Source organism: Tahibacter harae, assembly GCF_024437735.1.
Lineage (GTDB): Bacteria > Pseudomonadota > Gammaproteobacteria > Xanthomonadales > Rhodanobacteraceae > Tahibacter > Tahibacter harae.
The window spans coordinates 57672-106824 of record NZ_JANFQO010000018.1; the positions used below are offsets into that span (position 1 = coordinate 57672).

A 49153-nucleotide genomic window follows, 5' to 3' on the forward strand; every position below is an offset into this window, starting at 1 on the left:
ACCGCCGCCAGCGCCTGCGAGGCGGCGGTCAAGGCCAAGCTGGCCAACCGCACCTTTGAACTCGATCTCAAGGACTTGGCCGCAAGGGCCAAGGCCGAGACGCCCGATACCTTGTACCTGACCTCGCAGATCGTGTTCGACAAGGGATTGACCAGCGAATACCGGCAGTCGGTCGAATGCAAGGTGCGTTTCGAGAACGGCAAGGAGCCGTCGGTGATCCTGCTCCAGTTCAACTGGAGCATGGATGACGCCAACAAGGGCAAGTAGCCCGTCCGACTGCACCGCGGCCTGCGGCGGAACGCCGGGGCCGTGACGGTGCTTGCGCCGCGCGAAGGTGTTGCGCCGGCTGCAACGGCACTGCAACCGTGCCGCCGCAGCCGCCACGGGGCGGCGCCTCAGAAGCGCAGATGCTTGACCGACTGCCCTTCGTCGCGGATTTCCTTGAGCGCGTCGATGCCGATGCGGATTTGCGCCTCGACGAATTCGCCAGTGACCTTGCGGTCGCTTTCCTCGGTCTTCACGCCTTCGGGAATCATGGGCTGGTCCGACACCAGCAACAGCGCGCCGGTGGGAATCTTGTTGGCGAAGCCGACACTGAAGACCGTTGCAGTTTCCATGTCGATGGCCATGCAGCGCGTGCGGCGCAGATAGGCCTTGAATGCGTCGTCGTGTTCCCACACGCGGCGGTTGGTGGTGTAGACCGTGCCGGTCCAGTAATCGCGGCCGTGGTCGCGCACCGTGGAGGACACCGCGCGCTGCAGCGTGAACGCCGGCAGGGCCGGCACTTCCGGCGGGAAATAGTCGTTGGAGGTGCCTTCGCCGCGCAGTGCAGCTATGGGCAGGATCAGGTCGCCGAGCTGGTTCTTTTTCTTCAGCCCGCCGCATTTGCCGAGAAACAGCACGGCCTTGGGCATAACCGCCGACAGCAGATCCATGATGGTCGCCGCGGTCGGGCTGCCCATGCCGAAATTGATGATGGAGAGCCCATCGGCATGGGCGCTGGGCATGGCCTTGTCGCGTCCGCGGACTTCAACACCATGCCACTTTGCAAACAGTTCCACATAGTTGCTGAAATTGGTCAGCAGTACGTACTTGCCGAACTCTTCCAGCGGCACGCCGGTATAACGCGGCAGCCAGTTGCTGACGATCTCGTTCTTGTCTTTCATGGATTTCCCCGTGCATTCCCGCGCCGTGCGGGACAGGGTTACCGGCGACGCCACGCCGGCGATGTTCTGATTTTTGTGGCGCGGAGTCTAACAGGCCGCCCCTGCGCCGGGAATGAACGAAAACCCATGAAACCTGCACAGCACCGCTGCGCACGGCACAGCGGCCAGGCGGCATAATCGCCGCGCGCGGATACGCGAGCGGGGGACGGCTATGGCATCGGGCGCGATCGACCTGCATCGGCACGACTCGGCCCTGGGCGTCTGGGACATCGCCCAGCGCCGGCCGCATCCGGCCCTGCGCCGCCATGTGCTGCAGTTCTGGCATGGCGCCGGCCGGGTCACCTACCAGCGCGACCGTATCCTGCCCCAGGCGCGCAGCTATCTGCTGATCAACCTCGGTCCGCCGCAATACCTCTGCCTGCCCGGTCCGCCGGAAGTGCGCATCGTCTTCGACGACATCTGGTTCTCCGGCCTGTACGAAGGCCCCATCGAATGCGCCGCGCCGTACGGATCGGTACTGCTGGGCGTCGCTTTCGGCGCCGCCGGCGCGGCCAGCCTGCTGCCCTGGTCCCAGGCCGAACTGGCCAACCGCACCGGTCCGCTGCGCGAGCTGGCCGGCCCGGCGGCGACGCGGCTGCGCGAGCAGTTGCTGAATACCGCCTCGGTCGCGCAGCGCCTGGATCTGGTCGAGGACTGGCTGCTCGACACCTGCCTCAGCGGCCGCAGCGTGCATCCGCTGGTGCACTGGACGCTGGGACGCATCGCCGACAGCGGCGGCCGCGTGCGCACCGAGGATCTGGCCCGCGACGCCGGCTGCAGCCGCAAGCACCTGAGCGCCCTGCTCAGCCGCGCCGTAGGCCTGCCGCCCAAGTCGCTGGCGCGCATCCACCGCTTCCAGCACGCGCTGGGCTGCCTGGGCGGCGGCGCGCCGGACTGGGCCGCGCTGGCGGCCGACTGCGGCTATTACGACCAATCCCATCTGATCCGCGATTTCCAGCAGTTCAGCGGCCTGAGCCCGGCCGCCTTCCTGCGCAGCGCGCAGCCGGATCCGGGCAGCGTCGTGGTCCGGTGACATTTTTCCAATACCCGGCGCCGCCGGGGTGCCAGTCTGGTCGCACGTCAACACAGGAGGGGTGTCATGCCGGCAATCAATTATTGGGCGGTAGTGGCGGCGGCAATCGCCGGTTTCGTCATCGGTGGCCTGTGGTATTCGCCGCTGCTGTTCGGCAAGGCCTGGCAGCGCGAGGTGGGCCTGAGCGACGCGGAGCTGGCGCGCGGCAACATGGCGCGCATCTTCGGCCTGTCCTTAGTCCTCAGCCTGCTCGCGGCCTGGATGTTCGCGATCTTCCTCGGGCCGCGGCCGCCGATGGCCTTCGGCCTGGGCGCGGGCTTCGCCGCCGGCCTGTTCTGGGTGGCCACCAGCTTCGGCACCAACTATCTGTTCGCGCGCCGCAGCCTGAAGCTGTTCCTGATCGACGGCGGCTATCACACGCTGCAGTTCAGCGCGATCGGACTGATCCTGGGCCTGTGGCATTGAACGCAGGATTCCGGCCGTAGGAGATCATCCGGCGGCGGCGCCTGGAAAAGCGCACGCCGCCAGCCCGGTCCAGCTGCGACTGAACGCGGGATTCGTCGCGACTCCGCTGCCGTGCGCAAGGCACGCCACGAACCCGGGCGGCCGCTGGCAGCGCGATTGCGGCCCGCAAGAGCCGCGCGGCAGGCCGTCTCCGCCAGCCTGGCGCGCCCGCCCCTGTTCGTCGCGGCGGCAGGCAGCGTAGGGTGCGGCTTCCTCACCCGGGATTCCGCCATGCAAGCCGACTGGTATTTCGATTTCATCTCGCCCTTCGCCTGGCTGCAGTTACGCAAGGTGCTGGCCCTGCGCGAGCGCATCGCCGTGCGTCCCGTGCCCATCCTGTTCGCCGCCGTGCTGGACCAGCACGGCCAGCTCGGACCGGCCGAGATCCCGGGCAAGCGCGGCTTCACCTACCGCTTCGTGCAATGGCAGGCCGCGCGCCAGGGCGTGCCGCTGCGCTTTCCGCCGGCGCATCCGTTCAACCCGCTGCAGGCGCTGCGCCTGTGCATCGCCGCCGGCACGACCTGGCCGGCGGTGGAACGCATCTTCGAATACATCTGGCAGCACGGACAGCCCGCCGACAGCATCGCCAGCCTGGGCGAGGCCGCCGCCGCGCTGGGCATCGCCGATCCGGAAACCGCGCTGGGCGCCGAATCCGTCAAGCAGCAGCTGCGCGACAACACCGCCCAGGCCCTGGCGGCCGGCGTGTTCGGCGTGCCCACGCTGCGCCTGGACCAGGAACTGTTCTGGGGCGACGATGCCACCGGCATGGCGCTGGACTACCTCGCCGATCCGCATTGCTTTGAGCGCGGCGAATACGCGCGCATCGCGGCGCTGCCGCAGGCGGTGCAGCGCCGGCGGGGCTGAGGCCGGGATTCGGGATTTGCAGAGCGGTGTCGCGCCGTGGCTAGTGCTGTGCAAGGGTTTCGCGCAGCGCCTGCAGGGCCAGTTCGACGGCGGCGGCGTCCACGTCGAGATGGGTCACCGCGCGCAGGGTGCGCGGGCCCATCTCGCTGACGCGCACGCCGCGGTGCAGCAGTGCGGCGCTGAGGCGCGGCGCGTCCAGGTCCGGGCGCAGCACATCGAAATAGACCAGGTTGGTCTGCACCGCCGCCAGGTCTATGCCCAGGCCGTCGATGGCGGCGATGCCGCGGGCCAGGGCCTGGGCATTGGCGTGATCCTCGGCCAGGCGTTCCACGTGATGGTCCAGCGCGTAGTCGCAGGCCGCGGCGATGATGCCGCTCTGGCGCATGGCGCCGCCCCAGCGCAGCTTGAGGCGGGTGGCCTCATGGATGAAATCGGCCGGGCCGGCCAGCACCGCGCCGCCGGGCGCGCCCAGGCCCTTGGAGAAGTCGATCCAGACCGAGTCGTAGTGTTCCGCGTAGCGCGCGACGCTCACGCCCGAGGCCACTGCCGCATTGAACAGCCGCGCACCGTCCATGTGCGTGGCCAGGCCGTGGGCCCTGGCCGCCGCGGCGACCTCGTCCAGCTGCGCCAGCGGCCAGATCGTGCCGCCGCCGAGGTTCGCGGTCTGCTCCACTTCCAGCAGGCGCTGGCGCGGCGCGTAGGGGCGGTCCGGCCGCAGCACGGCCCGCAGCTGGGCCGCGTCGAAGCGGCCGCGGTCGCCGGCGATGGCAGTGAGCATGACGCCGGCCAGCGCGGCCGGGCCGCCGCCCTCGAAGCCGATCAGGTGCGAGGTCACATCGCAGATCACCTCGTCGCCGGGACGGCAGTGCACGGCCAGGGCGATCTCGTTGCACATGGTGCCCGAAGGCAGGTACAGCGCCGCCGGCTTGCCCAGCAGCGCGGCGCAGCGTTCGACCAGGCGATTGACGCTGGGGTCCTCGCCGGCGCGCTCGTCGCCCACTTCGGCCGCAGCCATCACCGCGCGCATGGCCGCGCCGGGGCGGGTCTTGGTATCGCTGAAGAAGTCGACGAATCCAGCCACGGCGCTGCTCCCGGCAAAGAAGCCAAGCATTGCGGTACTGGCCGCACTACCGCAAGCGGCGCCGGCGCGTAGAATCGGCGGCACCATGAAAGCCCTGACCTGCCTGCTCGCCGTGCTGGGCGCCAGCGCCTGCACCGCCGCCATCGCGGCCTCCAACACCGCCTACCGCTGCACCGATGCCAGCGGCGCGATCGCGTTCCAGGACAAGCCCTGCCGCAGCGGCCAGCAGAGCCAGTCCTTCGAATACCAGCGCGATCCGCCGCCCGCGCCGGCCGATCCCGCCGCCAGCCCGGACCCGGCAACCCTGACCGCCGAAGCCGAGCCCGAACCGCCCGCCTCCGTGCCCGCGCCGCCGCCGCCGCGGCCACCCGTCCCGCCGGTGTTCAAGTGCGTGCGCGCCGACAACGACAAGGTCTACTACAGCGACACCGGCGAAACCCGGCCCTACCAGGTGCCCGCCGGCGTGCTGGGCGCGCCGGGCAGCTCGCTGGGTTCCAGCGCCGTGCCGTCGGCGCCGGAACTCAACCGTCCGGGCGTCGCCGCGCCCAGCATCGCCTCGGCCTATGTGGAAGTGCGCGACCGCTGCGAACAGCTCAGCCCCGCCGAAGCCTGCCGCGTACTGCGCGGCCAGCTGGACGAAAACCTGACCCGCCAGCGCAACGCCAGCCGGGAAGAGCGCGAAGGCCTCGCGCGCGAGGCCCATGCCCTGGCCGACAAGGTCGCCGGCTGCTGATGCGTTTTCGCCCAGACCGGGCGAGAGCCAGCAACGGCGCGGCCTGCAGCGATTCATCCACAGGCTTTTCCGCGCGCTTGTCCACAGCGGCTGTGGACAACCCGCAGGGGATTTTTACTCAAATAAACTTTGAGCAATTATCCACCCAACACAGCGGAACCTGCTCAATCTTTGCGCAAAGCGGGCCGCACCCGCGCCAGCACTGGCACAGCGGCCACTGTGCACAGACTTGTCACCACGGTTGTCCACAGGTCCTGTGGATAGCGCGCGCTGCACTGGCGAAGAATTGCGCAAAGCGTGCGAAAGCGAGCTGCACCAACGCCTGCAGCGTTTCATCCACAGGCTTGTTCCGGGTAGTTTCCACAGCCGCTGTGGATTACGCGGCGCAGAGAAACCCACAGGGAAAAACCCTCAGGCGCCACGGGCCCGCGCAACGCTGCGCGCAGGCGCGGAAGACGGCGAAAAACCGCTGCGGAACGCCTGTACGCCGTGCTGCACCGACGTGCGATCGGCAGCGAAGCTGCGCGCACACACAAGACGGCGGCGCCGGCGAGGGCCGCAGGGACGCACGGCAGCAAGCGCTGGCGAAAGTTTGCGCAAAGCGTGCGAAAGCCAGCTGCACCAAGGCCTGCAGCAATCCATCCACAGGCTTGTTCCGGGTGGTTTCCACAGGCGCTGTGGATTAACGGCGACACCGCGGCGTTCGATGCGCGCTCACGCTGATCGCGCCACCCTTGCTGCGGCGGCACGCCGATTGCCGTCACCGATCAGTGTCAGCGTCGCGCGCAGACGACGTCCGCCGATCACGCCGACAACGCCTCACCCAGCCCGCGAAAGCCCGCTGGCCAAAGATTGCGCAAAGCGTGCGGAAGCCAGCTGCACCAAGGCCTGCAGCAATCCATCCACAGGCTTGTTCCGGGTGGTTTCCACAGGCGCTGTGGATTAACGGTGACGCTGCCGCGCTCGATGCGCGCTCGCGCTGACCGGCATCGCCTTTGCTGCGTCCACCCGTCGACCACTGCCACCGATCCGTGTCAGCGTCGCGCGCAGGCAATGCCCGCCGGTCACGCCGACAACGCCTCACCCAGCCCGCGAAGGCCCGCTGGCCAAAGATTGCGCAAAGCGTGCGGAAGCCAGCTGCACCAAAGCCTGCAGCAATCCATCCACAGGCTTGTTCCGTGTGGTTTCCACAGGCGCTGTGGATTACCGCCCGGAAGCCGGCGATGCAGTGATGGCAACAGCCGCCGGATTGCCGCGGCGACGCTCAGGGCACCAGTTGCAGCGGCGGCCGCGGCGCGTGGCGGCGTTCGTGGTCCAGCAGCCAGCGCTTGATCGGCAGGCCGCCGCCGAAGCCGGTGAGGCTGCCGTTGGCGCCGATCACACGATGGCAGGGCACGATGATCGGAACCGGATTCGCACCGTTGGCCGCGCCGACGGCGCGGCTGGCATTGGGCCGGCCCAGACGCTGGGCCAGTTCGCCGTAGCTGATGGTGCAGGCATGGGGAATCTGCAGCAGCGCCGTCCAGACCTCGATCTGGAACGGCGTGCCCTGCAGATCCAGCGCCAGCCCGGACAGAGCGAACGCGCACCGCTCGCCGGCGAAGTATTCGCGCAGCTGCTGCGCCGCGGCAGCCAGCGGGCCGGCGTCGCGGGCAATGCCCACCGCCGGCATGGCCGGGCGGCCGTCGTGCGGAAAGTCGATCGCGCGCAGGCCGCGGCGGCCGCCGGTCAGCAGCAGCGGGCCTATGGGCGTATCAAGAATGTCGTAGACCAGTCCGTCCATGGCTTCGTCCGGCGCAGGGGTTGGGAGCGGGGATTGGGGATGACGGGATTCGGGATTCGCAAGAGCAATCCGCAGCCTGGGCATTCTCGCATCGGCGCACTCATGCGCCATCGGTCCTCGCCGCGAATCCCGCTTTCACGATTCCGAATCCCGACTCTCCAATCCCGCCTCAAGCCGCCCGCCACAGCAACAGCACCGCATACGCCCGGAACGGCCGCCAGGCCTGGCTGGCTTCCTCCAGCGCGCGCGGGCTGAGCGTGGTGCCGGGCTGCAGCACCTTGCGCAGCACGATGTCGGCGGCGGGGAAGGCGTCGGCGTCGCGCAGCGCGCGCATGGCCATGTAGTGCGCGGTCCAGGCGCCTATGCCGCGCACCGCGGTGCAGCGGGCGACGAATTCGGCCGGAATCTGTCCGGGTTGGAATGACAGCTCGCCGGCGGCCACCGCCGAGGCCAGCGCGTGCAGGGTGGCCACGCGCGCGCCGGGCAGGCCCAGCGCGTCGAGATTGGCCGTGGCCAGCGCGGCTGCGCCGGGAAACAGGCTGTGGCAGGGTTCGCCGGCCGCTGCCGCGGCGATGCGCTGCGCATGCCGCGCAACCAGGCGCCCGGCAATGGTGCGCGCCGCGGCCACAGTGATCTGCTGCCCCAGCACCGCGCGCACGCCCAGCTCGAAGCCGTCCCAGCAGCCCGGCACACGGATATCGCCATGTACCCGCAGCAGCGCCGCCAGGCGCGGATCGCGCCCCAGCGCACGGCGTATGCGCGCCTGCGGCGCATCCACATCGAACAGCAGGCGCAGGCGCGCCAGCACCAGCGGCAGTGCGGCGGGGTCAGCGTGTTCAACCGTGACCGCGCCCGTGCCCAGGTCGAACTGCAGCCAGCCGGGCTCGCCAGCGTGGAGGAAACTGCGCCGGTAGCGCCCGGCCTCGACCAGCTCCACGCCGGGAATCGCGCGCCGCGCGTAGAAGGCCAGCACCTGTTCCGCCGGATAGCCGCGCGGCAATTCCAGCCGGGCGTGCTGCACGGCCGGCGCAGGCTGCACGCCGGCCTCCGCCGTCTTGCGCCGCATGTTCAGAAGCCGTAGCGCAGGAAGCCGCCGTCGACGGCGATGCATTCGCCGCTGACATAGCTTGCCGCCGGCAAACACAGGAAGGCCACCGCGGCGGCGACTTCCTCGGGCTCGCCTATGCGCTGCAGCGGCGTGCGGTCGAGTACTTCCTCCAGATAGTCCGCATCGGCCAGGGCCGGCTCGGAACGCTGCGTGCGGATGTACCAGGGCGCCACTGCGTTGACGCGGATGCCGTCGCCGGCCCATTCGCAGGCCAGGTTGCGCGTGAGCTGGTGCAGCGCGGCCTTGGTCATGCCGTAGGGCGAGCCGGTGCGCACATGGGTCAGGCCGGATACCGAACCCACGTTGACGATGGCCGCGGCGCCGTGCTCGGCCAGCTGCGCGTGGGCCAGGCGGCACAGCTCGAAGGCGCTGAAGACGTTGGTATCGAACAGGGCGCGGTACTCGGCCTCGGCATAGTCCAGGGTCGGCTTGCGCACATTGGTGCCGACGTTGTTGACCAGCACCGAGAGCGAACTGCCGCGGTCGGCGATCCAGTCGAACAGCTCCAGGCGCTGCTCGCGCTCGGCCATGTCGGCGGCGAACGCGGCAATGTCGCGGCCGGGGAATTCCTCGGCCAGATCGGCACAAACCTGCTCCAGGTGCACGCCGTCGCGCGCCACCAGCAGCACATCGGCGCCCAGCGCGGCCAGCTCGCGCGCGCAGGCCAGGCCTATGCCCTTGCTCGCGCCGGTTACCAGCGCCGTCCGTCCGTCCAGTCGCCAGCGTGATGCGATAGTCATTGCGGCAGCTTCCACCTTGTTGCCCGGCCCCCGGGGGCGCAGACTTTAGCGCAGCCCGGCTCCGGAGAAGGTCGTGACGCGCGTGCTTGTGTTCTGTCTTGCCCTGTCCGCCCTCGCCGGCTGCTCCGGCGCCGACAAGGCCGCGCCACCACCGGCGCCTCCGGCCGTCCTGTCCGACCAGCAGCAGCAAGCCCTGCAGAAAGCCCAGGCCCTGCGCGACCAGCACGCCGAGCAGCGCAAGGCCGAGCTGGACGCACGCATGGACCAGGCCGAGAACGGCCAGTAGGCCCGGATCTGTAACCATCCGATACAGCCGGGTCCGCAGCAGACCCGTTCGGTTACCATCGCGCCGCCCCGCTAACGCAAGGAGACAGCACTATGCTCTGGCAAAAAAGTCGTCGCAGCGACAATGTCGTTTCTTCCAGTGGCGGCGGCGGCCGGCGCATGGGCGGCGGCCCGGGCCTGGGCATAGGCGGCATCGTCCTGGTATTCCTGATCAGCTGGGCCCTGGGCAAGAACCCGCTGGAAATGCTCTCGCTGCTGATGCAGGACGGCGGCAGCCCGTCCCAGCCGCAGACCCAGCAGGCGCCGCCGTCGACCCAGACCACCGATTTCGTGCGCGCCATCCTCGGCAGCACCGAGGATGTCTGGGGCCAGATCTACGCCTCCGCCGGCCAGCGCTACCAGGCGCCGCGCCTGGTGCTGTTCCAGCAGGGCGTGAATTCCGCCTGCGGCATGGCCACTTCGGCGGTGGGCCCGTTCTACTGCCCCGGCGACCACCAGGTCTATCTCGACACCAGCTTCTTCGACGAACTCTCCGGCCGCTTCAAGGCCGCCGGCGATTTCGCCCGCGCCTACGTGATCGCGCACGAGGTCGGCCACCACGTGCAGAACCTCATGGGCGTGATGGACAAGAGCGAACAGCTGCGCCGCCAGGGCGCATCCATGGAAGGCGCCGAAGGCCTTTCCGTGCGCCAGGAACTGCAGGCCGACTGCTTTGCCGGCGTGTGGGCCAACCATGCCCAGCGCCAGCTGCAATGGCTGGAAAACGGCGATGTCGAATCCGCCCTGGCCGCGGCCACCGCCATCGGCGACGACAAGCTGCAGAAGCAGTCGCGCGGCTACGTGGTCCCCGATTCCTTCACCCACGGCAGCTCGGCCCAGCGCGTGCGCTGGTTCCGCCTGGGCCTGGAGCGCGGCGACCTGGCGCTCTGCGACACCTTCCGCGCGCAGCAGCTCTGATCGGCGGCCGGCCCTGAACCGGCCGGACAATCCGCAGGAAAGCACCGGAGCGCGGCCCGACCGCCGCGCTTCGCCGGCAAATCCACGCAGGGCATGGACGGTGGACCCGCGACGCCCACGCAGCCGAAGCAGGTGGCAGCAGGGTGACTGCCCTCACGCGCTGCCACGCCGGTAGGGACGGTTCCGGCGCCCAGCACGACCGGGGGGGCGACAACGCTGCGCGGCCGCCGCGGGTCCGATCCAGAAGAACGGAACGCGGCGGCAAATCACCTCAGCGCCGGCTGTGCCAGACCGAAGCGCCGATCAGGAACTGCGCCAGCCAGTAGCTCGCCAGCACATAGATGCGGCCGTGCTGCACCGGCGTATGAAAGCGGTCGAAGGCCAGCAGCGCATCGGACACGACGAAACTCAGCCCGCCGAACGCCGCGTACACGCTGCCCGCATGCGCCCGCGCCAGCGCGACCGCCGCGGCCTGCGCGGCCATCGCCGCGAGCGCAATCACATACACCAGCACCGGCGCGCGCAGCGCCTCGGGCAATTTCGGCCACAGGACCGCCAGCACGCCGCCGGCCAGCAGCGCATAGGCCAGGAACGGCCAGCGCCAGGGACTGAAGCCGCGGTGCCGGGTGAACGCGAACAGGTAGGCCAGGTGCGCCAGCAGGAAGCTGCCCAGGCCGAACACGAACCGGTCCTGCGGCAGCATCAGAAACACATCGCCCAAGGTCGACAGCAGCAGGCCGGCCAGCACGGCGGTGCGGTAAGGCGCCTGCGCCTGCGGCGCGCGCAGCACCAGCGCGGCGACCAGCAAGGTGGTCAGCGGCTTGAACACGTAGTGCAGCCATTCGCCGCCGGCGATCACGGCCGAGGCCGTACCCACCAGCGCGCTCAACGCAATCAGCACGGCCCAGCCGCGCAGGCCCGGCATGGCGCCGGCGCTTTCCGTCTGCATCACGATTCCCCGCTCCGCCGCAAGACTCTCAGCCTAGCCAAGCCGCGGCCCGCCGCCTAGCCGGTTGCGCAATCTGCCAACACGCACACGGCCGCGACAGCTTTGCGCGCCATCATCCGTCCTTGGCCAGGCGCGGCGCCGCGCGCCGCAAAAGGGGAAAACCATGCATACGCGCATTCTTGCCGGCATCGCCCTGCTCGCCGCCGCTGCAGTCCGGGCCGACGACACCGTGTTCGCCACCAGCTTCGAGCGGCCCTGGGTTTCCGGCTACCACGTCGGTTACCAGCGCGACCTGTATCCGACCGCGGAAATCGACTTCAGCGCCGTCACCCACATCGTCGTCGGCCGCATCACGCCCAATGCCAACGGTACGGTCAACACGCATTTCGACATCGACAACGTCAACGGCCCGGTCTGGGCCCGCGGCGTCGCGGCCGCGGCGCATGCGGCCGGCGCCAAGGCGATACTCATGGTCGGCGGCGCCGGCGAATATGCCGGCTGGGTCGGGGCGGCCGCGCCGGCCAACCGCGCCGCCTTTGTCGCCAATCTGCTCGCGACCATGGACAACCTGGGCTTTGACGGCCTGGACCTGGACTGGGAACCCATCCAGTCCCAGGACGAACCCAATTTCCTCGCGCTGGCCCAGGCCCTGCGCGCCCAGCGCCCCAATGTGCTGCTGACCGTGCCGGTGGGCTGGATCAACGCCAACTTCGCGTCCACGCCCAGCGCGTTCTTCGCCAGCATCGCCCCGCTGTTCGACCAGATCAACGTGATGAGCTACGACATGGCCGGCGCCTGGGACGGCTGGCAGAGCTGGCACAGTTCGGCCCTGGCCGATGCCGCCGGCAACCGGCCCAGCTCGATCGAAACCAGTGTGGATTTCTATAAACGTTCCGGCGTGCGCCGGCAGCAGCTGGGCATGGGCCTGCCCTTCTACGGCACCTGCTGGCGCGGCGTGAACGGCCCGCGCCTGTTCGGCGGCACGGTGGTGGCCAGCGACAACGACCTGAGCTACCGCAACATTATGCAGAGCTACTACAGCGCACCGCTGCGCCAGTGGGATGCGGCCGCGTCCATGGGCTACCTCGGCTCCAGCAATCCCATAGGTCCGCTGCAATGCAATTTCCTCTCCTACGACGATGAACAGTCCATCGCCGCCAAGGGCGCCTGGGCGCGGCGCATGGGCCTGGGCGGCACCATCATCTGGACTATAGGCCAGGGCCATATCCCGGAACGCCCGGCCGGCCAGCGCGATCCGCTGCTGCAGGCGGTGAAGGCGGCGTTCTGAACGTGCGCCGCCGCATTTGAACTTCGTTTGATGCGGCGGCAGGCAGGCTGGACTTCCCCACTGCGAGGTCCAGCCCATGTCCCGTTTCATCCGCCATTGCCGCGGCGCACTGCGCGCGCTGCTGATTTCCACCCTGCTCGCCGGCAGCGCCGCGGCCGCCGACAAGGTGCTGCTGGTCGTCAGCAGCGAAGGCCGCGACCAGGGCAAGACCCGGCCCGGCTTCGAGATGGACGAATTCGCCCAGGCCTACCTGATCTTCCGCGACAACGGCTGGCAGATCGACGTCGCCAGCCCGGCCGGCGGCGCGGTGCAGGCGGACAAGTACGATCCCAAGGAAACCTTCAACGCACGCCTGCTCGAAGACGCCCAGGCCCAGCGCCTGCTGCAGCAGACCCTGGCCACGGCCCAGGCGCGCGCGGCCGACTACGCCGCGGTCTACGTGATCGGCGGCAAGGGGGCGATGTTCGACCTGGCCCAGGACAAGGCGCTGGCCACGCTGATCGCCGCTGTCTACCAGCACGGCGGCGTGGTCGCCGCGGTCTGCCACGGGCCGGCGGCACTGGTCGATGTACGCCTGGCCGACGGCAGCGCGCTGGTCGCCGGCCGGCGGCTCACCGGCTTCAGCAACGAGGAAGAGGCGCTGTTCGGCAAGCGCTGGTCGGGAAGCTACCGCTTCCAGCTCGAAGACGCCCTGCGCGAACGCGGCGCGCGCTGGTCCGAAGCCGCGCTGATGCTGCCGCACGTCGTCGCCGACGGCCGCCTGCTCACCGGACAGAACCCGTATTCCACCGCCGCGCTGACCGAAGCCGTGATTACGGTACGCGGCCGCAAGCCCGCCGCGCGCGAATCCTGGCGCGACGAGGCGACCATGGCGCTGGTGCAGCGCCTGCTCGCCGGCGAGGACGCCGCCGCCCGCAGTGAACTCGCCGCCAACCTGGCGCGCTATCACGTCGAACTGATCGGCATGCTGGGCTACTACCAGCTCAAGGCCGCCACCGACGACGCGGCCGTGCGCAACGCGCTCGCCATCATGCAGCTGGCCCTGCCGCATATGCCGCAGCCGCAGCTCACGCTGGGCCTGGCCGAGGCGGAACTGCGCCTGGGCCGCAAGCAGCGGGCGCGCGAACTCATCGACAGTGTGCTGGCAAGCCATCCCGACATGGCTGAAGCTAAGCAGCTCCTGGCCCGCATCGACGGCTGAGCATGCCGCAGCGCCTGCACATACTGGTGATCGAAGACAATCCCGCCCTGCGTGCCAGCCTGGCGGCGGTGCTGGAAGCCCACGGCCATCGCGCGGATTTCGCCGTCGATGGCCGCCGCGGCCTGCAACTGGCCCTGGCCGAGCCGCCGGATGTGGTGGTGCTGGACCTGAACCTGCCCGGCCTGGACGGCATCGAACTCTGCCGCCGCCTGCGCGACCGCGCCGACCGTCACGTGCCCGTACTGATGCTGACCGCGCGCGACAGCCTGCAGGACAAGCTGGCGGGCTTCGAGGCCGGCGCCGACGACTACCTGGTCAAGCCCTTCGCCGGTGCGGAATTGCTGGCGCGCTGCCAGGCGCTGTCGCAACGCCACCGCGTCGGTGCGCGTCACGAGCTGCGCATAGGCTCGCTGTGCCTGGACCGGCGCAGCGGCAAGGCGCAGCGCCACGGCCAGCCGCTGGAGCTGCAGCAGACGCCGTACCGCATCCTGCTCGCACTGGCCGAAGCCTGGCCGCGCACGCTCACGCGCAGCGAGCTGGTGCAGCAGCTCTGGGGCGACGAGGCACCGTCGTCGGATCCGCTGCGCACGCACCTGTACCTGCTGCGCCAGGTGCTGGACCGGCCCTATGCCACGGCGCTGCTCAAGACCGTGCACGGCGTGGGCTTCCGCCTGGAAAGCGACGAATGAGCACGCGCCCGCGCCGGCTGCAGCGGCGCCTGATGGGGGTGCTGGCCCTGTTCACCCTGGCCGTCGCCGGCCTGTTCGGCCTGTATGCGATGGCTTTCATGTACGCGACCGAGGACGCCTTCTTCAGTGCCATGCTGCAGCAGGAGGCCGCCGCGCAATACGCCGCGCGCGAGCGCAGCGGCCGGTGGAGCACACCGGCCCAGGGCTTCATGCACGTCTACGAGAACACCGGCGAACTGCCCGACGGCCTGGACCAGTTGCTCGCCGCCGAACCGCAGCGGCATGAACTGCCCGGCCGCGACGGCCGCCACTATCACCTGCTGGCCCTGCATGCACGCGACGGCGCCCGCGCCTGGCTCGCGGCCGAAGTCAGCAGCCAGCTGGTGGTGCGCCCGCGGCGCCAGCAGGTGCTGGGCATACTGGCCTGGTCGGCGCTGGGGCTGATCGTGCTGGCGCTGCTGCTGGGCTATCTGCTGGCCCGCCGCACCACCGCGCCGCTGGCGCGCCTGGTCGGCCGCGTCGACGGCATTTCCGCGCAGCACTGGCCGCAGGACCTGGCCCAGGGTTTCCGCGATGACGAAGTCGGCGCGCTGGCCCGCGCGCTGCAGGCGCTGCTGCGCCGCCTGCACGCCTTCGTCGAGCGCGAACGCGAATTCACCCGCGACGCCAGCCACGAGTTGCGCACGCCGCTGAGCGTGATCCGCACAGCTGCTGAAAGCCTGCAGAATGAAGCTTTATCCGCGGTTGGACGACAGCAGCTGCAGCACCTGCACCAGTCCGCGCTGCAACTGCAGCAGACCGTTACCACCCTGCTCACCCTCGCGCGGGAAGAAGAAACCTCCGCGGCAACTGCCGCACCGGCGCCGCTACTGCCGCTGCTGGAGCGCGTCATCGTGGAACAGGCGCCGCTGCTGGACGGCAAGCCGGTCGAAGTGCACCTCGACATTGCGCCCGCGCTGGCCAGCACGGTTCCCGCCAGCGTGCTGCATATCCTGCTGTCCAACCTGATCGGCAATGCCTTCGCCCATGCCGAGGATGGCGCCGTCGAAATCGGCAGCAGCGACGGCCGCCTGCATATCGCCAATCGCGCGGCCGTCCTGGACAGCGCCGCGGCGCAGCGCCTGGTCGATGAACCCTATGCCCGGCGCGAAGGCAGCGCCGGCTTCGGCCTGGGCCTGGTCATCGTACGCCGGCTGGGCGAGCGGTTCGGGCTGGATCTGCGCATCAGCCTGGACGAGGGCGCCGCGCGGGCGAGCTTCCGCCTGACACCCGGCACCGGCGGGACCGGCGCACCGCCGCCTGCGGCGGAGTAGCGGTCTGCGGCGCGCTCGCCGCGACCAGCGTGCGCAAGCGCGCAACCCGGCGCAGCGCACGGTCGTGATGGCGCACGCGCCGGAACGCTGCGACGCTGTGCACGGTCCACCCCGCGCCAGACCGCTGCGCCGCCGCCGCGGCGTCCGCCCATCGTCCCAGGAGCACGCCACACAATGCCAATTTCCACTTCGCTGCTGCTGGCAGCACCTCTGTTCGCCCAGCTCGCAACCGCGCCCGACTGCAGCGCGCTGCTGCAGCAGCATCTGAAAACCGACCTGGAGCTGCCCTGGCAGACCTTCGACCAGACCGAAGGCCAGGGCTTCCGCGTACTGGCCGCCGCCGGCTGCTCGCGCGAGGCCGGCGACCTGCTCGAAGCCTGGCTGGCCGCGCGCCAGCGCGAACAGCGCAGCGTGCACTGGCACCTGGCGCAGCAGCGCGCGGAACAGGACGACAGGCCGGCCGCGATCCAGGCCGCGCGCAAGGCGCTCAATACTGAAGAAACCGCCGACATGCCGCTGCGCTGGAACGACTACGTGCTGGCGACCATCGCCTTCCTCGAACGCGACCGCAGCGCCTTCGACCGGCACCGCGCCGCCGTCGCCGCGGCGCGGGAGCGGTATGCCGGCAACGCCCTGAACCTCAAGCTGCTCGATCGCCTGGGCCGGCATTTCGAGCTGAGCTATCTGGGCGCGCAGAAAGCCGCGCCGCAGCCCTGAAGCCGGGACGGCCCGGCCGATTCGCCGCCGGCGCGGCCGTCCCGGCGGCGGCGATCGCTGCGGCCGCCGTCGACTCCAGCCGGCGCGGACTACTTGTGCGGGCACGCCCGCCAGTGCGAACCCGTCCGAAAACACGACATCTCCCGGCGTCGCGCGGGTCGGCAGCAACAGGCTGCTCGGCTCCGGCCACTGCTGCCTGCCGGCTTTTTCAGTCCACCGGATACGGCCCGTGCGCAAACACCGTGTCGTGATAGCCCTTGCTGCCGATCTGCAAGGCCAGCTCGCTGCGGAAATCCCGCTGCTGTTCCAGGGCGCGCAGCACCTGGGCGAAATCGTGGCGCGGCTGCCAGCCCAGCGCCTCGCGCGCGCGGCGATTGTCGTAGACGCGGTCCAGGCCGCCGAACATGCGCCAGCCGCGCGCAGCGTACAGGGCTTCGTAATGGGGATACAGGCGGCGCAGCACAGCGGGCGCATCGTGGCGCAGCATGGCGAGGTCCGCCGGCGTGAACGGCGTGGTCGCCGACACGATATAGCGGCCGAAGCCGATCGCAGCGGCGCGCTGCAGCGCGAGCAGGTGCGCATCCACCGCATCGGCAATATCGAGACGGCGGTACAGCAGTTCGTTGGCCTGCACATTGGCCGTTTCATAGCGGCTGCGCACGGCGGCATCGTCGTCATCTTCCGGAAAGAAGCGAGAAGTGCGCAGCACGATCACGGCCAGGCCGCGCCGGCGCGCGAACAGTTCGCAGAGGTTCTCCGCCGCCCCTTTGCTGACGCCGTAGATATTGCGCGGTACGGGCAGCACGTCTTCGTCTATCCAGGCCGCAGGCGCGTCCGCGGCCGGCGTCAGCGCCGCGCCGAAGGCGCTGGTGGTGCTGGTGTACACAAAGGAACCCACTCCGGCGGCGACGGATTCCTCCAGCAGGTTGAGCGTGCCGCTGATATTGACGGCGATGAATTCCTGCTGCGTGTGCGTGGCCACATGCGGCTTGTGCAAGGTGGCCGCATGGATCACGCCGCCGACGCCGCGCAGACAGTCGGCGACGAAGCCGCGATCGACGATGCTGCCGACATGATCGGTATATGGCGAAGCCTTGATATCCAGCCCGCGCGCCGGCCGGCCGTCGGCGCGCAGGGTACGCATCAGGGCTTCGCCCAGGTGACCGGCGCTGCCGGTGACGAGTATCGGCTGCATGGGAATTCCTGGTTGCTTCGCAACGCGGGACGCCGCGGCGACGGCGGAGGATGATGGCACAGGACGGTTGCGCGGTTTTCGCTGCTGTCTTGCTTATTTGGACTCCGCCGGGAACCGAGTTCTGGAGGCGTATCGCCGCCCTTCGTTCGCGCTCGAATTCCGGGCCCCGGCGCCGAACCGCAGAACCGGCTTTCACACCAGCCCGCTCCTGCGCGTAGCAAACTCCGCGTACGCACCGCATCAGGAGCCGCCGCATGGAGCCTGCAAGCCGCCATCGCCTGCCTCTGTCCGGCGGTAGCGAACTCGTGTTCTGGTTGGCCGGCGATCCCGCGGCGCCCGCCCTGCTGTTGCTGCATGGATTTCCGAGTTCGGCGCCCAGCTTCCGCGGCGTGATCGCGCAGCTGGCACAGGTCTGCCAAGTGATCGCGCCGGACCTGCCGGGCTATGGCGAGTCCGCACCGCTGGCGCAGCCGTCATTCGACGCCCTTGGCCGGGCCGTGCATGAATTGCTCGCCCATCTGGCCGTGGGGCCGCGCTATATCTACCTGCACGATTACGGCGCGCCGGTCGGCCTGCAGATTGCGATGCAGCAGCCGGATGCGGTGCTGGGGCTGCTTATCCAGAACGCGAACGCACACCGCTCCGGCTTCGGTCCGCAGTGGAAGGACACGCTGGCCTACTGGGAGCACCCCGACGCGCAGAACGAAGCGGCCGCAACCGCGCATCTGAATCTGGCCGGCGTGCGCGACCAGTACATCGCCGGATTGCCGGCGGAAGTGGCGGCGCGCATACCGCCGGCCGTATGGCAGGAGGATTGGCGCATCATGGGCTTGCCCGGCCGGCTGGAAACCCAGCGCGCGCTGATCGCCGACTACGGCAACTACGTCGCACGCTTCGACGCTATCGCGCGCTATCTCGCCGAACACCAGCCGCGCGCGGTCCTGGTCTGGGGACGCCATGACGCCTTCTTCGACATCGCCGAAACGCTATCGTGGATGCGCGCGCTGCCGCGCATGGAAGCGCATGTGCTCGACGGCGGCCATTTTCTGCTGGAGACGCACGCGCCGGAAGCGGGCAGGATTTTCCGCCGCTTCATTGCCGGCGCGGCGCCGCGGACGCGCCTGGGCGCCCGCGGCAGCTCCGGCGGCTACAGATAGCTGGTCACGCGCGGCGCGTGACCCCAGTCGTCGTTGGCGCCGTCCTCGTAGCGGATCGGCGCGGCGGCGTACTCGTCGTCGCTGACATCGTCCAGGCAGGCGATATTGATGCAGTAGAAGTCGCCGCCCATCACCGGCTCGCTCGCGCTGACGAAGGGGTAGACGCCGCAGATCCTGCAGAAGGTGTGGTCTATGCCGCCCTCGCCGAAACGGTAGTGGGTCAGTTCGCCGGCGCCCTGCAGCAGGCGGAAGGATTCGGCGGGAACGTGGTTCTTCCACATGCGCGTCTTGCGGCAGAACGAGCAGTTGCAGCGCATCGTCGAGGCGAACCATTCGGCGGTGCGCAGCGGCGGGGAACGCTGGCCCGGCGGGGCGAGGTCGATATCGACGGCGAATTTGACGGCGCCGCAATGGCAACTGCCGTGGCGGGTCTGGATCATGCAAAGCGCTCCTGTGTGGCGGGTTGCTGGCGGTCGCGGCTGGACGGACCTGCGCATAGCGGTTGCACGTCGCTGCCGGCACCGCACTCCGGATGGCGCAGCATGGCGCGGGCCGCAGTCGTCTGCCTAGTCCGTCCAGGGCTGCGCGCAGCATAAGCAACAAAGCGGCTTCGCTTGCGTATGCTCGCGTTCGTCGGTACGCAGGGCCTGCCGGCGCGCCACCGCCACGGGAAATCCACGCATGAAGCCGACCAGTCCGTCCCTGCACCCATCCGCCGCCATCGGCTTCGTCCAGGGCGCCGGCAGCTATGTGCGGGGCCGCCCCGGCTATCCCGCGGAACTCAGCGGCTGGCTGCGCGCAGCATTGCAGCTCCAGGCTGGCAAGACCGCGCTGGACCTCGGCGCCGGCACCGGCAAGTTCCTGCCGGTGCTGCTGGCAACCGGCGCCGCGGCGATCGCGGTGGAGCCGGTCGCGGCGATGCGCGAGCGGCTCGCGGCGGAGTATCCGCAGGTGCGCGCCGTGGACGGTTCCGCCGAGACGACCGGGCTGGCCGATGCGGCGGTCGACGCCGTCGTCTGCGCCACCGCCTTCCACTGGTTCGCCACGCGCGCGGCGCTGGACGAGATCCACCGCGTGCTCAGACCCGGCGGCTGGCTGGGCCTGGTCTGGAATGTGCGCGACGAGCGCGTGCCCTGGGTCGCGCGGCTGGGCGCGCTGGTCAATGCCTTCCAGCGCGACACACCGCGCCAGGCCAGCGGCGACTGGCGCCGGGTGTTTCCGCATGCGGGCTTCGCACCGCTGCAGCAGAGCGAATTCGTGCATGAGCACCGCGGCCCGGCGGACATCGTCGTGCTGGAGCGTGTGCTGTCGACCAGCTTCATCGCTGCGCTGCCGCAGGGCCAACGTGCGCAGGTCCAGCAGGCCGTGGCGCAGTTCATCGCCAGCGAAGCGGAACTCGCCGGCAAGGCGGAGGTGGCGGTGCCGTACCGCTGCATGGCGTATGCGGCGCAGAGGATAGGCGGTGCGGGCTGAGCTTTGTTCCATGCCGCCGCACGGTGCAGCCCGCGTGGCAAAACAGCGGTAAGAAGCGTGCCCGCCTGGGCAAAGCTCAGCCGCTTTGACCGGGCGACGAGGCGGGACGGACAAGCAGCCTCACCGCCGCTGAACCGCTCAGCCCACCCCAGTTCTTGATTTCGCCGCGGCCGGCTTGCGCCGCGCCGCCTTGGCGCGCTCGGCCGCCTGCACGCTGTGCGCCGACAGGATCGCGGCGATCAGGCCGGGGAAACGCTGCTGGATTTCCGCGCAGCGCGTGGTGTTGCGCATTTCCACGCCGTGGCGTTCGCTGCGGATCAGGCCGGCTTCGCGCAGCGCGCGGAAATGCTGCGACAGGGTGGATTTGGGAATGGCGCGGTCGCAGACCTGGAGAAAACTGGAACAGCTCAGCGCGCCGTCCGCGGCGGCTATGCCGGCGTAGATCGCGGCGCGCACCGGATCCGACAGCGCGTGGAGCAGGCCCTCCACGGTGACATCCTCGATGGAAGGGTGGGTCAGGGGTTTCATGCGGACATCTTATCGGCCCTTGAAAACCGCTTCTATAGTTCGTAAGTTACGAACTACCGAATTTAAGAACCTTAATCTGCCACCTGCAAAGGACGTTACGCACATGAGCAAGCTCGATTCCAAGGTCGCCCTGGTCACCGGCGCCTCCAAAGGCATAGGCGCGGCCATCGCCAAGGCCCTGGCCGCGGCCGGCGCCGCCGTCGTGGTCAATTACGCCTCGGACAAGGCCGGCGCCGAGGCCGTAGTCGCCGCCATCGCCGCCGCCGGCGGCAAGGCCGTCGCGGTGCAGGGCGATGTATCCCGCGCCGACCAGGCGCAGGGCCTGGTCGATGCGGCGATACAGCAGTTCGGCCGCCTCGACGTGCTGGTCAACAACTCCGGCGTCTACAAGATGGCCGCGCTGGAGGACTTCACCGAAGAGGAATTCCACCAGCAGTTCAACGTCAACGTACTGGGCCTGCTGCTCACCACCCAGGCCGCGCTCAAGCACCTGGGCGAGGGCGCCAGCATCATCAACATCGGCTCGGTGGTCAGCCGCATCACGCCGCCGGGCAGCGCCGTCTACACCGGCACCAAGGGCGCGGTGGATGCGATCACCGGCGTGCTGTCGCGCGAACTCGGCCCGCGCAAGATCCGCGTCAACGCGCTCAACCCGGGCATGATCGAAACCGAAGGCGCCCACAGCGCCGGCTTCATCGGTTCGGATTTCCAGGACTGGGCCGTCAGCCAGACGCCGCTGGGCCGCATAGGCCAGCCGCAGGACATCGCCTCCATCGCCGTGTTCCTGGCTTCCAGCGATTCCTACTGGCTGACCGGCGAACAGCTGCTGGCGGGCGGCGGTACGCGCTGAACCGGTGGGCGCCCGGCGCTGCGCAGGCGCCGGGCGTCTTCCGCCGGCTGCTGCAACCGCTTATTGCATAGCGGCGAAGCGCCTCAGCCGGCGCTGGCATAGCGGCTCGGCGGCACTCCCACATGCCGCGAGAAGGCGACGCTGAACGTGCTGCTGGAGCCGTAGCCGACACGTTCGGCCACTTCGGCCACGCTCAGCTGCTCGCGCCGCAGCAGGTTCCTGGCGACCGTCATGCGCCAGGAAAGCAGGTATTCCATGGGTGCCGCGCCCACCTGCTGCGTGAAGCGTTCGAAGAAGCTGGAGCGCGACAGCGCGGCCGCGCCGGCCAGCTGGCTGATGGTCCAGGGGTGATCGATGCGCGCATGCATCTGCGTCAGCGCAGCGGCGAGCCGTTCGTCGCCCAGGCCGCGCAGCAGTCCCGGCGGCGCGCGGGTGCCGGTGTTCGCGCGCAGGGCTTCGATCAGCAGCAGATCGACCAGCCTGGACAGCATGACTGCGCTGCCCGGCTTTTCCTGCGCGGATTCTTCGCCGACCAGTTTCACCAGCTGTGCCAGCCGCTCGGCGCCTGGCACATGCACCAGGCCTGGCAGCAGCGATACCAGCAGCGCCGGATCCGATGCCTCGAACAGGAAGGAGCCGCCGAGCGAGCGCATCTCCGGCGCGCCGCCCTGCTCGCCGTAGCGGACTTCGCCGCGCGTCGCGGCCAGCCTGGCCGGATCGAGATGGACCGGCGGCGCCGGCGCTTCGCTGGCGATGGTGAAGGCCGGGGTGGTGGGCAGCAGCACGAAATCGCCGGCGTCGAGCCTGACGGGCGCATGGCCGTCCACGCTCAGACGGCAGCTCCCTTGCAACATGATGCAGAAGCTGGGCTGGCCGAATTCGGAAAAACGCACGGCCCAGGCGCCCTTGCCGCTGATGGGATTGGCAAACACCGCGCGCGGATGCAGCAGCCGGATCAGGTCGGACAGGGGATCGCTCATTTCGGACTTACGCTAAAGAAATGCGGATTCTGGATCATCGCAGATCCGGACCGCGCCTCGTATCGTTCTCTCCGAGTCAAACAACCACCCGGAGAAGACCCTCATGAAGACCGTACTCATCACCGGCTGCTCTTCCGGCTACGGCCTGGAAACCGCGCGCCATTTCCTTGCCCACGGCTGGAACGTGATCGCGACCATGCGCAAGCCCCGGCACGACCTGTTCCCGGCCACCGCCAACCTGCGCGTGCTGCCGCTGGATGTCACCTCGCAGGAGAGCATAGACCAGCTGTTCCAGGCCGCCGGCCCCATCGACGTGCTGGTGAACAACGCGGGCATAGGCCTGTTCGGCGCGTTCGAGGCCACGCCCATGCACACCGTGCGCGAGGTGTTCGAGACCAATACCTTCGGCACCATGGCCGTGTGCCGCGCGGCCATTCCCGCGTTCCGCGAGCGCCGCGCGGGCACCATCGTCAATGTCACTTCCAGCGTCACGCTCGCCACCTTTCCGCTGGTTGCCGCCTATGCGGCCAGCAAGGCGGCGGTGGCGGGCTTCACTGCCTCGCTGCAGCTCGAACTCAAGGACTTCGCCGTGCGCGTGAAGCTGGTGGAACCCGGCTACGGCCCGTCCACCCGCTTCGCCGCCAACGGCCAGCAGCGCATGCAGGGACTGATTCCGCCGGCCTACGAGCCTTTCGCGCACCGTGTGTTCGCCGGCTTCAACCACCTCAGCGCGGTGACCAGCGCCGCCGATGTGGCGGAGGGCGTGTGGCAGGCGGCGAACGACGCGACGGATCAGCTGCATTTCCCCGCCGGTGCGGATGCCGTGGCGCTGGCGCAGGCGCGCTGATCCGGCAGGCACTTTCCATCTTGCGGCACGCGATGCCGGCGCAGGCGGCGGCGCCGGCATCGCGAATGCATTTCTGTAAAAAGCGCAAATGCAGGAACCGTTCCGCCGGACGTTCCTGCCCGCCGCCTCGCTACCTGGCCGTCTCGGCTCATCGGCGGGAAACCGGCTCGCCGCCGGGCACAAGGTCCAGACCGCACAGAGGCCGCCGGCCGCGCAATGACCGGCCCGGAAACTCCTGCACCGGCCCCTTACCTGGCCAGCGGCCGCCTGTCCGGCCTGCCCGCCGCGGCATCGTCCTATGCGCAGAACTGTCAGTCCACATCGCGCCGGCTACCGGCTGCGGGACGGCGGGAATACCGTGCACGCCATCGGGAAGCGCGACACGGCGCTGCCGGCGCGGCGCTGCGTGAAGCCATTCCTCCGCGACTGCAACACTGCCGGCCGCACTGGCCGGGCCAGGGCTTTCCGAGGCGCTCGCTGATTGCGCGTCCCAGCGGCGCCGGAGACTGAGTCAGTCCGCCGCCCGCCGGCGCCGGTCCGCTCAGTTCGCGCACCACGAATCCAGCCGCCCAGGAGCCCGACCATGTCCGCCCCCGCCAACTTCGGCAACGCCCGCCCGATCATCGACCCGGACAACGCGGCGATGCTGCTGATCGACCACCAGAGCGGCCTGTTCCAGACCATCCACGATATGCCCTTCAGCGCCGTGCGCGCCCACGCCGTGGCGCTGGCGCGGATGGCCACGCTGGCCGGGATGCCGGTCATCACCACTGCCTCGGTGCCGCAGGGCCCGAACGGGCCGCTGATTCCGGAGATCCACGCCAGCGCGCCGCATGCCCACTACGTCGCCCGCCGCGGCGAGATCAACGCCTGGGACAACCCCGATTTCGTCGCGGCGGTGAAGGCCACCGGCCGCCGCCAGCTCATCATCGCCGGCACTATCACCAGCGTCTGCATGGCTTTCCCCAGCATTGCCGCCGCGCACGACGGCTACCAGGTGTTCGCCGTGATCGACGCCTCCGGCACCTATTCCAAGATGGCCGAGGAAATCACCCTGGCGCGGGTGGTCCAGGCCGGCGTGGTGCCCATGGACACGGCGGCCGTCGCCTCGGAGATCCAGCGCACCTGGCACCGCGACGATGCGGCGCAATGGGCCGAGATCTACACGCAGATCTTCCCCGACTACCGCCTGCTGATCGAAAGCTACGCCAGGGCGCAGGAGGTACAGAAGAACCAGGAACAGCTGGATTCGCAGCGCGGCTGACCCCGCCGCCTTTCTTCCCGACACAGCACGAAGGAGTGCTCCATCATGGCCAGTGAACCCATCCGCGATCCCGCCAGCGATCATCTGCTCACGCCGCAGAACTCGGCGTTCGTCATCATCGACTACCAGCCCGTCCAGGTGAACTCCATCGCCTCGATGGACCGGCAGCTGCTCATCAACAACATCGTCGGCGTGTCCAAGGCTGCCGTGGCCTACGGCCTGCCCATCATCCACTCGACCGTCAACGTGAAGACCGGGCTGAACAAGCCGCCTATCCCGCAGCTGCGCAAGGTGCTGGGCGCATACCCGACCTACGACCGCACCACGATCAATTCCTGGGAAGATGTGGAATTCCGCCAGGCCGTCGAAGCCACCGGGCGCAGGAAGCTGATCATGACCGCCCTGTGGACCGAGGCCTGCCTGACCTTCCCAGCGCTGGACGCGCTGAAGGCGGGCTACGAGGTCTACGTCGTGGCCGATGCCGTGGGCGGAACCTCGGCGGCGGCCCATGACGCGGCCCTGCGCCGCATCGAACAGGCCGGCGGCAGGATGATCAGCGTGCCGCAGCTGTTCTGCGAACTGCAGCGCGACTGGCAGCGCAAGGAGACCGTGCCGGCCTTCATGAACCTGTTCATCGAGACCGGCGGTACGGCGGGGATCCAGTTCTCCTACGATCGCACCGAGTAACATCCGCGCTGCCCGCGCGCCGGGCGCCTTCCGCCGCAAACGCCGGCGCCCGGCGCGTGTAGTACGGTCCGCCGTTCCATCCGGGGAGAAGCTCGCCATGACCTCAAGCAAGACCGCCGTGATCGTGTCCACGGACACCAATTACTTGCACCACATCGAGACCGGGCGTTTCACCCTGAGCACCGACGAGCCGGCCGCCCTGGGCGGCCAGGGCGCGGCGCCGGCGCCGTTCCAGTACTACCTGGCCGCACTCTCCGCCTGTACCGCCATCACCTTGCGCATGTACGCGCAGCGCAAGGGCTGGAACCTCGGCCAGTTCCGCGCCGAACTCACACTGGGCTTCGACGACGCCGGCAAGCCGCAGATACACCGCCTGCTCCATTCCGACCAGGCGCTGAGCGACGAACAATGGACACGCCTGCTCGAAATCGTCGCCAACACGCCGGTAACCAAGGCGCTGCGCGACGGCGCGGTAATCACGTCGGCGCGCGCGAGCTGAGCGCGCGGCGGCTCGCCGCACCTTCTCCCTGACAGCGGCGGCGGCGGCGCGCTCTGGACAATTCTGGTTGCGGTCGATCAGATCCGTCGGCGTCCCGGCGGCCGCGCCGGCAGCGGCTTCAGCCTAGCCGCACTTGGAATAGCCGCAGTTCAGGCAGGTCGAACAGCCGTCCATAAGTACCATCGCCGCGGTATTGCACTTGTGGCACAAGGTCGCGCCGGGCGGGAAGGCGGCGGCGGACGTTTCCGCGGCGGATTCGGCCGGGGCGGCGCTGCGTTCCGGCGCCGCGGCTACTTCAGGCTTTTTTTTTGCGCCCTGCTCGTAGGCAGCGCGCTTTTCCGCGATCAGGGCACGCTGCTCGGGGCTGAGTTCCGGATCGTGCAGCAGGCCGATCAGCTTGAGGTGCTGTTCGATCACCGCGCCGAGTTCGGCCACGATGGACGGCATATAGACGCCGCCGGCCTTGAAATAGCCGCCGCGCGGGTCGAACACGGCCTTGAGTTCCTCGACCAGGAACGTGACGTCGCCGCCCTTGCGGAACACCGCCGACATGATGCGGGTCAGCGCCACGATCCACTGGAAGTGGTCCATGTTCTTGGAGTTGATGAAGATCTCGAACGGCCGGCGCGACTCGTGCGGCGTGCCCTGGTTGAGCACGATGTCGTTGATGGTCACGTACAGGGCGTGCTCGAACAGCGGCGACTTGATCTTGTAGGTGGCGCCGATCAGGGTGTCGGGACGCTCCACCTTCTCGTGCATCTGGATGACTTCGGCCAGCGGCGGCTCGGGCGGCGCGGCGGCGACCGGGGCCAGGCTGGTACTGACCTGGGCTGCCTTCTCGTTGGGCTTCTCCACGCTGTAGCCCTTGATCTTCCCGCCAATCTTGATCGCCATGATGCCGTTCCGCTGCAGGGCGCAGCAGGCTGCGCCGGGATGAACCAGAGGCGCAGCAGGCTGCGCCGCGACGTAGCGCGCCGCCGGGGCGGCGCCTTGCCGGTTGCCGTGTCCTGCCTGGCGCGGCGCCGTCCGCCGCAGCGGCTGACGGCCCGGCCGCGACGCGGACAAGGCGGCAAATCCGTGGCGACGCGGCCTGCAAGCGGGCGGCGGCGCCGTGTTCCGTCGCGGCCGTCACGCCGGCCGGGCGGAAAGGGTCTCCGCGCCGGCGTACCGACGCGGAGGGGAAACAAGGCTGTGGCGCGTTGCCGCGCGTGCTTGGCAGTGGGTCTTGCGTGATGTGAAGTCGCGGCCGCGGCGGCTTGCGCCGCGACAGGAACCGGTTCCGGCCGCCGCAGCTGCAGCCACCGGAAGCTTCCCGGCCGGAGACTCGCTCCCGGCCGCACTTCGACACCGCCAGTCAACGCCGCGACGCAGCCTCGCCATCGCGACATCACTTCCGCCGGACTCCCCCTTTCCAGGGTTGGCCCCGGCGGAAGCCTGGGTCACTCAGCGCTTCTTGGCGCCTTTCTTCGCTGCGGCTTTCCTGGCCGGAGCTTTCTTCGCAGCCGCCTTCCTGGCCGGGGCCTTCTTGGCCGGCGCCTTCTTCACGGCAGCTTTCTTCGCCGCGGCCTTCTTCACCGCCGCCTTCTTGGCCGGCGCTTTCTTGGCAACGGCCTTCTTGCCAGCGGCCTTCTTGGCCGGCGCCTTCTTCGCCGCGGCCTTCCTGGCGACCTTGGCCACCGCCTTCTTCACCGCCGTCTTGGCACCGGCGGCCTTCTTGGCGGCTTTCTTCGCCGCCGGCTTGGCCTTGGTCACCGCCTTCCTGGCCTTGGCCACGACGCTCTTGACCTTCTTCTGCGCCGCGTCCTTGACGTCCTTGGCCTTCTTCACCACGGCCTTGGCGCGCTTGGTCACGGCTTCCTTGGCATCGGTCGCGGCCGCGCTGACGGTGGCGACGGCGGCTTCGGTCTTCTCGGCCACGGCTTCGCTCACGTTCTGCGCGGTTTCCTTGACCGTCTCCAGCGCATTGCTCAGTGTCTCACCTACGGTGTGCATAGAACCCTCCAGCTCCTCGTTCGGGTTGGTCAGTTGGTTGGTGTTGCGGAGTGGACATTACTCCATTCCGGCGCCACTCAAAACTTGCCGTAGTAACCCTCTTTGAGCGCATCGAAAAGATTGGCGGCCGTGTGGGTCTCGCCGTCGTATTCGATCTCCTCGTTTCCCTTCACCTCGACCACGCTGCCGTCTTCCAGCTCGAAGCGGTAGATGGTGTTTTCCAGGTCGGCCTCCTTGACCAGGACCCCCTGGAACGCGGCCGGGTTGAAGCGGAAGGTGGTGCAGCCCTTGAGCCCCTGGGCATGCGCGTAGGTGTAGATGTTCTTGAAGTCTTCGTAGGGGTAATCGGTGGGCACGTTGGCGGTCTTGGAGATCGACGAGTCGATCCACTTCTGCGCCGCGGCCTGGATATCGACGTGTTCGGTCGGGCGTATGTCGTCGGCCGCGACGAAGTAGTCGGGCAGCTTTTCCTCGGCCTTGTCCGAGAACGGCATGGCCCTGGCGTTGATCAGCTCGCGATAAGCCAGCAGCTCGTAGCTGAACACCTCGACCTTTTCCTTGGTCTTCTTGCCCTCGCGGATCACATTGCGCGAATAGTGGTGGGCGAAGGACGGCTCGATGCCGTTGGAGGCGTTGTTGGCCAGCGACAGCGAGATCGTGCCGGTGGGCGCGATCGAAGTATGGTGGGTAAAGCGCGAACCGTGCTCGGCCAGGGCATTGACCAGCTCCGGCGCGGCCTCGGCCACGCGCTGCATATAGCGGCTGTAGCGGGCGTGCAGCACGCGGCCGGGAATGCGGTCGCCCGCCTTCCAGCCGTCGCGCTCCATCTCCGGACGCCGCCGCAGCATGGCCGCGGTGACCTCGAACTCCTGCGCCAGCAGCGGCGCCGGGCCTTTCTCCTGCGCCAGCGCCAGGCCGACTTCCCAGCCGGCCAGGGCCATCTCGCGGCTGACCTGCTCGGTGAAGGCGCAGGCCTCCTTGGAGCCGTAGCGCAGCTTGAGCAGGGTCAGGGTCGAACCCAGGCCCAGATAGCCCATGCCGTGGCGGCGCTTGGACAGGATCTCCTCGCGCTGCTGTTCCAGCGGCAGGCCGTTGATCTCGACCACGTTGTCGAGCATGCGCGTGAACACGCGCACGACTTCGCGGTATTCCTCCCAGTCGAAACGCGCCTTGGGTCCGAACGGATCGCGCACGAACATGGTCAAGTTGACCGAGCCGAGCAGGCAGCTGCCGTAGGGAGGGAGTGGCTGTTCGCCGCAAGGATTGGTCGCGCGGATGTTCTCGCACCACCAGTTGTTGTTCATCTCGTTGACGCGGTCGATCAGGATGAAGCCCGGCTCGGCGTAGTCGTACGTCGAGACCATGATCATGTCCCACAGATGGCGCGCCTTGATCTGGCCATAGATCTTGCAGGCGACCAGGCCGTCGTCGCGCACCACGTAGTTCGTCGCCAGCGGCCAGTCGCGCCAGACCACCTTGGCCGGGTCGGCCAGGTCGATCTCGTCGGCTTCCTTGAGGCTGATGGGGAATACCAGCGGCCAGTCGCCGTCGCCGTGCACAGCCTTCATGAAATCGTCGGTGATGAGCAGGCTCAGGTTGAACTGGCGAAGACGGCCGTCTTCGCGCTTGGCGCGGATGAAGTCCTTCACGTCGGGGTGGCTGACGTCGAAGGTGCCCATCTGCGCGCCGCGGCGGCCGCCGGCCGACGACACCGTGAAACACATCTTGTCGTAGATGTCCATGAAGGACATCGGGCCCGAGGTATACGCACCGGCGCCCGAGACATACGCGCCGCGCGGCCGCAGGGTGGAGAATTCGTAGCCGATGCCGCAGCCGGCCTTCAGCGTGAGGCCGGCCTCGTGCACTTTCTGCAGAATGCCGTCCATCGAATCCTCGATGGTGCCCGACACGGTGCAGTTGATGGTCGAGGTCGCCGGCTTGTGTTCCAGCGCACCGGCATTGGAGGTGATGCGGCCGGCCGGGATCGCGCCGCGGCGCAGCGCCCAGAGAAAGCGTTCGTTCCAGTAGTGCTGCTTTTCCGGCGTGGTCTCGACTTCGGCCAGGGCCTTGGCGATGCGCTGGTAGCTGTGGTCTATGGACAGATCCACCGGCTCGCCCTGCTTGGTCCGGAGGCGGTATTTCTTGTCCCAGATATCCTGCGATGCCGGTTGCAGGGGGATGCTCACCGCGCCGCGCGCGAGGTCTTCAAGGCGCACCGTACTCATCAGCTCTCGTCCTCTCCCGAGTCCTTTTTGCCGGTCCGAATCATGGGTTCGGTCTGGACGCCCGCCAGCGCCGGCCAGCGGGCCGCCGCCAGACGGACCACTGCGCGCGGTCGCGACGGCATTTGCCGTGCGCCGCTGCCTGACGCGGTATCACGCTGCTGCCGCGCGGCATGCCCACCGCTACGGCCCGTGCCTGGCTGACCCCAATTACTGGGGCTACCCCCCGGTGACCAGGCACAACATGTTGTGATTGCGAGCGGCGGCAACCCTACGCCCCGCATTCCATGGTGTCAATGCGGCAAATCACGGATTGCGCGTTCGGCGACAAGATGTTTGCAGTTGATTGCACGTGGCGATTCGGGATTGGAGATCCGGGATTCGCAAAGGCGAAGCGGATACTCGGCAGGCTGGCAAGCCGCAGCCAGTCATTGCCCTACGAATCCCGAATCCCGAATTACCGAATGAATCACCAATCCCGGCAAAGCCGGAAACCTGCAGCCTCAACCGGTGTCCATGTCGCGAATCTTTATACGGGAGTCCTCATGTCATCGTTCACCCGCACCTTGCTCGCCACCGCATTCGCCCTCGGCCTGGGCGCTGCCGCCGGCGTTTCGCTGACCCAGCACGCGGCCAATGCCGCGCTGCCGCCGGTGGTGGACGGCCAGGCCCTGCCCTCGCTGGCGCCGATGATCGAACGCATTACGCCGGCGGTGGTGAATATCTCGTCCAGGACCCATACGCGGGTGCGCGATCCTTTCCTCGACGATCCCGTCTTCCGCCGCTTCTTCGGCGTGCCCAACATGCCGCGCGAACGGGTGGAGCAGTCGCTGGGCTCGGGCGTGATCGTCGATGCGGGCAAGGGCTATGTCCTGACGAATAACCACGTCGTACAGGGCGCCGACGACATCAGCGTCACGCTCGCAGACGGCCGCACGCTCAAGGCCAAGCTGGTCGGCACCGATCCCGACACCGACGTGGCGGTGATCCAGATACCAGCCGAGAACCTCAAGGCCGTGACCCTGGCCGATTCCACCCGCCTGCGCGTGGGCGACTTCGTCGTCGCCATAGGCAATCCCTTCGGCCTGAACCAGACCGTGACCTCGGGCATCGTCTCGGCGCTGGGCCGCTCCGGCCTGCGCGGGCTGGGCTACCAGAACTTCATCCAGACCGATGCTTCGATCAACCCGGGCAATTCCGGCGGCGCACTGGTCAATCTCAACGGCGAGCTGGTCGGCATCAACACCGCCATCTTCTCACCTTCCGGCGGCAACGTCGGCATCGGCTTCGCCATTCCCTCGACCCTGGCCGGCGACGTGATGCAGCAGCTGATCAAGACCGGCACGGTCAAGCGCGGCTCGCTGGGCATAGAGGCGCAGAGCATCACCCCCGACATCGCCCAGATGCTGGGCGTGCCCGCCGGCAGGGGCACGGTGATCACGCATGTACAGGCTGATTCGGTGGCCGAGAACGCCGGCCTGCATACCGGTGATGTGATCGTCAGCCTCAACGGCAAGCCGGTGAACAGCGAACAGGAACTGCACAACGCCGAGGGCCTGCTGCCCATCGGCAGCGAAGTCGAACTCAAACTGCTGCGCGACGGCCGCGAGATCACCACCAAGGCCCAGCTGACCGTGCGCGAATCCGCCACCGCCGTAGGCCAGAACCTGGACCCGCGCCTGGGCGGCGCGCAGTTCGCCGAACTGGGCGAACGCCAGCGCCAGCGCGGCCTGCGCGGCGTGCTGATCAGCCAGGTCGGCGAAGGCAGCCGCGCCGAGAGCAACGGCCTGCGCAATGGCGACGTAGTGGTCGCGGTGAACCAGGTCGATATCCGCAACGTGGAAGACCTGAAAGCCGTCGCCAAGCGCCAGTCGCGCCAGTTGCTGCTGACCGTGGTGCGCGGACAGAGTGCGTTTTTTGTACTTTGCGAGTGAGTCTGCGGTTCGGAATTCGGAATTCGGAATTCGGGATTCGGGATTCGCAGGGAGTGCGCGGCGGAAGCCGAGGTCTTCGGCAAGTGAAATTTGCCGGATTTCTTCGAGAAAAAGCGGGAAGCTCCCTCTCCCCCAAGCTCGCTTGGGGGAGAGGGCTCAGCGGTGAGGATTCGCGAGCGCAGCGGCAATCGCGGCCGGAACAAGATGGGGTGGTCTATTGGACCGTTTCAGTTTGCTTCGCCAACCTGGGCTGCGAACTCGGTACTGGAACCTCGCCCAGCACAACCTTGGAGCGCACGCGAGCAGACTGGAACGCCCCAAGCCTCACGCTGGACGAACGTCTCGCGGCCAAGTACGCCAAGGTAGCCAGGCCGGGAAGCGCAAGGCAATGAGCGAGTGCGCGGCGCGCTGTCTTCGTGTCCGGCGCCGTTGCGGCGCGTCCGCCGCGGGCGGCGCCCTGACCGGGCAACCTGGCCTCCAATTGTCCGCCCTTCCAATCCCACTCATCCCACTCGCTCATCCCATCGCGTTCGTCCCCTCCCGTTCATCCCGGCGCCAATTCCGTGACCCTGGTCAAGCCGCCGGGACCCGGTCATCCAACGTCCGCAACCCCCGTGGTATCGTGGCGCGGTTCAGCAACTTGTCAGGCTTTCTCCCGTGATCAATCCGCGCCTAGTCCGCCGCGCCCTGCCGCGCGCCCTGTTCCTGCTTTCCTCCGTTGCCGCCGTCTGCGCACTCGCGCCGCTGCAGGCCGCCGAGCCGACCGCCGCGGCCAAGCCGGCGGCAGCGGCGACGGCAAAACCGGCGGAAGCCAAGCCGGCGGCAACCGCCGCGGCAAAGCCGGCCGAAGCCAAGCCGGCGGCCGCCAAACCCGCCGCGGCCAAGCCCGCAACCGCTGCAGCCAAGCCCGCCGCCGGCGCGACCGCCAAGCCTGGCCCGGTCAGCGCCACCCTGATCTGGCGCGGCGACATCGCCAGCGCCCGCGGTCTGATGAACGACCTTTCCAAGCAGTACGAGAAGGAAAAGAAGGTCCGCATCCAGCTCAACCCCTTCAGTACCATCTCCGGCATCGACGCGGTGATCCAGGGCACGGCGGATTTCGCCGGCAGCCTGCGCCCCGGCCACGGCAAGCGCGCCGAGGAAGCCGGCCTGGTCTTCGTGCCGGTGGCCTGGGACGGCCTGGTCATGATCACCTCGCGCGCCAACGCGGTCTCCAACATCAGCATCAAGGACATCTGGCGCGTCTATTACGGCCGCGCCGATAACTGGAAGCTGCTGGGCGGCGCCGACAAGGCCATCAACATGTACGCCGTGGCCGGCCCGCTGGACGGCGTCGAATACGCGCTGCGCGCGATGATCTTCAAGAACGGCGACCAGCGCGTGGCCGTGCCGCGCCTGTACCTCAATACCGCCAAGCTGGAGGAAGGCGTCACCCTGGACCCGGCCGCGCTCGCGGTCAGCACCCTGTCCAACGCCGCCGGCAATCCCAAGCTGAAATTGCTCAATGTGGAAGGTGTGATTCCTTCCACCGCCAGCGTGCGCGACGGCAGCTATCCGCTGTACACGCCGGTCTACGTGGCCCTGCGCGAGGACGGCAAGAATGCCGCCGCGGTGAAGGACTTCATCGCCTGGCTGGATACGCCCTCGGCCAAGGCCGCCCTGCTCAAGCGCCAGCTGCTGCCGTATTCCGACGGCCTGACCTTGAAGGACAACGATGCCACCCGCCTGGCCATGATCGAGTCCAAGGTCAACGAAACGCCGCTGGCCGCGCCGGCCGCCACCGCCGCCGCGCTGGGCCGCGTCGCGCCGACCTCGACCCTGACCCAGGCCGCCAAGGAAGAAGCCGTCGAATCGCGCAGCAAGAAGGCCGCGTCGAAGAAGGCGGAAAAGGCCGAGAAGGCCGAAAAAGCCAAGGCCGCCGCCGACAGCAGCGCCAAGGAAACCGGCGGCAGCTGAGTCGCGCATGCAGATCAAGGCGATCAGCCTGGACCTGGACGACACGCTGTGGCCGATCGCGCCCATCGTGCTGCGCGCCGAACAGCGCCTGCACGATTGGCTGGAGCAGCACTGTCCGGCCGTGGCCCAGGCCTATCCGGTCGCGCAGATGCGCCTGCTGCGCGACCGCATCGCGCTGGAAAACCCGCACCTGGCGCATGATTTCACCGCCCAGCGCAAGCTTTGCCTGGGCGCGGCACTGAACCCGCACGGCTACGGCGAGGACATGGTCGAGGCCGCATTCGACGCCTTCTACGCCGCACGCAACGAAGTCGAACTCTACGCCGACGCCCTGCCCGCGCTGCAGCGCCTGTCCGCGCGCGTACCGCTGATCAGCCTGTCCAACGGCAATGCCGACCTCGGCCGCATAGGCCTGCGCCACCTGTTCGCCGACTGCGTCACCGCGCGCGAGTTCGGCCAGGCCAAGCCGGCGCCGGAAATCTTCCTCGAAGCCTGCCGCCGGCTGGATCTGGCCCCCGCCAGCGTGCTTCACGTCGGCGACGATCCGCTGCTGGATGTACACGGCGCCCGCACTGCCGGCCTGCCCTGCGCCTGGCTCAACCGCCACGGCACGGCCTGGCAGCAGGCCCAGCGGCCCGATCTCGAATTCGTCGACCTGACCGAACTGGCCGACTGGCTGGACTACAAGCTCGCCGCCTGAACTGCCGCGCATGAGCTGACCGGCCGCCCCTGACACCTGATCAGCCAGGCATGCAACTTGCCTTGCAGCTGTGGTCTGATCACGCCGCAGCACCAACACCCGGGACACGTATGCAAGGACTGACCGAACTACGCCGCAACAGCCGCGCGATCGAGCTGATCGCCCTGACGCAGGACCAGCTGGAAGCGAATCTCAAAGCATTGGGCGCCAAGGCCAGGCGCTGGGCCGAAGCGCAGGGCTTCAAGGCCGAACCCACCAGCCTGCTCAACGTGCCCGGCGACGACGGCGGCCTGCGCTGCATCCTGGTCGGCGTATCCCGCCCCGACGACATCTACGCCCTGGCCAGCCTGCCCCAGCGCCTGCCGCCGGGCGAATACCGCCTCGCCAATACGCTGCTGGATCCGCTGCGCTCGGCCCTGGGCTGGGGCCTGGGCGCCTACCAGTTCAGCCGCTACAAGAAGCCGCGCCGCGCACCGGCCCAGCTCGCCGTCGACGCCGCCGTGCTGGCCAACGTGGAGCCGCTGCTTGCCGCCGCGACCCGCGTGCGCGACCTCATCAACACGCCGACCGAAGACCTGGGTCCGGCCGAACTCTGCGCCAGCGTGCGCGAACTGGCCAAGGCCCAGGGCGCGAAGTACCGCGAATGGGTAGGCGACGCCCTGCTCAAGCACAACTTCCCCACCATCCACGCCGTAGGCCGCGCCAGCCACCGCGAGCCGCGCCTGGCCGAACTGAACTGGGGCCGCAAAGGCCCGCACCTCGTCATCGTCGGCAAGGGCGTCTGCTTCGACACCGGCGGCCTGGACATCAAGCCCGGCGACGGCATGCGCTGGATGAAGAAGGACATGGGCGGCGCCGCCCACGCCATCGCCCTGGCGGCCCTGGTGATGCAGGCCAAGCTGCCGGTACGCCTGACCCTGCTGATCCCCGCCGTCGAGAACGCCATCGCCGGCAACGCCTACCGTCCCGGCGAAGTCATCACCACGCGCAACGGCCTCACCGTGGAGATCGACAACACCGACGCCGAAGGCCGCCTGATCCTGTGCGACGCCTTGGCCTACGCCGCCGAACAGAAGCCCGACCTGATCCTGGACTTCGCCACCCTTACCGGCGCCGCCCGCATCGCCCTGGGCCCCGATCTACCCGCCCTGTTCAGCAACCGCGACGACATCGCCCAGCAACTGCTGGACGCCGGCATCGCCCAGCAGGATCCGCTCTGGCGCATGCCCCTGTGGCGCCCGTACCTGGCCATGCTCGACTCCTACGTCGCCGACCTGGCCAACGCCGGCCCCTCCCGCCACGCCGGCGCCGTCACCGCCGCCCTCTACCTGGAACGCTTCATCCCCGAAGGCACACCCTGGGCCCACCTCGACGTCTACTCCTGGAACGACGGCGAACGCCCCGGCAAACCCAAGGGCGGCGAGGCGCAGGGCCTGCGCGCGTACCTGGAGTTCCTGCGCAAGCGGTATGGCGCCTGAGTAAGGGAAGCGCGAGACGGAAGCAGGCAGCCGCAGTGAACGGAGCGCGGGACGCTCCGTTCACTGACACTCGCGCCCCGCACGGCACGCGCTGGACCACGGCAACCAACCATGAAGATCGAAGCGAGCAGCGTCGAAAAGCGGCGGCTTTCTTTGAATTCTCAATAGTTATTCGACGCATTCCAGGCTGCGATTTGTTCCGCGCAACCGCAAACTGCATGCGCTCGCTGCCGCAGGCCGTTCCGCCAGGCGCGCCTCCTGGGCGCGGAAGGCCGCCGGCGCCCGCTGCGCCATAGTGCGGACGCCGCCGTGGTCCGCTCACGCAAGCGGCCCACGAGACACGCAGGGGGAGGCCGCCTCAGTAACGTCGCTACCACGGTGTCAGGTCGCCAGCTGGACGCTCCGCGCGCAATCGGCTAAGACTCCGCTCCCCTCATTTTCCCAGCCCGCCGAACCTGCGCATGAACGTTCGCCCGTCATCGGCCGACATCGATTTCTGGCGCCGTACGCGCCAGCTCTACCTGGACGTCTGCACACTGCCCGCTGACGAGCGCGCCGCGTTCCTGAGCGCCGTTGAGGCCGACGAAGTGGTGATCTCTGCGGTGCAGCGCCTGCTGCAGGATGAGGCCACCGGGCCCGTGGTCACGATCCAACCCAGCGCGCTGGCCGAAGCCTTTGTCAGCGCGCTCGAACACCTCGAACAAAAATCCGCATCGACACAGGGCGAGCTCCGCATCGAGCGCGTACTCGGCGAAGGCGGCATGGGGCGCGTCTACCTGGCCGCGCGCACAACCGGGGACGTGGTGCAGCGCGTCGCCCTGAAGGTGGTGCCGGTGGCGATCAGCGGCCCGCGACTGACCGAGCAGCTGCGGCGGGAACGCGCGATTCTCGCCGGTCTTGAGCATCCGCATATCGCACGCCTGGTCGACACCGGCGAACTTCCCGACGGGCGTCCGTTCTTCGCCATGGAATACGTCGACGGCGTGCCACTGCTGCAGTACTGCAACGCCGCGCGCCTGGATCTGCGAGCACGCCTGGCCCTGTTCCTGCGCATCTGCGAAGCGGTCTCCTATGCGCATGGGCAACTCGTCCTGCACCGTGACCTCAAGGACAGCAATATCCTCGTCGATGCAGCCGGCCATCCGCGTCTGCTCGATTTCGGCATCGCCAAATCGCTTGCCGAAGCCGGCGCGCGCGATACCACGCAGGGCCAGAACCATTTTTCATTGCGCGCGGCAGCGCCGGAGCAGATACGCGGCGGCGCGACAACCGTGGCCACAGACGTGTACGGCCTGGGCTGCGTGCTCTACGAACTGCTCTGCGGGCAGTTGCCGTTCGATACTGCCGACACGGACAGAAGCCAGCTTCTGCACCGGATTCTTGAACAACCGCCGCCGCTGGCCAGCACGGCCGCGGCTTCCGCCACCGACCACAGCGCTGCCCAGCAGCGCAATCTGGCCGATGCGCGTGCGCTCGCCGCCGCGCTGCGCGGCGACCTGGATGCCGTCATCGCGCGCGCGCTGCGCAAAGATCCGGCGGAACGCTACCCGTCCGCCGATCACCTGGCCGCCGACGTGCGCAATGTGCTCGCCCAGCGTCCCATTGCAGAACGGGCTTCGGAACGCTGGTACCGCGCGCGCATGGCGCTGCGGCGCAATCGCCTCACGGCGACGGTCGCCGGCGTGCTCGGCCTGGCCGTGATCGCAACCACCGCGCTGTCGGTGGCGCAGTCACAGCGCGCCGCGCAGGAACGCGACCGCGCCCTTGCCGCGCTGGAGGCCGCACGTCTGCAGCGCGACCACGCGCAACACGTGACCGACTTCCTTGTCGGCGCGTTCCAGTCTGCGGACCGGGAACGGCTAACACGCAATCTCAGCGCGGTGAAGCTGCTCGGCAACGCGGCGGCCACGCTGGAACGCGACAGCAGCCGTCTCGCACCACCACTGCGCGCCACGCTCGCGCAGACGCTTTCCCACCTGTTTTTCCTGTTGCAGAACAAGCCCGAATCGCTCCGCCTCGGCGAACTGGCGCGGCACGAGATGGCAGCCGCGCCAGACATGCCGCAGGAAGTGCGCGTGCGCCAGTTTCTGATTGATGCGGAATCGGCGTTTTCGGAGAACCGCTTCGCCGATGCGATCAAGGCGGCGCAGGACGGCCTGCAGCTGGCCGGCGACAGCGCCGGCTACAGCGACGGCGAGGTCCTGCCCATGCTGTGGGAAATCAAGCTGCGCGCGCTGCTCGGCGTCGGCCGCAACGCAGAGACCATCCAGACCGCCGATACGGCGCTGGCCGAACTTTCCCGCCGTACCGATCTGCATCCCGAACGCCTTGACTGGATCCGGCTGCAACGCAGCCGGGCGCACTACGCGGCAGGCCAATCCATCGCCTATCAGGAGCAATTGCTGCAATTGCTTGGCGAGCAGCGTCAGCAGGGGCGGAGCGGCGCATCACATATTCGCGCCCTGGCGGATCTCGCGCATGCCTACAAGATCAACGGCGAATACGAAAAATCCGTGGCCGTCTACGAAGAGACCCTGGCCAAGCAGCGCGCCAACTACGGGGAAGACCACCCATTGACGCCGCGCCTGCTCTACGCCATGGCCGGCTCGTACATCGGCGCAGGACGTCGGTTCGAAGGGATGCAGCTGCAGCATCGCCTGATTGCAGTCAGCGGGCGCTACTTCGACCCGCAGGAGCCGTTTACCGTCAATGTGCATTTCTATCTGGGCGAGAACTACATCATCGACCTGAATGATGCGAAGAGCGCCGAGTATTTTGTCCGCAAAGCGATCGCGATGTCCCCGCCCGAGGCGGACGGCAACCTGATGATCTACGAACGCCGGCTGGCGCTGATCCTGACGCTGCAGGGACGCTGGTTCGAGGCGGCCTACCATGCCGATCATGCCGCCGATGCCCTGCGGGCAAAGTACGGCCAGATCGGCGACGCGGTAGAGGGCGCCGCAATCAATGCCGCCTACGTCGCCCTGCGCCGCTTCGACACGGCCGCCGCGCGCGCGCGCCTGAGCGGATGGCTGCTCCTGCGCGCGCGCAACCGCGCTGCGGAAAATGCGTCCACAGCCAAATACTACGGCGAAGAGGCGCGGGAAGCCGAAGTTCTGGGCAACGCATTTGGCTGGACGCGCGCCGATGGTTCGGTCATCGCATCGCCGCTGCGTTGGTGAACCCGCAGCAAGCGGGCACAAACCTGGACTGCGGCCCGCGCGCGCCCGGCCGCGATTCCACGCCGGCCCTCCTCGCTGCACCGCACATGCCGGCCCGAACCGTCGCCGAACCCTCGCAGTGAATTGCGGCGAGCGTTCTGCGCTGGCGGGACGGCAGGCCGTTCCAGCCAACGACAGGTTCCGCACGACTATGGCGCCCGGTCCCGCAAACAAAAATCCCGGCCAAAGCCGGGATTTTTGTCCACAAACCAACACCGAAAGCCTCAGTCGATACTGATCCGCGCCCCTTGCGGCAAAACCTGCTGTGCCAGCTTGGTATCCGCGTGAATCAGGTCAATCTCATCGGCCAGGATGCGCGCGGCCTCCTGCAGCGCCACGTCGCGGCGCTCCTTGGCCTGTTTCTCGCGCTCGACCTGGCTCTTTATGCTGCGCTCGTCGGCCTGCAGGCCGTCGTCGCTGGCGTGGGCGACGGTGTCGTTGCCGGCGTCCTCGGCGGTGCTGCCTTCGGCGATGGCGGTAGTGGTCGCGCTGGCGACGGAGACGTCGGATTTCTCGCTCTTTTCCAGCGCGCTGCGCTCGGCGTCGCGGGCTTTCTTGCGCGCTTCCTGGTCGTCGCGTTCCTTGCGCCGCTCGGCCTCGTTCAGCGAGACGGTCTTCTCGGCGCGCAGGCGCTTGATCTCGTTCTGGTCCTCGGCGTAGTACTGCCACTCCTTGGACTTGGCCGTGCGCGCCTCGTGGCGCGAGGCCAGCATGGGCAGGATGGGCTTGAGATCGGCCACGGCCTCGTACGAAGCCGGCGTGATCGAACTCCAGGGCAGCGCGTTCGGATAGCTGGATTCGCCGAATTCCTTGGCTTCGCCGCCGTCCGGGAAGGCGATGTCGGGCACCACGCCGCGCAGCTGGGTGGTGCCGCCGTTGATGCGGAAGAACTGCGCGCTGGTCATCTTCAGCTCGCCGTACTTGGGCTTCTCGTTCTGCGCCGCATTGTCCAGGTCCACCAGCATCTGCACCGTGCCCTTGCCGAAGGTGGGCTCGCCGATGATGACGCCGCGGCCGTAGTCCTGGATCGCCGCGGCGAAGATCTCCGAGGCCGAGGCCGAGCCGCGGTTCACCATCACCGCCAGCGGGCCGTCCCAGGTCATGCCGGATTGGCTGTCATCCTCGGACTCGACCCGTCCCTGGGCGCTGCGCACCTGCACCACCGGGCCCTTGTCGATGAACAGGCCGGTGAGTTCGGTGGCCTCGCTGAGCGAGCCGCCGCCGTTGTTGCGCAGGTCGATCACCACGCCGTCGACCTTTTCCTGCTTGAGTTCGGCCAGCAGCTTGGCGGTGTCGCGGGTGGCGCTCTTGTAATCCTTGTCGCCGCGGCGGCGGGCGTCGAAGTCGAGGTAGAAGGTAGGCAGCTGGATCACGCCGACGCGGCGCGGCACCGGGCCGTCCTTCACTTCGATGATCTGCTTCTTGGCCGCCTGTTCCTCGATGCTGACCTTCTTGCGCACCAGGGAAAGCATCTGGTGCTTGGCGTCGGGGCCGCCGTCGGCCGGCAGCACTTCCAGGCGCACCACGGTGTCCTTCTGGCCGCGGATCTGCTCGACCACGTCGTCCAGGCGCCAGCCGATCACATCGGTGAGCGGGCCGTGTTCGCCCTGGCCCACGCTGAGGATGCGGTCGCCGACCTTGAGCTTGCCCGACAGCGCCGCCGGGCCGCCCGGCACGATCTCGCGAATGGCGGTGTATTCGTCCTCGCGCTGCAGCACCGCGCCTATGCCCTCCAGCGACAGCTTCATGGAGATGTCGAAGTTCTCGCTGGCGCGCGGGCCGAGGTAGTTGGTATGCGGCTCGATCGAGGTCGCGTACGCATTCATGAAGGTCTGGAACACGTCTTCGCTGTTGATCTGGGCGACGCGGTCGCCGAAGCCGACGTAGCGCTTGTCCAGGGTCTTCCTGATCTCGTCATCCTTCTTGCCGGCCAGGCGCAGGCGCAGCACATCGTTCTTGACCCGCTTGCGCCAGAGGTCGTCCAGCTCGTCGCTGCTGGCCGCCCAGGCGGCCTTCTCGCGGTCGTAGGCGTAGCTTTCCGCAGTGCTGAAGTCGAACGGCTTTTCCAGCTGCTTGCGCGAGAACGCGGTGCGTTCGGCGACACGCTGCAGGTAGAGGTTGAACACCGCGAACGGCATGGACAGATCTTTGTTGAAGATCGCGTCGTCGAGCTGCTCGCGCGCGGCGCTGAAGCGCTCGACGTCGGACTTCAGGAAGAACAGCTTCTCGCCGTCGAGCGAATCGAAGTAGGCGTCGAACATCTTGGCCGACATCGCATCGTCCAGCGGCACGGCCTTGTAGTGGAAGCGGGTGAGGAAGCGCGAGGCCCAGATCGCCGCGTCGGCCTGGTCCTCGGCCGGCTTGAGCAGCGGGCCGGCCTGGCTGGCAGGCTTGGCCACGGCCAGGCCGGAGGCCAACAGGGCGAGGACGAGCAGGGTCTTGCGCATGATTCTCTCCAGCAGGAACAGCAAATACGGCCTAAGCGGATTGAGCGATACCGGCGGCGTGGGCCATCTCGTCCGCATGATAGGACGAGCGCACCATGGGCCCGGAGGCGACGTGCTGGAAGCCCAGGCGGTAGCCCAGTTCCTCCAGCGCCTTGAACTCGTCCGGCGTCCAGTAACGGATTACCGGATGGTGGTGCGGCGTGGGTTGCAGGTATTGACCGATCGTGACCATGTCGACATCGTGCGCCCGCAGATCGTTCAACGCGCCTTCCACCTGTTCGAAGGTTTCGCCCAGGCCCAGCATGATGCCGGACTTGGTCGGTACCGACGGGTGCTGCGCCTTGAAGCGTCGCAGCAGGTCCAGCGACCAATCGTAATCGGCGCCGGGCCTTACCTCGCGGTATAGCTCGCGCACCGTCTCCAGGTTGTGATTGAACACATCCGGCGGCGCCGTGGCGAGGATTTCCAACGCCCGCTCCATGCGGCCCTTGCCGCGGAAATCCGGGGTCAGAATTTCAATCTGGATGGACGGGCTCTGCTCGCGCACCAGGCGGATGCAGTCGGCGAAATGCTGGGCGCCGCCGTCGCGCAGGTCGTCGCGGTCCACCGAGGTGATTACGACATAGCGCAGGGCCATGTCGCGGATGGTCTCGGCGAGGTGGCGCGGCTCGTGCGGATCCGGCGGCTTGGGCCGGCCGTGGGCCACGTCGCAGAAGGAGCAGCGCCGGGTGCAGACCTCGCCCAGGATCATGAACGTGGCCGTGCCCTTGCCGAAGCATTCGTGGATATTCGGGCAGGAGGCTTCCTCGCACACCGTGACCAGGCGGTTCTCGCGCAGCTTGGCCTTGAGCTTGGCCACGGCGTTGCCGGGCGGGATGCGCACGCGGATCCAGTCGGGCTTGCGCAGGCGCGGCGCCTGGTCGAACACGGCGCGGTTGCGCGCGATCTTGTCTTCGCCCAGCTGTTTTTCGCCGACGACGACGATGGGTATGGCCTTGGAGGGTGCAGTGTCCATGGGAATCAGGCGGAGGCGGCGAGCGCGACGGTCGCCGCGGGGATGAGGGGATCGGCCGCCTGCGGCTGCAGGCCCAGCTGCCGGGCGAGTTCCTCGACCAGGCTGGATTGCAGCACGGCCAGGCTGGCCGGACCGCCCAAGTCTAGCACCTGGGTCACGGCCAAGCCCTTATAACCACAGGGATTGATGCGATGGAACGGCTCCAGGTCCATGGCCGCGTTGAAGGCCAGGCCGTGGAAGGAACAGCCGCGCCGCACGCGCAGGCCCAGGGCCGCGACCTTGGCGTCGTTGACGTAGACGCCCGGCGCGCCCTCGCGCCGTTCGGCGGCGATGTTCCAGTTGGCCAGCGTGTCGATGACGGCCTGTTCTATGCGCAGCACCAGCTCGCGCACGCCGATGCCGAGCCGGCGCAGATCGACCAGGGTATAGGCCATGATCTGGCCCGGGCCGTGGTAGGTGACCTGGCCGCCGCGGTCGACCGGGATGACGGGAATGTCGCCCGGCGCCAGTACGTGCTCGCGCTTGCCGGCCTGGCCCAGGGTGAATACGGGTTCGTGCTGCAGCAGCCAGAATTCATCGACCGTGCTGGCGTCGCGGCTGTCGGTGAAGGCCTGCATGGCGCGCCAGACCGGTTCGTAGGGCCACAGCCCCGGCAGTTCACGCACACGTACCGGCAGGCGCTGGCTCATCACAAGGTCCAGCGAATGTCCGGATCGGCGCGCAGCGTCTCGTGCACGGCATCGTATTTCTCCCGGTTCGGGCAGGTGAAGCTCAGCGTCACCGAGAGATAGTTGCCTTCGCGCGAGGGCCGCGAGCGCACGCTGCCGTCGAGCACGCTCAGGCCCAGGGTGTTGATCAGCGCGGGCACGCGCATGGCCAGGTCGGCCGCGGCATTGCCCACGGCGGTGATCTCGAACACGCCGGGAAACTGGAAGCCCTGGTTGGGCGATTCGGGCTGGATGTCATCCAGATTGCGCATTAACGGGTATCCGGTTGCTTGGACGGCTGTACCGCCTCGTCGCTCTTGAACCACAGCATGATGCCGTCGCCGAGCCGACGCATGAAACCGCCTTCAGGGTACTCCTGCAAGGCCACGATGGGACGTTCGACCAAAGGCTTGCCGTCCAGGGTGATGCGCAGCGTGCCCACGTTCTGCCCCTTGGTATACGGGGCGACGAAGCGGCCCGGCACGTCCATCGCCGCCTTGAGATCGGCGTAGCGGCCGCGCGGCAGGGTGACCAGCACATCCTCGCTCACGCCCAGCGCAATGGTGTCGGCCTGGCCTTTCCACAAGGTGGGCTCGGCCACCGGCTTGTCGGCGCTGTACAGCTTGTGGGTTTCGTAGAAGCGGAAGCCGTAGTTGAGCAGTTCCTGGGTCATGTCGGCGCGGACTTTCTCGCCCTTGGTGCCCATGACCACGGTGATAAGGCGCTCGTTGTCGCGCTTGGCCGAGGCCGCCAGGCAAAAGCCGGCGCCGGAGTGGTGGCCGGTCTTGATGCCGTCGACCGCGGCGTCGCGCCAGAGCAGCGCGTTGCGGTTGTGCTGCTTGATGCCGTTCCACTCGAACTCCTTGATCGCGTAGATCTTGTAGTCCTCGGGAAAGTCGCGGATCAGGGCCCGCGACAGGGTCGCGATATCGTGCGCCGTGGTGTAGTGCTCCGGCGCGGACAGGCCGCTGGCGTTGACGAAGTGGGTGTTGCTCAGGCCCAGGCGCTTGGCGTACTCGTTCATGAGGTCGGCGAACACCGCCTCGGAGCCGGCCAGGTGCTCGGCCAGGGCGATGGCCGAGTCGTTGCCCGACTGCACGATCATGCCCATCAGCAGGTCGTGCAGCTTCACCTTGGAATTCAGCGCCAGGAAGCTGGTGGAGCCGTCGGTGCCGGCACCGCCGCCGCGCCAGGCGTTCTCGCTGATGAAGACCTCGTCGTCGGGCTTGACCTTGCCTGCGGCAAGCTCGGCCGAGACCACGTAGGAAGTCATGATCTTGGTGATGGAGGCCGGTTCCACGCGCTCGTCGGGATTGCTGGAGGCGAGGATCTGGCCGGTGTTGTAGTCCATCAGCACCCAGCTCTTCGCGTCCAGGGTCGGCGGCGGCGGCATGGGCGCATTGATCGCCGCGGGCGTGGGCGCGGCCGGCTTGGGCGTGGCGGGCGTGGGTGTGGGCGTCTGCGCCGCGGCGAGGCCGGCGCAGGCGGTGAGCAGGACGGTGGCAAGCAGATTCAAGCGATACGACATGGTTTTTCCGTACATGGGGCCTGCGCAGCGGCAGGCGTCAGGATCAATCGATGGCGACCCGGGCTTCGCCCAGGCCCAAACGGCGCAGTTCTTCGGTCAGGCGGTCGGCCTCGTCCACGTCGCGCAGCGGGCCCAGGCGTACCCGGCGCACGCTGCGGCCGTTGACCGACGCCTCCACCACACGCACTTCGCCCAGCTTGGCCGCCGCCACGCGCTGGGCGGCGCGGTCGGCATTGGCCTGTTCGCCGAACGCGCCGATCTGCAGGTAGATGCGTGGCTGCTCGGCGGAATCCGGCGCGCCGTCGCCGGACGCCGCGGTGCCGGCCACGGCCGGTGCGGGATTCTGCAGCGGCGCGGCCGGCCTGGGTGCCGGCCGCGGCGGCGTGCGCGCGGGGCTGGCGGCGGCGGTGCGGACTTCCGGCTCGGCCTCGCCCGGCATCAGCGCGCGCACTTCGACCAGGCCGGTGCCCTTGGGCCACACGCCGATCTTCACCGCCGCGGCGTAGGACAGGTCGATCAGGCGGTTGTCGTGGAACGGGCCGCGGTCGTTCACGCGCACGATGACACTTTTTCCGTTTTCGAGATTGGTCACGCGCGCCCAGCTGGGCAGCGGCAGCGACTTGTGCGCGGCGCTGAACTGGTACATGTCGTACGGCTCGAAGCTGGACGTCATGTAGCCGTGGAACTTGTTGCCGTACCAGGAGGAAATGCCGCGCTCGACATAGCCGCGCGCGCTGGGCAGCACGGTGTAGTTGCGGCCGAGCACGTTGTAGGGCGAGCGGTTGCCGTAGCGCGACAGCGGCTCGGGCCGCGGCACGGGTTCGGGTATGCGGCTGACATCGATGGTTTCGGCGGGGCCGTCGTCGTGGGTCTGGCGATAGCGTTCGGCCTGGCTGAGGCTGGTTTCCGGCACGGATGTAGCGGTTTGCGGCGCCGGGCGGGCGGCGGGCGGGCGCGAAGCCGCCGGACGCTGTCCCGGCCTGGGCTTGTTGCCGGCGCAGCCGGCCAGCGCCACCACCGCCAGCAGCAGGACGGCGCGCTTCATGGGCCTGCCGCCGCATCGCCGGCGGCGATGGCCTCGGCCAGCTGCTTGACCGCCATGGCGTACATGGGACTGCGGTTGTAGCGCGTGATGACGTAGAAATTCTGGAAGGTGATCCAGTATTCCGGGCCGCTGTCGCCTTCCAGCTTCAGCAGGGTGGCCGGACGCTGCGGATCCAGCGCGGCGTCCACGCTGTAGCCCCAGGCGGTGAGCTGTTCCAGCGGATACACCGGCTCGCTGTTGGCCGGCGTGATGGTGCGGGCATCCGGCGCCAGCTGGGCGCGCAGCGCGACCGGGCCTTCCGGTTCCCAGCCATGGCCCTGGAAATAGCTGGCCACGCTGGCGACGATGTCGGGCTTGGAATTCCACAGGTCGATGCGCTCGTCGCCGTCGTAGTCGCGGGCGAAGCGCGCGATCGAGGTCGGCATGAACTGGCCCCAGCCCATGGCGCCGGCATAGGAGCCGCGCAGTTCCTCGATGGGATAGGCCAGGTGGCCGTCGTTGAGGCGCAGCAGCTGGGACAGCTGTTCGCGGAAGAATTTTTCCCGCGGCGGGTAGTGGAAGGCCAGGGTGGTCAGGGCGTCGAGCACCTTGTACTTGCCGGTGATGCGGCCGTAGCTGGTTTCCACGCCGATGATGGCGACGATGATGCTGGGGGAAACCTGGTATTCGGCGGCGACGCGGTCGATCAGGTCGCGATTGTCGCGGTAGAAGGCGATGCCGGATTCGCGCCGCGCATCGGTGAGGAAGATGGGCCGGTATTCCTTCCACGGCTTGACCTTTTCGGCCGGCCGGGAAATCGCGTCGATGATGCTCTGCTGGTATTCGGCCTTGGCCAGTATGGCCAGTACCGCGTCGGCGGCGAGGCCGTGATCGCGGGCCAGTTCCGCGGCGAAATCCTGCTGCGCCTGGCGGGAGTCGGCGGCGGACGGCGAAACCGGGGCGGCGGCGGAAATGGCGGGCAGCGCACTCGCCAGAGCGAAAAGAACTCGAAAAAACACGGGCATCGATAGCGCCTGGCCAGCGTGGGGCAAACGGGTGCTAGGTTAGCACGCACATGGCAGGGCGTATCCCGCGGCTGGGTCGCGGTTCAGCTTGCGGCGCGGCCCGTTTTGCTAGCCGGCGGCGGGAATTGCGGCGGCGGAAAACGCCGCGGCGCAGGTTGAAAAACGTGCTAGCGCGTCAAGCGGAAACTGGCGGCCTTTTCCCACAGCGATTTGATGTTGTCGCGCCAGCGCTGACCCGCCGGCGGCGGTTCCGGCGGCCCCTGGGTCGGCTCGGCCTTGGGCGTGCTGGCGAGATTGCCTTCCTGGGCGTAGCGCAGGGCTTCGATCGCCAGCCGGTCCCAGCGCAGGAAGCTCGCCACCGGCACCAGCACCCAGGGACTGCGTTCGGTGGGCTGGCCCAGCGGCGCCCAGGCGCTGGCGCCGGGCAGGGCCAGGGCCTGTTCGCGCGCGCGGCCCTGCAGGCGGAAGGCCATGCCGGGCAGCATGTAGAACAGGAACGGCGTGCCGTTGATCTGTACTGCGGGCTTGCCGTACTGGGTGGTGGAGGTGGCGTCGTGCTGCCGGGTCATGAACTCGGCGATGGTGTCGTAGCGCGTGCGGGCATTGGCCATGGCCGGTGCAGCTCCCTGTTGGCGTGGCCTCATGCTACGCCGATTCGGCGGCAGCGGCCTGTAACGGATGGGCTGGATCGGCCAGCAGCTTCAGGGTGCGGCGCCGCAGGCTGTCCGCTCAGCGCACCAGCTTGCGGTGCGCATGAATGGACATCAGCACGCCGAAGCCGGTGAGCAGGCTCACCACCGACGTGCCGCCGTAGCTGACCAGGGGCAGCGGCACGCCGACCACGGGCAGCAGCCCCGTGATCATGCCGCCGTTGACCATGACGTAGACGAAGAACGACATGCCGATGGCGCCGGCCAGCAGGCGCGAATAGGTGTCCTTGGCATTGGCCGCGATCCACAGGCTGCGGCCGATGATGAAGATGTACAGCGAGATCAGCAGCAGCACGCCGATCAGGCCGAATTCCTCGCTGAACACGGAAAAGACGAAGTCGGTAGTGTGCTCGGGCAGGAATTCCAGGCGCGACTGGCTGCCCTCGTGCCAGCCCTTGCCGAAGATGCCGCCGGCGCCGACGGCGATCTCCGACTGGATGATGTGCCAGCCGTTGCCCAGCGGGTCGGATTCCGGGTCCATGAACATGCGCACGCGATTGCGCTGGTATTCGTGCAGGAAATGCCAGGCCACCGGCGCGGCCGCCGCGGCGACGCCGATCAGCCCGCCGATGCGCCACCAGGACAGGCCGGAAAGAAACAGCGCAAACGCGCCGCTGGCGGCGACCAGCAGCGAGGTGCCCAGGTCCGGCTGTTCGGCGATCAGGCCGGCGGGTATGCCGATGATGACCGCGACCATGAACAGGTCGCGCCAGTCCGGCGGCAGGGTGCGCGCGTGCAGGTACCAGGCCACCATCATGGGCGTGGCCAGCTTGAGCAGTTCCGAGGGCTGGAAGCGCACGAATTTCAGGTCCAGCCAGCGGTTGGAGCCGCGCCCTTCGCCGAACAGTTCCACCAGCACCAGCAGCACCACGCCGACGGCGTAGAACCACGGCGTCCAGTTGCGCAGGGTGGCCGGCGGTATGCGCGACATCGCCACCAGGGCCATGCCGCCCATCAGGAAGCGCGCGCCCTGGTTGAGCACGATGCCGGCATCCTTGTCGCCGGCGCTGTACAGCGTGATAAGGCCTATGCAGGCGACCAGCACCAGGGCCAGCAGCAGCGGCAGGTCCACCCGCGGCCGGCGCAGCTGGCGCAGGGCGGCGGCGGCGAGCCGGTCGAGACGGGTGTCGATCATCGGTTCGTCTCCGTGGCGGGCGCGGCGGACGGCGGGGCTGCCGCAGGCGCGGCGGGCGGCGTCAGGCGCACCGCGCCCGGCAGCGCCGCCGGCGCAACCACCGGCCGCGCGGCCGGCTGGGTGGCCGAC

The 49153-nt window shown here is 68.4% G+C and carries 46 protein-coding genes (1 of these 46 running past the window's edge); 24 read left to right on the forward strand and 22 right to left on the reverse strand.

The annotated features are described in order from the left end of the window. A protein-coding gene (locus NM961_RS17675) for a hypothetical protein (protein WP_255915739.1) crosses the window boundary here: on the forward strand, window positions 1-267 show its 3' portion. 57 nt of this gene lie to the left of the window's left edge; 267 of the gene's 324 nt are visible here — the last part of the coding sequence; its start codon lies off the left edge, out of view; its stop codon occupies window positions 265-267. Window positions 268-395: 128 nt separating this feature from the next. Here the strand turns inward: NM961_RS17675 and NM961_RS17680 are convergent, their stop codons facing one another. Further along, window positions 396-1166 (reverse strand): AMP nucleosidase, encoded by a 771-nt coding sequence (locus tag NM961_RS17680; RefSeq protein ID WP_255915740.1) that lies wholly within the window; start codon window positions 1164-1166, stop codon window positions 396-398. A 211-nt stretch (window positions 1167-1377) separates the two neighbouring features. On the opposite strand from NM961_RS17680, the gene NM961_RS17685 reads away from it, so the two are divergent. The 3 genes from NM961_RS17685 (at window position 1378) to NM961_RS17695 (ending at window position 3606) form a co-directional block, all read left to right on the forward strand. Then, on the forward strand, window positions 1378-2238 hold the full coding sequence (locus NM961_RS17685; protein ID WP_255915741.1) for a helix-turn-helix domain-containing protein: 861 nt from the start codon (window positions 1378-1380) through the stop codon (window positions 2236-2238). A 66-nt stretch (window positions 2239-2304) separates the two neighbouring features. Continuing rightward, window positions 2305-2703: a DUF1761 domain-containing protein gene (locus tag NM961_RS17690; protein WP_255915742.1), complete on the forward strand. Its 399-nt coding sequence runs from the start codon at window positions 2305-2307 to the stop codon at window positions 2701-2703. Between the two features lie 270 nt (window positions 2704-2973). After that, complete coding sequence (locus tag NM961_RS17695) at window positions 2974-3606, forward strand: 2-hydroxychromene-2-carboxylate isomerase (protein WP_255915743.1); 633 nt, start codon at window positions 2974-2976, stop codon at window positions 3604-3606. A 40-nt stretch (window positions 3607-3646) separates the two neighbouring features. On the opposite strand, the gene NM961_RS17700 is transcribed toward NM961_RS17695, so the two are convergent. Beyond that, window positions 3647-4687 (reverse strand): threonine aldolase family protein, encoded by a 1041-nt coding sequence (locus NM961_RS17700; protein ID WP_255915744.1) that lies wholly within the window; start codon window positions 4685-4687, stop codon window positions 3647-3649. A gap of 85 nt (window positions 4688-4772) precedes the next feature. On the opposite strand from NM961_RS17700, the gene NM961_RS24040 reads away from it, so the two are divergent. Beyond that, window positions 4773-5420: a DUF4124 domain-containing protein gene (locus NM961_RS24040; protein WP_305119237.1), complete on the forward strand. Its 648-nt coding sequence runs from the start codon at window positions 4773-4775 to the stop codon at window positions 5418-5420. A 1264-nt stretch (window positions 5421-6684) separates the two neighbouring features. Here the strand turns inward: NM961_RS24040 and NM961_RS17710 are convergent. From NM961_RS17710 to NM961_RS17725, 3 genes are all read right to left on the reverse strand, one after another. Next, entirely contained in the window at window positions 6685-7203 is a 519-nt protein-coding gene (locus tag NM961_RS17710; RefSeq protein ID WP_255915745.1) for a methylated-DNA--[protein]-cysteine S-methyltransferase, read from the reverse strand. A 169-nt stretch (window positions 7204-7372) separates the two neighbouring features. Continuing rightward, a complete protein-coding gene (locus NM961_RS24045) occupies window positions 7373-8269 on the reverse strand; it encodes a DNA-3-methyladenine glycosylase family protein (protein WP_305119238.1) in 897 nt (298 codons plus the stop codon). Window positions 8270-8271: 2 nt separating this feature from the next. Beyond that, window positions 8272-9051 carry an SDR family oxidoreductase gene (locus tag NM961_RS17725; RefSeq protein WP_255915746.1) on the reverse strand — a complete coding sequence of 260 codons (780 nt, stop codon included), beginning with the start codon at window positions 9049-9051 and terminating at the stop codon, window positions 8272-8274. A gap of 73 nt (window positions 9052-9124) precedes the next feature. Here NM961_RS17725 and NM961_RS17730 point away from each other — a divergent pair, with 73 nt between their 5' ends. After that, window positions 9125-9337 carry a hypothetical protein gene (locus tag NM961_RS17730; protein ID WP_255915747.1) on the forward strand — a complete coding sequence of 71 codons (213 nt, stop codon included), beginning with the start codon at window positions 9125-9127 and terminating at the stop codon, window positions 9335-9337. Window positions 9338-9429: 92 nt separating this feature from the next. Then, window positions 9430-10293, forward strand: a complete 864-nt coding sequence (gene ypfJ / locus NM961_RS17735) for a KPN_02809 family neutral zinc metallopeptidase (protein ID WP_255915748.1) — start codon at window positions 9430-9432, stop codon at window positions 10291-10293. Between the two features lie 271 nt (window positions 10294-10564). On the opposite strand, the gene NM961_RS17740 is transcribed toward ypfJ, so the two are convergent. Continuing rightward, window positions 10565-11242 carry a lysoplasmalogenase gene (locus tag NM961_RS17740; protein ID WP_255915749.1) on the reverse strand — a complete coding sequence of 226 codons (678 nt, stop codon included), beginning with the start codon at window positions 11240-11242 and terminating at the stop codon, window positions 10565-10567. A 163-nt stretch (window positions 11243-11405) separates the two neighbouring features. Here NM961_RS17740 and NM961_RS17745 point away from each other — a divergent pair, with 163 nt between their 5' ends. The 5 genes from NM961_RS17745 to NM961_RS17765 all read left to right on the forward strand — a co-directional run bounded on the left by NM961_RS17745 (window position 11406) and on the right by NM961_RS17765 (window position 16450). Next, window positions 11406-12530 (forward strand): glycosyl hydrolase family 18 protein, encoded by a 1125-nt coding sequence (locus tag NM961_RS17745; RefSeq protein ID WP_255915750.1) that lies wholly within the window; start codon window positions 11406-11408, stop codon window positions 12528-12530. Between the two features lie 76 nt (window positions 12531-12606). After that, window positions 12607-13731, forward strand: a complete 1125-nt coding sequence (locus NM961_RS17750; RefSeq protein WP_255915751.1) for a DJ-1/PfpI family protein — start codon at window positions 12607-12609, stop codon at window positions 13729-13731. A 2-nt stretch (window positions 13732-13733) separates the two neighbouring features. Further along, entirely contained in the window at window positions 13734-14420 is a 687-nt protein-coding gene (locus NM961_RS17755; RefSeq protein ID WP_255915752.1) for a response regulator transcription factor, read from the forward strand. Then, a complete protein-coding gene (locus NM961_RS17760; protein WP_255915753.1) occupies window positions 14417-15733 on the forward strand; it encodes a sensor histidine kinase in 1317 nt (438 codons plus the stop codon). Before NM961_RS17755 ends, NM961_RS17760 begins: the two co-directional genes overlap by 4 nt. A 174-nt stretch (window positions 15734-15907) precedes the next feature. After that, the gene (locus NM961_RS17765; protein ID WP_255915754.1) at window positions 15908-16450 is read left to right on the forward strand and encodes a hypothetical protein; all 543 of its coding nucleotides are present in this window, start codon (window positions 15908-15910) and stop codon (window positions 16448-16450) included. A 208-nt stretch (window positions 16451-16658) separates the two neighbouring features. On the opposite strand, the gene NM961_RS17770 is transcribed toward NM961_RS17765, so the two are convergent. After that, window positions 16659-17645, reverse strand: coding sequence for an NAD-dependent epimerase/dehydratase family protein (locus NM961_RS17770; RefSeq protein ID WP_255915755.1), 987 nt, complete (start codon window positions 17643-17645; stop codon window positions 16659-16661). A 254-nt stretch (window positions 17646-17899) separates the two neighbouring features. On the opposite strand from NM961_RS17770, the gene NM961_RS17775 reads away from it, so the two are divergent. After that, on the forward strand, window positions 17900-18802 hold the full coding sequence (locus NM961_RS17775) for an alpha/beta fold hydrolase (protein WP_255915756.1): 903 nt from the start codon (window positions 17900-17902) through the stop codon (window positions 18800-18802). Here the strand turns inward: NM961_RS17775 and NM961_RS17780 are convergent. Beyond that, window positions 18793-19242 (reverse strand): GFA family protein, encoded by a 450-nt coding sequence (locus NM961_RS17780; RefSeq protein WP_255915757.1) that lies wholly within the window; start codon window positions 19240-19242, stop codon window positions 18793-18795. The genes NM961_RS17775 and NM961_RS17780 overlap by 10 nt on opposite strands. 241 nt (window positions 19243-19483) lie before the next feature. Here NM961_RS17780 and NM961_RS17785 point away from each other — a divergent pair, with 241 nt between their 5' ends. Further along, window positions 19484-20275 carry a class I SAM-dependent methyltransferase gene (locus tag NM961_RS17785; RefSeq protein ID WP_255915758.1) on the forward strand — a complete coding sequence of 264 codons (792 nt, stop codon included), beginning with the start codon at window positions 19484-19486 and terminating at the stop codon, window positions 20273-20275. 138 nt (window positions 20276-20413) lie between these two features. Here NM961_RS17785 and NM961_RS17790 read toward each other — a convergent pair whose 3' ends face one another. Continuing rightward, window positions 20414-20803, reverse strand: coding sequence for an ArsR/SmtB family transcription factor (locus tag NM961_RS17790; RefSeq protein ID WP_255915759.1), 390 nt, complete (start codon window positions 20801-20803; stop codon window positions 20414-20416). Window positions 20804-20906: 103 nt separating this feature from the next. On the opposite strand from NM961_RS17790, the gene NM961_RS17795 reads away from it, so the two are divergent. After that, the gene (locus tag NM961_RS17795) at window positions 20907-21653 is read left to right on the forward strand and encodes an SDR family NAD(P)-dependent oxidoreductase (RefSeq protein ID WP_255915760.1); all 747 of its coding nucleotides are present in this window, start codon (window positions 20907-20909) and stop codon (window positions 21651-21653) included. Window positions 21654-21736: 83 nt separating this feature from the next. On the opposite strand, the gene NM961_RS17800 is transcribed toward NM961_RS17795, so the two are convergent. Then, complete coding sequence (locus NM961_RS17800) at window positions 21737-22633, reverse strand: AraC family transcriptional regulator (protein WP_255915761.1); 897 nt, start codon at window positions 22631-22633, stop codon at window positions 21737-21739. Window positions 22634-22736: 103 nt separating this feature from the next. On the opposite strand from NM961_RS17800, the gene NM961_RS17805 reads away from it, so the two are divergent. The 4 genes from NM961_RS17805 to NM961_RS17820 all read left to right on the forward strand — a co-directional run bounded on the left by NM961_RS17805 (window position 22737) and on the right by NM961_RS17820 (window position 25930). Further along, the gene (locus tag NM961_RS17805) at window positions 22737-23480 is read left to right on the forward strand and encodes an SDR family oxidoreductase (protein WP_255915762.1); all 744 of its coding nucleotides are present in this window, start codon (window positions 22737-22739) and stop codon (window positions 23478-23480) included. 583 nt (window positions 23481-24063) lie between these two features. Then, the gene (locus NM961_RS17810) at window positions 24064-24744 is read left to right on the forward strand and encodes an isochorismatase family protein (RefSeq protein WP_255915763.1); all 681 of its coding nucleotides are present in this window, start codon (window positions 24064-24066) and stop codon (window positions 24742-24744) included. Window positions 24745-24789: 45 nt separating this feature from the next. Then, complete coding sequence (locus NM961_RS17815) at window positions 24790-25431, forward strand: hydrolase (RefSeq protein WP_255915764.1); 642 nt, start codon at window positions 24790-24792, stop codon at window positions 25429-25431. A 97-nt stretch (window positions 25432-25528) separates the two neighbouring features. Further along, complete coding sequence (locus tag NM961_RS17820) at window positions 25529-25930, forward strand: OsmC family protein (RefSeq protein ID WP_255915765.1); 402 nt, start codon at window positions 25529-25531, stop codon at window positions 25928-25930. A gap of 123 nt (window positions 25931-26053) precedes the next feature. On the opposite strand, the gene NM961_RS17825 is transcribed toward NM961_RS17820, so the two are convergent. The 3 genes from NM961_RS17825 to NM961_RS17835 form a co-directional block, all read right to left on the reverse strand. Next, window positions 26054-26824: a TSCPD domain-containing protein gene (locus NM961_RS17825; protein ID WP_255915766.1), complete on the reverse strand. Its 771-nt coding sequence runs from the start codon at window positions 26822-26824 to the stop codon at window positions 26054-26056. Between the two features lie 549 nt (window positions 26825-27373). Then, complete coding sequence (locus tag NM961_RS17830) at window positions 27374-27922, reverse strand: hypothetical protein (RefSeq protein ID WP_255915767.1); 549 nt, start codon at window positions 27920-27922, stop codon at window positions 27374-27376. 77 nt (window positions 27923-27999) lie between these two features. Continuing rightward, complete coding sequence (locus NM961_RS17835; RefSeq protein WP_255915768.1) at window positions 28000-30147, reverse strand: adenosylcobalamin-dependent ribonucleoside-diphosphate reductase; 2148 nt, start codon at window positions 30145-30147, stop codon at window positions 28000-28002. A 542-nt stretch (window positions 30148-30689) separates the two neighbouring features. On the opposite strand from NM961_RS17835, the gene NM961_RS17840 reads away from it, so the two are divergent. The 5 genes from NM961_RS17840 to NM961_RS17860 all read left to right on the forward strand — a co-directional run bounded on the left by NM961_RS17840 (window position 30690) and on the right by NM961_RS17860 (window position 39394). Continuing rightward, a complete protein-coding gene (locus NM961_RS17840; RefSeq protein WP_255915769.1) occupies window positions 30690-32078 on the forward strand; it encodes a DegQ family serine endoprotease in 1389 nt (462 codons plus the stop codon). Between the two features lie 657 nt (window positions 32079-32735). Beyond that, on the forward strand, window positions 32736-34034 hold the full coding sequence (locus NM961_RS17845; protein ID WP_255915770.1) for a PstS family phosphate ABC transporter substrate-binding protein: 1299 nt from the start codon (window positions 32736-32738) through the stop codon (window positions 34032-34034). Between the two features lie 7 nt (window positions 34035-34041). Further along, window positions 34042-34734, forward strand: a complete 693-nt coding sequence (locus NM961_RS17850; RefSeq protein ID WP_255915771.1) for an HAD family hydrolase — start codon at window positions 34042-34044, stop codon at window positions 34732-34734. A 110-nt stretch (window positions 34735-34844) separates the two neighbouring features. After that, the gene (locus NM961_RS17855; protein ID WP_343231928.1) at window positions 34845-36212 is read left to right on the forward strand and encodes a leucyl aminopeptidase family protein; all 1368 of its coding nucleotides are present in this window, start codon (window positions 34845-34847) and stop codon (window positions 36210-36212) included. A 602-nt stretch (window positions 36213-36814) separates the two neighbouring features. Continuing rightward, window positions 36815-39394, forward strand: coding sequence for a serine/threonine protein kinase (locus tag NM961_RS17860; protein ID WP_255915772.1), 2580 nt, complete (start codon window positions 36815-36817; stop codon window positions 39392-39394). A 263-nt stretch (window positions 39395-39657) separates the two neighbouring features. Here NM961_RS17860 and NM961_RS17865 read toward each other — a convergent pair whose 3' ends face one another. From NM961_RS17865 to rodA, 9 genes are all read right to left on the reverse strand, one after another. Next, window positions 39658-41880 (reverse strand): carboxy terminal-processing peptidase, encoded by a 2223-nt coding sequence (locus tag NM961_RS17865; RefSeq protein WP_255915773.1) that lies wholly within the window; start codon window positions 41878-41880, stop codon window positions 39658-39660. 31 nt (window positions 41881-41911) lie between these two features. Further along, entirely contained in the window at window positions 41912-42895 is a 984-nt protein-coding gene (gene lipA, locus NM961_RS17870) for a lipoyl synthase (protein WP_255915774.1), read from the reverse strand. A gap of 5 nt (window positions 42896-42900) precedes the next feature. Continuing rightward, entirely contained in the window at window positions 42901-43584 is a 684-nt protein-coding gene (lipB, locus tag NM961_RS17875) for a lipoyl(octanoyl) transferase LipB (protein WP_255915775.1), read from the reverse strand. Then, a complete protein-coding gene (locus tag NM961_RS17880) occupies window positions 43584-43874 on the reverse strand; it encodes a YbeD family protein (RefSeq protein ID WP_255915776.1) in 291 nt (96 codons plus the stop codon). Before NM961_RS17880 ends, lipB begins: the two co-directional genes overlap by 1 nt. Then, on the reverse strand, window positions 43874-45130 hold the full coding sequence (locus NM961_RS17885) for a D-alanyl-D-alanine carboxypeptidase family protein (RefSeq protein ID WP_255915777.1): 1257 nt from the start codon (window positions 45128-45130) through the stop codon (window positions 43874-43876). Before NM961_RS17885 ends, NM961_RS17880 begins: the two co-directional genes overlap by 1 nt. 43 nt (window positions 45131-45173) lie before the next feature. Continuing rightward, window positions 45174-46175 (reverse strand): septal ring lytic transglycosylase RlpA family protein, encoded by a 1002-nt coding sequence (locus NM961_RS17890; protein WP_255915778.1) that lies wholly within the window; start codon window positions 46173-46175, stop codon window positions 45174-45176. Next, window positions 46172-47179: a lytic murein transglycosylase B gene (gene mltB, locus NM961_RS17895; RefSeq protein WP_255915779.1), complete on the reverse strand. Its 1008-nt coding sequence runs from the start codon at window positions 47177-47179 to the stop codon at window positions 46172-46174. The genes NM961_RS17890 and mltB overlap by 4 nt, the downstream gene beginning before the upstream one ends. A 167-nt stretch (window positions 47180-47346) precedes the next feature. Beyond that, window positions 47347-47790 (reverse strand): hypothetical protein, encoded by a 444-nt coding sequence (locus NM961_RS17900; protein ID WP_255915780.1) that lies wholly within the window; start codon window positions 47788-47790, stop codon window positions 47347-47349. A gap of 118 nt (window positions 47791-47908) precedes the next feature. Continuing rightward, on the reverse strand, window positions 47909-49024 hold the full coding sequence (rodA, locus tag NM961_RS17905) for a rod shape-determining protein RodA (RefSeq protein ID WP_255915781.1): 1116 nt from the start codon (window positions 49022-49024) through the stop codon (window positions 47909-47911). Window positions 49025-49153 lie beyond the last annotated feature (129 nt).

Bases quoted from the DNA above. Each gene is read 5' to 3' on its own strand.
- NM961_RS17680 (WP_255915740.1), bottom strand. From the start codon at position 1,166: ATGAAAGACAAGAACGAGATCGTCAGCAACTGGCTGCCGCGTTATACC.
- NM961_RS17685 (WP_255915741.1), top strand. From the start codon at position 1,378: ATGGCATCGGGCGCGATCGACCTGCATCGGCACGACTCGGCCCTGGGC.
- NM961_RS17690 (WP_255915742.1), top strand. From the start codon at position 2,305: ATGCCGGCAATCAATTATTGGGCGGTAGTGGCGGCGGCAATCGCCGGT.
- NM961_RS17695 (WP_255915743.1), top strand. From the start codon at position 2,974: ATGCAAGCCGACTGGTATTTCGATTTCATCTCGCCCTTCGCCTGGCTG.
- NM961_RS24040 (WP_305119237.1), top strand. From the start codon at position 4,773: ATGAAAGCCCTGACCTGCCTGCTCGCCGTGCTGGGCGCCAGCGCCTGC.
- NM961_RS17710 (WP_255915745.1), bottom strand. From the start codon at position 7,203: ATGGACGGACTGGTCTACGACATTCTTGATACGCCCATAGGCCCGCTG.
- NM961_RS24045 (WP_305119238.1), bottom strand. From the start codon at position 8,269: ATGCGGCGCAAGACGGCGGAGGCCGGCGTGCAGCCTGCGCCGGCCGTG.
- NM961_RS17725 (WP_255915746.1), bottom strand. From the start codon at position 9,051: ATGACTATCGCATCACGCTGGCGACTGGACGGACGGACGGCGCTGGTA.
- ypfJ (WP_255915748.1), top strand. From the start codon at position 9,430: ATGCTCTGGCAAAAAAGTCGTCGCAGCGACAATGTCGTTTCTTCCAGT.
- NM961_RS17740 (WP_255915749.1), bottom strand. From the start codon at position 11,242: ATGCAGACGGAAAGCGCCGGCGCCATGCCGGGCCTGCGCGGCTGGGCC.
- NM961_RS17745 (WP_255915750.1), top strand. From the start codon at position 11,406: ATGCATACGCGCATTCTTGCCGGCATCGCCCTGCTCGCCGCCGCTGCA.
- NM961_RS17750 (WP_255915751.1), top strand. From the start codon at position 12,607: ATGTCCCGTTTCATCCGCCATTGCCGCGGCGCACTGCGCGCGCTGCTG.
- NM961_RS17755 (WP_255915752.1), top strand. From the start codon at position 13,734: ATGCCGCAGCGCCTGCACATACTGGTGATCGAAGACAATCCCGCCCTG.
- NM961_RS17760 (WP_255915753.1), top strand. From the start codon at position 14,417: ATGAGCACGCGCCCGCGCCGGCTGCAGCGGCGCCTGATGGGGGTGCTG.
- NM961_RS17765 (WP_255915754.1), top strand. From the start codon at position 15,908: ATGCCAATTTCCACTTCGCTGCTGCTGGCAGCACCTCTGTTCGCCCAG.
- NM961_RS17770 (WP_255915755.1), bottom strand. From the start codon at position 17,645: ATGCAGCCGATACTCGTCACCGGCAGCGCCGGTCACCTGGGCGAAGCC.
- NM961_RS17775 (WP_255915756.1), top strand. From the start codon at position 17,900: ATGGAGCCTGCAAGCCGCCATCGCCTGCCTCTGTCCGGCGGTAGCGAA.
- NM961_RS17780 (WP_255915757.1), bottom strand. From the start codon at position 19,242: ATGATCCAGACCCGCCACGGCAGTTGCCATTGCGGCGCCGTCAAATTC.
- NM961_RS17785 (WP_255915758.1), top strand. From the start codon at position 19,484: ATGAAGCCGACCAGTCCGTCCCTGCACCCATCCGCCGCCATCGGCTTC.
- NM961_RS17790 (WP_255915759.1), bottom strand. From the start codon at position 20,803: ATGAAACCCCTGACCCACCCTTCCATCGAGGATGTCACCGTGGAGGGC.
- NM961_RS17795 (WP_255915760.1), top strand. From the start codon at position 20,907: ATGAGCAAGCTCGATTCCAAGGTCGCCCTGGTCACCGGCGCCTCCAAA.
- NM961_RS17800 (WP_255915761.1), bottom strand. From the start codon at position 22,633: ATGAGCGATCCCCTGTCCGACCTGATCCGGCTGCTGCATCCGCGCGCG.
- NM961_RS17805 (WP_255915762.1), top strand. From the start codon at position 22,737: ATGAAGACCGTACTCATCACCGGCTGCTCTTCCGGCTACGGCCTGGAA.
- NM961_RS17810 (WP_255915763.1), top strand. From the start codon at position 24,064: ATGTCCGCCCCCGCCAACTTCGGCAACGCCCGCCCGATCATCGACCCG.
- NM961_RS17815 (WP_255915764.1), top strand. From the start codon at position 24,790: ATGGCCAGTGAACCCATCCGCGATCCCGCCAGCGATCATCTGCTCACG.
- NM961_RS17820 (WP_255915765.1), top strand. From the start codon at position 25,529: ATGACCTCAAGCAAGACCGCCGTGATCGTGTCCACGGACACCAATTAC.
- NM961_RS17825 (WP_255915766.1), bottom strand. From the start codon at position 26,824: ATGGCGATCAAGATTGGCGGGAAGATCAAGGGCTACAGCGTGGAGAAG.
- NM961_RS17830 (WP_255915767.1), bottom strand. From the start codon at position 27,922: ATGCACACCGTAGGTGAGACACTGAGCAATGCGCTGGAGACGGTCAAG.
- NM961_RS17835 (WP_255915768.1), bottom strand. From the start codon at position 30,147: ATGAGTACGGTGCGCCTTGAAGACCTCGCGCGCGGCGCGGTGAGCATC.
- NM961_RS17840 (WP_255915769.1), top strand. From the start codon at position 30,690: ATGTCATCGTTCACCCGCACCTTGCTCGCCACCGCATTCGCCCTCGGC.
- NM961_RS17850 (WP_255915771.1), top strand. From the start codon at position 34,042: ATGCAGATCAAGGCGATCAGCCTGGACCTGGACGACACGCTGTGGCCG.
- NM961_RS17855 (WP_343231928.1), top strand. From the start codon at position 34,845: ATGCAAGGACTGACCGAACTACGCCGCAACAGCCGCGCGATCGAGCTG.
- NM961_RS17865 (WP_255915773.1), bottom strand. From the start codon at position 41,880: ATGCGCAAGACCCTGCTCGTCCTCGCCCTGTTGGCCTCCGGCCTGGCC.
- lipA (WP_255915774.1), bottom strand. From the start codon at position 42,895: ATGGACACTGCACCCTCCAAGGCCATACCCATCGTCGTCGTCGGCGAA.
- lipB (WP_255915775.1), bottom strand. From the start codon at position 43,584: ATGAGCCAGCGCCTGCCGGTACGTGTGCGTGAACTGCCGGGGCTGTGG.
- NM961_RS17880 (WP_255915776.1), bottom strand. From the start codon at position 43,874: ATGCGCAATCTGGATGACATCCAGCCCGAATCGCCCAACCAGGGCTTC.
- NM961_RS17885 (WP_255915777.1), bottom strand. From the start codon at position 45,130: ATGTCGTATCGCTTGAATCTGCTTGCCACCGTCCTGCTCACCGCCTGC.
- NM961_RS17890 (WP_255915778.1), bottom strand. From the start codon at position 46,175: ATGAAGCGCGCCGTCCTGCTGCTGGCGGTGGTGGCGCTGGCCGGCTGC.
- mltB (WP_255915779.1), bottom strand. From the start codon at position 47,179: ATGCCCGTGTTTTTTCGAGTTCTTTTCGCTCTGGCGAGTGCGCTGCCC.
- NM961_RS17900 (WP_255915780.1), bottom strand. From the start codon at position 47,790: ATGGCCAATGCCCGCACGCGCTACGACACCATCGCCGAGTTCATGACC.
- rodA (WP_255915781.1), bottom strand. From the start codon at position 49,024: ATGATCGACACCCGTCTCGACCGGCTCGCCGCCGCCGCCCTGCGCCAG.